37 protein-coding genes and 1 pseudogene (1 of these 38 running past the window's edge) are annotated in these 57,671 nt (G+C 34.5%); 16 read left to right on the forward strand and 22 right to left on the reverse strand.

Going from position 1 to position 57,671, the window contains the following annotated elements:
• From BMY56_RS17900 to BMY56_RS17910, 3 genes and pseudogenes are all read right to left on the reverse strand, one after another.
• Positions 1 to 6,130, reverse strand: a pseudogene (locus tag BMY56_RS17900) (T9SS type B sorting domain-containing protein); the annotation flags it as partial.
• Between the two features lie 1,737 nt (positions 6,131 to 7,867).
• Positions 7,868 to 9,976, reverse strand: a complete 2,109-nt coding sequence (locus tag BMY56_RS17905) for a PorP/SprF family type IX secretion system membrane protein (RefSeq protein WP_091627501.1) — start codon at positions 9,974 to 9,976, stop codon at positions 7,868 to 7,870.
• 13 nt (positions 9,977 to 9,989) lie between these two features.
• Positions 9,990 to 12,236 (reverse strand): T9SS type B sorting domain-containing protein, encoded by a 2,247-nt coding sequence (locus tag BMY56_RS17910; RefSeq protein ID WP_091627504.1) that lies wholly within the window; start codon positions 12,234 to 12,236, stop codon positions 9,990 to 9,992.
• 225 nt (positions 12,237 to 12,461) lie between these two features.
• On the opposite strand from BMY56_RS17910, the gene BMY56_RS17915 reads away from it, so the two are divergent.
• Positions 12,462 to 14,144: a glutamine--tRNA ligase/YqeY domain fusion protein gene (locus BMY56_RS17915; RefSeq protein ID WP_091627508.1), complete on the forward strand. Its 1,683-nt coding sequence runs from the start codon at positions 12,462 to 12,464 to the stop codon at positions 14,142 to 14,144.
• 284 nt (positions 14,145 to 14,428) lie between these two features.
• On the opposite strand, the gene BMY56_RS17920 is transcribed toward BMY56_RS17915, so the two are convergent.
• Positions 14,429 to 15,358, reverse strand: coding sequence for an SPFH domain-containing protein (locus BMY56_RS17920; protein WP_091627510.1), 930 nt, complete (start codon positions 15,356 to 15,358; stop codon positions 14,429 to 14,431).
• Between the two features lie 226 nt (positions 15,359 to 15,584).
• Here BMY56_RS17920 and BMY56_RS17925 point away from each other — a divergent pair, with 226 nt between their 5' ends.
• A complete protein-coding gene (locus BMY56_RS17925; protein ID WP_091627513.1) occupies positions 15,585 to 15,944 on the forward strand; it encodes a bleomycin resistance protein in 360 nt (119 codons plus the stop codon).
• A gap of 85 nt (positions 15,945 to 16,029) precedes the next feature.
• Here the strand turns inward: BMY56_RS17925 and katG are convergent, their stop codons facing one another.
• Complete coding sequence (katG, locus tag BMY56_RS17930) at positions 16,030 to 18,273, reverse strand: catalase/peroxidase HPI (protein ID WP_091627516.1); 2,244 nt, start codon at positions 18,271 to 18,273, stop codon at positions 16,030 to 16,032.
• A gap of 336 nt (positions 18,274 to 18,609) precedes the next feature.
• Between katG and BMY56_RS17935 the strand changes: the two genes are divergently transcribed.
• The 3 genes from BMY56_RS17935 (at position 18,610) to BMY56_RS17945 (ending at position 20,706) form a co-directional block, all read left to right on the forward strand.
• Positions 18,610 to 19,188, forward strand: a complete 579-nt coding sequence (locus BMY56_RS17935) for a PepSY-associated TM helix domain-containing protein (RefSeq protein ID WP_091627518.1) — start codon at positions 18,610 to 18,612, stop codon at positions 19,186 to 19,188.
• A gap of 44 nt (positions 19,189 to 19,232) precedes the next feature.
• A complete protein-coding gene (gene rlmF / locus BMY56_RS17940; protein ID WP_091627521.1) occupies positions 19,233 to 20,204 on the forward strand; it encodes a 23S rRNA (adenine(1618)-N(6))-methyltransferase RlmF in 972 nt (323 codons plus the stop codon).
• Between the two features lie 106 nt (positions 20,205 to 20,310).
• The gene (locus BMY56_RS17945; RefSeq protein WP_091627523.1) at positions 20,311 to 20,706 is read left to right on the forward strand and encodes an ACT domain-containing protein; all 396 of its coding nucleotides are present in this window, start codon (positions 20,311 to 20,313) and stop codon (positions 20,704 to 20,706) included.
• Positions 20,707 to 20,736: 30 nt separating this feature from the next.
• On the opposite strand, the gene gltX is transcribed toward BMY56_RS17945, so the two are convergent.
• The gene (gltX, locus tag BMY56_RS17950) at positions 20,737 to 22,245 is read right to left on the reverse strand and encodes a glutamate--tRNA ligase (protein ID WP_091627526.1); all 1,509 of its coding nucleotides are present in this window, start codon (positions 22,243 to 22,245) and stop codon (positions 20,737 to 20,739) included.
• Between the two features lie 192 nt (positions 22,246 to 22,437).
• Between gltX and BMY56_RS17955 the strand changes: the two genes are divergently transcribed.
• The 5 genes from BMY56_RS17955 to BMY56_RS17975 all read left to right on the forward strand — a co-directional run bounded on the left by BMY56_RS17955 (position 22,438) and on the right by BMY56_RS17975 (position 29,822).
• Positions 22,438 to 25,893: a coiled-coil domain-containing protein gene (locus BMY56_RS17955; protein WP_091627528.1), complete on the forward strand. Its 3,456-nt coding sequence runs from the start codon at positions 22,438 to 22,440 to the stop codon at positions 25,891 to 25,893.
• Positions 25,886 to 26,305 (forward strand): rRNA maturation RNase YbeY, encoded by a 420-nt coding sequence (gene ybeY, locus BMY56_RS17960; RefSeq protein WP_091627531.1) that lies wholly within the window; start codon positions 25,886 to 25,888, stop codon positions 26,303 to 26,305. The genes BMY56_RS17955 and ybeY overlap by 8 nt, the downstream gene beginning before the upstream one ends.
• A gap of 5 nt (positions 26,306 to 26,310) precedes the next feature.
• A complete protein-coding gene (mnmG, locus tag BMY56_RS17965) occupies positions 26,311 to 28,179 on the forward strand; it encodes a tRNA uridine-5-carboxymethylaminomethyl(34) synthesis enzyme MnmG (RefSeq protein WP_091627534.1) in 1,869 nt (622 codons plus the stop codon).
• 60 nt (positions 28,180 to 28,239) lie between these two features.
• Positions 28,240 to 29,076 carry a class I SAM-dependent methyltransferase gene (locus BMY56_RS17970; protein WP_091627537.1) on the forward strand — a complete coding sequence of 279 codons (837 nt, stop codon included), beginning with the start codon at positions 28,240 to 28,242 and terminating at the stop codon, positions 29,074 to 29,076.
• A gap of 239 nt (positions 29,077 to 29,315) precedes the next feature.
• Positions 29,316 to 29,822, forward strand: coding sequence for an OmpH/Skp family outer membrane protein (locus BMY56_RS17975; RefSeq protein ID WP_091627540.1), 507 nt, complete (start codon positions 29,316 to 29,318; stop codon positions 29,820 to 29,822).
• A 49-nt stretch (positions 29,823 to 29,871) separates the two neighbouring features.
• Here the strand turns inward: BMY56_RS17975 and BMY56_RS17980 are convergent, their stop codons facing one another.
• The 3 genes from BMY56_RS17980 to rnr all read right to left on the reverse strand — a co-directional run bounded on the left by BMY56_RS17980 (position 29,872) and on the right by rnr (position 33,521).
• A complete protein-coding gene (locus BMY56_RS17980) occupies positions 29,872 to 30,555 on the reverse strand; it encodes a LysE family translocator (protein WP_091627543.1) in 684 nt (227 codons plus the stop codon).
• Between the two features lie 6 nt (positions 30,556 to 30,561).
• Entirely contained in the window at positions 30,562 to 31,239 is a 678-nt protein-coding gene (locus BMY56_RS17985) for a head GIN domain-containing protein (protein ID WP_091627546.1), read from the reverse strand.
• Positions 31,240 to 31,328: 89 nt separating this feature from the next.
• Entirely contained in the window at positions 31,329 to 33,521 is a 2,193-nt protein-coding gene (rnr, locus tag BMY56_RS17990; protein ID WP_091627549.1) for a ribonuclease R, read from the reverse strand.
• A 646-nt stretch (positions 33,522 to 34,167) separates the two neighbouring features.
• Between rnr and BMY56_RS17995 the strand changes: the two genes are divergently transcribed.
• Together BMY56_RS17995 and BMY56_RS18000 are read left to right on the forward strand one after the other, a co-directional pair.
• Entirely contained in the window at positions 34,168 to 34,599 is a 432-nt protein-coding gene (locus tag BMY56_RS17995) for an RpiB/LacA/LacB family sugar-phosphate isomerase (RefSeq protein ID WP_091627552.1), read from the forward strand.
• 109 nt (positions 34,600 to 34,708) lie between these two features.
• A complete protein-coding gene (locus BMY56_RS18000) occupies positions 34,709 to 35,155 on the forward strand; it encodes a GNAT family N-acetyltransferase (protein ID WP_091627555.1) in 447 nt (148 codons plus the stop codon).
• A 48-nt stretch (positions 35,156 to 35,203) separates the two neighbouring features.
• Here the strand turns inward: BMY56_RS18000 and BMY56_RS18005 are convergent, their stop codons facing one another.
• The 3 genes from BMY56_RS18005 to dcm form a co-directional block, all read right to left on the reverse strand.
• Positions 35,204 to 35,578 carry a hypothetical protein gene (locus BMY56_RS18005; protein ID WP_091627558.1) on the reverse strand — a complete coding sequence of 125 codons (375 nt, stop codon included), beginning with the start codon at positions 35,576 to 35,578 and terminating at the stop codon, positions 35,204 to 35,206.
• An 80-nt stretch (positions 35,579 to 35,658) separates the two neighbouring features.
• A complete protein-coding gene (locus BMY56_RS18010) occupies positions 35,659 to 36,267 on the reverse strand; it encodes a hypothetical protein (protein ID WP_091627561.1) in 609 nt (202 codons plus the stop codon).
• Positions 36,264 to 37,493: a DNA (cytosine-5-)-methyltransferase gene (gene dcm / locus BMY56_RS18015; protein ID WP_091627564.1), complete on the reverse strand. Its 1,230-nt coding sequence runs from the start codon at positions 37,491 to 37,493 to the stop codon at positions 36,264 to 36,266. The genes BMY56_RS18010 and dcm overlap by 4 nt, the downstream gene beginning before the upstream one ends.
• Before the next feature lie 56 nt (positions 37,494 to 37,549).
• On the opposite strand from dcm, the gene BMY56_RS18020 reads away from it, so the two are divergent.
• Entirely contained in the window at positions 37,550 to 38,743 is a 1,194-nt protein-coding gene (locus BMY56_RS18020; RefSeq protein ID WP_091627567.1) for an SH3 domain-containing C40 family peptidase, read from the forward strand.
• On the opposite strand, the gene BMY56_RS18025 is transcribed toward BMY56_RS18020, so the two are convergent.
• Both BMY56_RS18025 and BMY56_RS18030 read right to left on the reverse strand, forming a co-directional pair.
• Positions 38,733 to 40,868, reverse strand: a complete 2,136-nt coding sequence (locus BMY56_RS18025; RefSeq protein WP_091627569.1) for an outer membrane protein assembly factor BamB family protein — start codon at positions 40,866 to 40,868, stop codon at positions 38,733 to 38,735. The two genes, BMY56_RS18020 and BMY56_RS18025, sit on opposite strands and share 11 nt — an antisense overlap.
• Positions 40,869 to 40,887: 19 nt before the next feature.
• Positions 40,888 to 42,393: a S10 family peptidase gene (locus BMY56_RS18030; protein ID WP_091627572.1), complete on the reverse strand. Its 1,506-nt coding sequence runs from the start codon at positions 42,391 to 42,393 to the stop codon at positions 40,888 to 40,890.
• Between the two features lie 126 nt (positions 42,394 to 42,519).
• Here BMY56_RS18030 and BMY56_RS18035 point away from each other — a divergent pair, with 126 nt between their 5' ends.
• From BMY56_RS18035 to BMY56_RS18045, 3 genes are all read left to right on the forward strand, one after another.
• The gene (locus BMY56_RS18035; protein WP_245737286.1) at positions 42,520 to 43,626 is read left to right on the forward strand and encodes an acyltransferase family protein; all 1,107 of its coding nucleotides are present in this window, start codon (positions 42,520 to 42,522) and stop codon (positions 43,624 to 43,626) included.
• 145 nt (positions 43,627 to 43,771) lie between these two features.
• A complete protein-coding gene (locus BMY56_RS18040; protein WP_091627574.1) occupies positions 43,772 to 44,611 on the forward strand; it encodes a PIG-L deacetylase family protein in 840 nt (279 codons plus the stop codon).
• Positions 44,612 to 44,662: 51 nt separating this feature from the next.
• Positions 44,663 to 45,541 carry a 3-keto-disaccharide hydrolase gene (locus BMY56_RS18045; protein ID WP_091627577.1) on the forward strand — a complete coding sequence of 293 codons (879 nt, stop codon included), beginning with the start codon at positions 44,663 to 44,665 and terminating at the stop codon, positions 45,539 to 45,541.
• A gap of 7 nt (positions 45,542 to 45,548) precedes the next feature.
• Here BMY56_RS18045 and BMY56_RS18050 read toward each other — a convergent pair whose 3' ends face one another.
• The 8 genes from BMY56_RS18050 to BMY56_RS18085 form a co-directional block, all read right to left on the reverse strand.
• Complete coding sequence (locus BMY56_RS18050) at positions 45,549 to 47,177, reverse strand: S41 family peptidase (RefSeq protein WP_091627580.1); 1,629 nt, start codon at positions 47,175 to 47,177, stop codon at positions 45,549 to 45,551.
• Positions 47,158 to 47,541 carry a ribonuclease P protein component gene (gene rnpA, locus BMY56_RS18055; protein WP_091627583.1) on the reverse strand — a complete coding sequence of 128 codons (384 nt, stop codon included), beginning with the start codon at positions 47,539 to 47,541 and terminating at the stop codon, positions 47,158 to 47,160. Before rnpA ends, BMY56_RS18050 begins: the two co-directional genes overlap by 20 nt.
• Before the next feature lie 73 nt (positions 47,542 to 47,614).
• Positions 47,615 to 49,468: a M1 family metallopeptidase gene (locus tag BMY56_RS18060; protein WP_091627586.1), complete on the reverse strand. Its 1,854-nt coding sequence runs from the start codon at positions 49,466 to 49,468 to the stop codon at positions 47,615 to 47,617.
• A gap of 16 nt (positions 49,469 to 49,484) precedes the next feature.
• Positions 49,485 to 51,137, reverse strand: a complete 1,653-nt coding sequence (locus BMY56_RS18065; protein ID WP_091627589.1) for a S8 family serine peptidase — start codon at positions 51,135 to 51,137, stop codon at positions 49,485 to 49,487.
• A gap of 54 nt (positions 51,138 to 51,191) precedes the next feature.
• On the reverse strand, positions 51,192 to 52,052 hold the full coding sequence (locus BMY56_RS18070; protein ID WP_091627592.1) for an MBL fold metallo-hydrolase: 861 nt from the start codon (positions 52,050 to 52,052) through the stop codon (positions 51,192 to 51,194).
• A 116-nt stretch (positions 52,053 to 52,168) separates the two neighbouring features.
• Positions 52,169 to 52,588, reverse strand: a complete 420-nt coding sequence (locus BMY56_RS18075; protein ID WP_091627595.1) for a response regulator — start codon at positions 52,586 to 52,588, stop codon at positions 52,169 to 52,171.
• Positions 52,569 to 56,765 (reverse strand): PAS domain S-box protein, encoded by a 4,197-nt coding sequence (locus tag BMY56_RS18080; protein ID WP_091627598.1) that lies wholly within the window; start codon positions 56,763 to 56,765, stop codon positions 52,569 to 52,571. The genes BMY56_RS18075 and BMY56_RS18080 overlap by 20 nt, the downstream gene beginning before the upstream one ends.
• Positions 56,766 to 57,113: 348 nt before the next feature.
• On the reverse strand, positions 57,114 to 57,671 hold the 3' portion of the coding sequence (locus BMY56_RS18085; protein WP_091627601.1) for a SulP family inorganic anion transporter. It continues 1,665 nt past the right edge of the window; the window shows 558 of its 2,223 coding nt (coding positions 1,666–2,223); its start codon lies off the right edge, out of view; the stop codon is at positions 57,114 to 57,116.

Genomic DNA, 57,671 nt, shown 5'->3' on the forward strand with positions numbered 1-57,671 from the left:
TGTCAATTAAATCGGAACACCCGTTCGCATCCATTGCACGAACATTATATGTACCCGCTAATAATCCGTTAAAAACAGTATTGGTCTGATAAGCGGTTATGATTCCGCCAACATTGTCCTCCAATTGGTATTCGTACCCTGGAGTACCGCCCAAGGCGCTTGCCGTAATAGTGGCCCCGCCATTGTCACAGGTATATTGTTGGGTGATGTTCGCATCGGCGACTACCACCGTTGGCTCGGATATCGTTTGGGCAAGCGTTACGGTACAACCGGCTATCGGGTTGTCCACGTCCCTAACATATACCGTATAATTACCCGCGGACAATCCGGAAATGGTCTGTGGCGAAACGGTCGTACTTCCCAGTACGCTGGCAAAATTATCCAGACTATACTCGAATCCGCTAGCGCCAAAATTGTCCACTTCGAAAGTAATGGTGCCCGAGTTATCGGCGTTACAGTTTAGATCTTCATAGGTAAGCACCGATGCCTCGAATGCATTGCCAGGCTGAACGTCTATGATAATGTCGGTCGTACATTCACTGCCGTAATCCACCGTGATGGTATGTTGGCCTACGATCGCATTGTTGAACACATTGCCCGCTTGTGGGGTATTACCGTCGATACTATACGTATACGACGGGTCGTTAGGAAGTATCGTAATATTTCCAGATCCGTCACAATTGTAAGCAACGCTGCTGCTCAAGGCAGGTTCTATAGGTAAAGGCGCGATTATAATATTAGGTAGGCTTACCGTACATCCGATATTATTGGCATCCCTTACTTGTACGGTATAGGTACCGTCGGTCAAATTGGCGAAAACCGCTCCTGCCGCAGTCGCTGCAGTCCAAGTTCCTCCATTTAAACTATACTGATAACTATTTGAACCACCTGTCGTAGGGGTTACACTGCCAACAGTGATCTCTCCTAATTGATTACACGTATAATCTTCTGTTTGAACGCTCTCAGCGATTATTTGCGGTAATTCGTCAACAGGAATGGATAATGTCAGTTCGCAATCATTAACGTCCCTTACCCTGACATCATAAGTGCCGGCCGTAAGATTGTTGAACGTACTTACGGATCCAAAGGTTGTTCCTCCATCTATACTGAAAGTATATGGGGCCTCGCCACCAGAAGGTGCTAAAGAAATACTCCCATTGTTGCCGCCGAAACAGGTTACATCAATAACTGTCGGTATTGCAGCGACCGGTAAATCCTGCACGATCGTAATATCATACATTGCAGGACAAGCATTAGCTCCCCCATTATTGTCTAGCACATATACGTCATAGTCTCCTGCGCCCGTAACGGTCACAGTATTGCTCGTAGCGTAATCCCCTGCCGTAGGGGTAGCGCCATCGGCCACAACCGCATACACATAATTGCCATCACCCCCTGCGGCGGTTATATCGATATCGGTATCCGTACCACATGCAGTTATATTACTTGCACTTGCATTTACTGTTACTGCAGGGTTTATGGTAATACTTTCAGAGTCTGTACAATCTTTTCCATCTCTTACATCAATAGTATACGTACCTGCTAAAAGTCCAGAAAAAACGTTAGTTGTACTGAAAGGGCCTCCATTTAAACTATATTCAAAATTACCGTCACCACCTGATGTGACATTGGCCGTCAACGTTAATAAAACAGCGTCATCAAAACAGTTTTGATTTGGAGTTATTTCTAAAACAGGAGCCGTTGCCGGATTTAAATTAAACGAAAACGGTATACTACAATTGTTAGCGTCAGTAATTGTACCATTATAAGTTCCAGATTGCGTTAATCCACTAAATGAACCTGTGGCATTATTTCCAAAAGGAGATGCATCTGGGTTGTTTAATACATATGTATAGCTTCCCCATCCACCAGTTGCACTAATACGAACACTACCATCTGTTAAACAACTTGGTTGTGTTTCTGTTAAATTTGAAATGGACAAAGCCGAAGTTGGTCCTTCTAATTCATGTGTTACTGTGTATGTACAATTTGTATCGGTATCTACAATATCTAACGTATAGTCACCCGCTACTAAACCATTAATATTGTCAATAACAGCTTCTGTACCACCTGTTCTAACAACGCCTGTTGGGCCTGTAACCGTGTAAGTGAAATTTTGACTTGCTTGGAAATTTACATTAAAACGAATGATGCCATCAGCAGCACCAAAACAGCTAATTGGTTGTGTAGTTGTACCACTTGCTGATATTGGGTTAATAGCATTAATCGTATAATTTTCATCATAAAAACAACCATCAACATCTGTAACTCTTACCGTATAGGTGTCAGGAGCAAGACCATTAAAAGCAGCTTCGTTTCCTGTAATACTTGTTGGAACAATGGTAGATGGCGCAATAATTGAATATATATAAGGTGCTGTACCGTTAATTGCGTTTACGGTTAAATTGACTGTTTGAGCCGGACATGTAATTTGAGACTCCACAATTGTTAAATCCGTTGGTGGGTTTGGTCTGTCAATTACAATTTGATTTGTAACAAAAGTACAGTCGTTAGCATCTCTTATGGTGATGGTATAATTACCATCAGTCAAGTTTTCAAAACGATGTGCATTTGCAGTCGTATCAGGAATAAAGTTAATTCCATCAATACTATACTCATATGGTACCGTACCGCCAGAAACATTTTGAGCTTCGATAATACCTTCTTGCAAGCAAGTATAGTCTTGAATTAAAACGGCATCTCCCCGTATTGCTGTAGATGGAGCGCTAATTGAAAAGTTTTCTTCGTAATCACATGAAGCACTTCCTTTTCTTTGGTTAATTACTACTCTGTAATCACCTTCAGGAAGATTAGAGAAAGAGCCTGACCCATTCTCACCTAATGGTTGATCATCTGAGTCGAACAAAGAGAATGTTAATTGGTAACCGTTATTATCAACCAAATTAAATTGAATTCTACCGCTAGATTCACCAAAACAGCTAACATCTACTATTGTAGTGGCGTTAAATTCTGCAGCAGGTTCAAACTCTATACTAACCGTATTAGATTCTTTATAACAACCATTTCTGTCCAAAACCACAAAGGTATAATCACCAGCATCTAGTATGTCGAATATTTGACTGGTCTGAAAATTGGTTGGAGGTATATCAGCAAATGTTGGGTAAGAAGTAACTGTAGTACCGCTTTCATCAACATAAGACCAAATAGCATACGTGTGTGGTGTGCTACCGCCATTTGAGTCCATTTGAATATTCCCTTCTCTACAAGTAATATGTTGAGAAACCCTAGCGGTTAACGTTAAATCATTTTGATTAATTATAGTGACATTTTCACTATAAGAACAACCATCTGCAGTTCTAATTATAGCGATATAATCTCCTGCACTTAAATTATTAAAAGTAAAGTTGTTGTCTATTTGACCATTTTCACTATCGAGTAAAGTACCTGAACCGCCATTTGAACCATCATCTATTCTTATCTCATACTCATAAACAGCATCGGCATTATTTACTTGCAAATTTATTGTACCTAAGGTAAAGCAAGTTTCTGGAGTTACATTTATGTTATAGGCTATATCACGCTCTAAAACCCCAATAACCGGAGTTGTAAAAATACAAGCATCTTGTATTGGGTCTCCGTTTATATCAAGTTGGGTTACTTCTACTCTATATGATCCATTTTCACCAGAAGCAAAATCAAAACTAGGACCGTTATTTGAACTAAACGGAACAACAATATTATCTGTATCATTATCTACAAGTTGATATCCGTAACCGTTTCCAAGGTTTGTAATAGTTATGTTTCCATCGGTATCACAAACAATATCTCTATTACTAAAATCAATGTCCAAATTATTTTGAAATCCTTTGAAATAAAAACGACTTGTACATCCATTTTGATAAACAACAGAAAGTCTATATTCCCCAGGAGCATTTAAAAGAAAGTTACTACCGTTACCTACTTCGCTCCAAGAACATGGAAGTGCCTTATTGGCGCAATCTTCACCGACAGGTGTACAACTACCTTCATCTAATAATTCCCATGTAACACTTTGTGCATCTACAATATTTACTGCTAATGGTTGAGAGTCATTTATCCCACATAAGAATATCTTAGGTATAAAAGAATTATCAATACTACAGAAAACTATTTCTCCTGGTATATTATTAGAAGGATCAGTGTCACTATTAACTTCGTTGAAGTATTCTGTTACCGGGTTAGGTAAATTTCCGGAACCAAATGGCTCAACAGTAATGACTTCAGTAAAGCCCTTACAAGGGTCTGCAACAATTTTATCTACAATATAGGTGCCTACAGCTGTAACTACTAGTGTGCTAGGATCATTATCTGGGTCACCATCGTTAACTTCAATATCGGTAACATCTATTGTTCCGTTAGCATTGGTATCACGATACCATATATAAGAATCAAAACCATCTCCTGCATTCAAAATAGCACTTGTACCACAAAGCTCAATGGTTCTCTCAAAAGTACAATCAGAAAGATCATCCAAAAGAAAGTTTGTAGCACCTGGTACGGTAAAACCACATGAGTTAAAATCAGTAACACTTGGGTCATCGGTAACCTGAGCTGAATTGTCTTCACCACGATAGGTACCGTATGCGACGTTTTCAATTAGATCTGAACATGCATTAATAAAATCAAAGCAGTTCTCTGCTACCTGTACTCTAAAACGAATTGAATATTCAGAATCTTCATCTTCTACATAATTATCTGGAATTGAAAAAATAATCTCACGCGAAAGAGGATTATAAACATACGTTACACCAGCAGGATATGAAAAATCTGATGCGTTGAAAAAACTACGGCCATCTGGTGGAGACACATTAACTGGAAGCACATCTCTAATTGTATAATTAACACCATCATCATTACCTATGTTTTCGAAAGTCAGTACATAGTCTAATGTTTGACCTAAGCGAACACCTTGACCGGTAATATCTACACCGCCAGGTGTGTTCACTTTTTTCTCTAAAACTATATTTGGGGCAATAATGTCAACATCAAAAGAAGTAAAGAAAATATCGTATTTATCTTGAGATGAGCTTGCTCTTAAAATAGCACTTGTAGCGCCATTTGGAATAATCGTATTACTGGCTCCTCCATTTGGAATTTCAAAATAATCAACATCCCAACCTAAGGTGTTAACACTATTCGGGTTTCTATCTGTAAATTGAGCATCATTAAGTGTTATACTAGAATTGAAAAAATTATTTGCCGGGTTTTCTCCATTTGACAATGTATAAAATGTTCCGTTTGCATTAATTTGTAATCCATCACCACCAATTCTATTATCACCTTCTAAAGCTGCAACACCCATATTCGCATAAACAGGAAATGGTGCTGGTAAGGTAGTAAAGCCATTAATTGGAATATCAACGCTCTCACCAGATTTAATACCAGCATAACCGTCAAAAGTGGTAATAAACTTATCGCCTGGTAAGTTCGGGTCTTCGTAAACAACGACCATTTTCCAACCACCTGAAATACCACCTGAAATATTACTGCCTGTACTAGCTCTAACGTTGGCTACAAAATATTCTCCATTCGGGTTCGTCATACCCGCAACTATAGAGGTTACATCCTTGTAGGCAGCATAAGGACTGTAATACCCAAAATCAGCATCCCCATTACCATCAAATATAATTTCATCAGCAGTAATATCTTGATAGGTACCGCCTGGTATTCTGAATTTAATATCGTCTATATTACTTCTATCGTTATTTACATAAATAGCAGACCAATATAAACCAGCGTATCTTATTAATGCACAATCAATATTTGGCACTGTCAAAGTTGCGCTACTTGAACTGAAGGTGGTATTATCATTATCGACATCGATATATTGCATGTCGTAATTATCATTGTAATCAGAAGAACCACCAGTATCATTAAGGGGTTCGTTTGGTGATACCGCTGGTATAGTGACATTTTCTCTTCTCCATCTTCCGTTTCTATATACCCATTGACGTCCTGTCGATTCTGGAATATTTCGGTTGACAATATTATTTGCAATGAAAGTTAATTCTCCACGAATATCAGCCTCGTAACGTACTTGAAAAGGTTCTTTAACTTGCGAATAGGCCGATTGAGCACTTAAGACAAGAAACAAAATAAAGATTAAACATTTAGCGTAATGTTTTCCCATAAGAGAAGTGAATTTGGTAAAATCTAAAAAACTAGTCAGTTTGGTCATGTTCTATACTTACTGAAGAAAATCATTCAATCGATTTAAAATTCAAATCGTTCTAGACGAATCTCTCCAATAACAAATATTCACTATAGTAGCAAAGTGAAGAATTTATTGTTGTGGTATGATCAGTTTCTGTTGTGAAATAGCAATTCGAATGGGTTTGATTTCTTAGAAAAGTCCATTTTTTAATACTTTCAACCGCTTATTAGAAGAACGGATATTTCTTCTTTTGGGCTAAAATCAAACTATTTAATTGAAAAAATAGCACTTAAAATAGGTGTTCGAAATACAAACTTTGATAGGAAAATTAGAATAAAAAATGAGCCTAAAATTTTCGAAAATAAGACCTAAATTTTTTAAACTTAAAGTCCAATTTAAGTGGTCATTTTTTTTAAAAGATATTTACGTGATGATTTACATTTCAAAATAAAGTTCTTACTTACGAAAAATGGTGGGTTTTTAACTCGTTTTCTTTGATTAAAACACTAAAAACAGAAAGGTATGTTTGCCTTAATAAATAACAATATTCTTCATTTTGTTACTTTTCTGTCTACTAATTTTTTACTTTATTTTTTAAAGACCAGTTATTCCTTTTCCTTATCAATCATTTTCTAACAAACACCATTTAAACCATTATGTATCTATTTATTCTGGAATCCTAACTGTTTCGTTTTCTGAAAATTGCAGTGTTAAATATGTCTTTCTATTCCTATTTTTATGTTACATAGAAAAGGCAGAAGATTTTTCTCAACTATTCGCTATAAAAAAGGGTATTCAAAATGGGATCACAAAACTCAACATCTTGCACAGTAACGGACTTATTAAACTTTAAAAAATTACAGGTTTATTTGCCCTTAATTTTCGATATAAAAATATATTTCGTTTTGGGTTGAAGTATCCTAAAAATCCCTATTTATCAATAACGTATGTTAGCTACGATAACAGACTTCCTTAGTTCTTCTTTCTTTATAGCATAAGATTTTCATCTAGCAAATCTATTATTGTCGAAGGCATTGTTTATTAAGTTGCTTGTAAAACTTGGTGGTCCAATAGTAATACATCCCAAAAATGAGCGTCATTTAGGTTTCATTAGTGCTACCATACGATTTAAGAAATTCTCTAGTAAATTATTAATTAAGAACTACGCCTGTATTCTATCCATTGAGATGCCAAAAGAAAGCCGTCGTCACCAACCTATCTACCTCAATTAAATTAGTCTGTACCAATCTTTCAGTAAGTGACATGAGAGTACAACAATGATGTTTAAGACATCTTGTAACTAATGCAACCATATTAGAGTACATGAAGATCTAGGCAGCAAACAAATACCTAGGTACTTACTATATCTAACAAGGTTTGACTAAAAAAATTACATTTAGAGTATCAAACAAGTATCAGGATAATGACGGTCTACCCAAATGAATCAGCCCTAAGTAACTCATATCATGAGTACTATATAATAGCCCATTAAAAGTGTAAATCTAAAGTAATTGAAAATATTGGAAAGGGCATTTTCGAGGTTATCTTCAGAAACATAGTATTAGGTTTCTTAAAGGAAAACAAGATAGTAGATAAACAAGTTTTTTTAAGCCAAGTATGGCCTAATTCCAATTCAGTTTATAGTACATCTGCCATAATAACACGCTTCAAACCTAGATAGTTTAGTGATAAGTTAGGCGGTTTTAAGCCAATTTAAGCCATCTGTTCTTGATTAACGCGCATTATCCACATCTTGTCATTATAAGCGTCATTTAGCTTAGAATAATACGATATAAGAGCGTTTGTCCAAGAGTCATGCTTTTTAAGGTATACATACCTATAGTTATTCTTTGGATTGATAAAATAACTGGCATTTAAACCGAAAGAATTTAGAAGCTTAACAAATTTCTTTGCATTGTTAGGATTTGCAAATACATTGGCAATTAAATAATAACCAGATCCAGCACCATCAATAACATATGATTTTTTGTCAACATCAGTAGAAGCTACCTTATCCTTAACGACCACATTTGAGGTTAGCACATCAGATTTATATTTAGAAGATTTCTCCTTGATTTTATTTACGTTACTTGCGTAGGCTTCATTAGTATATGTATTATCTACATTCATAATCCACATGGCACCATCGTACATACCATTCAACTTTGAGTCGTTTGCAGCTACAGCATCTTCAAAGGTTTCATAGCGTTGTAGATATACATATTTAAGTCCGTTATTTGGATTATCAATGTAATCTGCATTTATTCCTTTGTTCTTTAACGTGGTCAAGAAATTGTCCATATACTTACCACCTTTATATACATTGGCAACTACATAATAGCCATCAGTTACATTGGGTAAGTTTTTGAATTTTCTGCTTTTAACCCCATCTTGAACAACTTCGGGTTTAGTAACCGGATTAACTTCTTTTCTTGGTCTATTGGCCACAACCGCATCTCTCGGTTGTACTAGTTCTTTTGCTTTTGTGTCGATTATATCATCAGTAACCGCTACCCTATCTTGTTGCTTCTTATTATTTAAAATGTCTAACCTTGAAGGGTCTTGTGTATTGCTTGAGTCTTGGGCCAATGCAACTCCGGTTCTAGTTTCATCATCCATAAAAAGCTCTTTCGCTTTTTTTTCTAAATCGGGTCTATCACCGTTTGTTTCATTTCTCACCATTCGCATAACCATTTCAAAACGACGTTCTAAATCAGATTGGCGAGTTGCTTCCAATGAATCTTGGCGAAACATCAACTCTTCTATGATGGCATCATTTTCTGCCAATTTTTGTTTAAGTTCTTCAATTTCTTCATTAGTTGCAATATTCTCTGGCTCTAGATCATTCTGCACTATATCATCTTCGTAATCATCTTCTAACATTACCCTATCTTCAGTAAGATTAGGTGAGAAGGAATAGGCAAAAGAGATTTCATGGGTAAGTCCGAAATTGTCAAAATTATTAGACAATCCTTTTTCCATCGTATACCCTAACGAGATTCTACGGTTAAGGTTGAAACCTACACCAGCCGCAGCACCATAAAAACTATCATACCCAGCTTGAATCCAACCTAATTTTGGAAGGTCTAATATTAAACTTCCACCTAAGGTTACATCTTCTTCTCCAATTTTTCTAACTCTTGCCAATGGCATAAGTCGTCCTTCTTCAAATATACCTGTTTGATTTTCAAACTGATGGGTATATTGTAAATGTCCTGAAAAGGTTTTATCCTTGAATTCCGTTAGAGATTCACTAGATTTAAGATTATAGTCGAATAAATTTTCTGCGAATACACCAACATCAAATTTTCCATAAGAAAGGTTTAAACCTGGTTGAAAAGATAATAAGTTCTGATCTTGTAGTCCCGCTAAAAAGGGGTCAACTTCTACTGTTGAAGCCCTGCCTTGGTCGAACCCACTATTATAGTAAGATACATTTGCACCAAAGGTTAGGTTGCTTTTATCGTTAAGCTTTACACCATAGGCATAATTAGCCAACACACCAAAGTTACTTAACGTACCTGATTGTTGGGAATATAAACTTAAACCAAGACCAGTTCGGTCACTAATACGACCACTATAACTTAAGAAGTAGTTTTGATTGTTATCATCAAATTGTACCGATTGGTTTCGGTGAAGCAGGTTGATATAAGATTTATCTTCCCTAACCGTTGAAAATGTTGGGTTGATTAAAAATCGGTTATACTTTAAAAGGTTCTGGGCAGGAACATCATACGCTACAAACGGGTTTTCCTCTTGCCCGCTAACCTTCATGGTAGCAAACACAAATAACAATAGATATAAAACACTTTTCTTTAGCATGGTGAGCTTTAGCTTATCGTATTACGGTGATAGTACCCTGTTTGAGTACCTCACTGGCGTTCCTTATTTTGTAATAGAACACCATATTTTGTTTGGTGAAAGCAGTCGTAGACTGCGGCCAATTATTTTTATAATCGAATTGATTTATAATTTCTTGACCTTGTTCGTTATAAATAATCACGTTTACATCTTCTTTATTTGAATATGAATTTGGAATTACCCATTGGTCATTAATGCCATCTCCGTTTACAGTAATTACATTAGGAACTTTGAACGTATCTAAAAAGGTAACTTCCAATTGCTTAATAATCTCACAATTATCTATAGAGGCAATTAACGTATAGGTACCTGCCTCAGAAAAAGTTACACTATCAGAATTACTGATTTCTGTTGAATTAGCATCTACCCATCGATATGAAGTACCTCCGTTAGCGGAAACTGTTTTTGTAGTTCCTTCAGGAATTACAATTTCGGTACCTGGGTCTAGAGTAATCAGATTTTCATCTAAAGGAGTAATTGTAATCTCATTTGAATTTAAAGAACAACCATCTCTATCTAAAACTAATTTATAGGTACCTGGCGTTGATACGGTCAATGTAGCATCGGTGGTATTTATCGATGAACCATCTAATTGCCAATCAAAAGTTGATGAGCTTAAATCGGCTGAAGTACTTATTATTATTGTTTCTCCTCCACTACAAAAAACAGTTCCAGAACTTGTAATATTTACAGTTTCGCTAGTTAATAATTGAGCAGATAATGTATTTGAGTTGATATCAAACGCTTGAATGGTTGCATTTAAAAGGTAACTACCATTTTCTAAATTTGATGCTAGACTGATGTTTTTACCAGTAGCCCCAGTAACATCTGTACCATCTTTTTTCCATTGATAAGTAAAAGCATCAATTAAAGAACTAGTCACATCTGTTTTGATGCCATTGTCAGCAACAGCATTAATTAATTCAACACCTATTGTAATACTCGTAGTTTCACATGCGGTATACGAACCGGTATAGTTCGTAGTTATCTCGAATGATGCGGGAGATACAACCGTAGTAATCTCTGAATTTTTAGACGAAACAGAACAAGCACCACCGGTTTGGGTGACCTCTACATAATATTCCCCATCTTCAGAAATTGTTAATGAACTATTTGTTTCTCCTGTTATTTCGATAGTATTTCTAAACCATTTATAATTTGGTGTATTTGCAGTTGTACTAACCGTTAAAACCTGATTCTGTGTCGGTAATAGAACTAGGTTCAATTCATTTTCAACAGTTACGGTATACAACTCGGCATTCGTTATGGTCACTACTTCAGATAGTTCATTACATATTCCTGTTCCGGAAATTTCAACAGCATAATCAGCTTCAAATCCTGCAATTGCAGCATTAACCGTATAGCTAGTTCCTGTTGCGCCAAGTATTGCATTGCCATCTTTATACCATTGATAGTTCCAAGAAGCATTTGTTTGATCTATACTCAATACTTCTGTATCGGTACTACAAAGAGATGTTTTCGTTGGGGTGTTAATGGCAATTCCTGCTCCTGTACCTCCAATGTTAACATCAACAATATTTGAATCGGTATTTCCTGAACCAGTACATGAGGGTCCATAATCAACATACACATTATACATACCCGTTTGGGTTACATTCAATGTATGCCCTTTTTCTCCCGTAAGTTCAGTTCCGCTTCTAAACCAAATATACTGATAGGTTTCTGGATTGGGGATATTGTCAACCTGAAGGGTTATAGCACCAGTGCTACAAACACTTCCCGGAGGAACACCGTCACCTAGTTCACTAATATTTAAATTAGAGGTTACATCCATATAATACATATTATATGCAGATGATGCTGAACCAATCTTTATTGGATCAGTACTTCGTACACGCATTTTATATCCTTGACCTCGGGTATCTGTAGGTATAGGAAAGCTAGTATCAAAATCCTTTACTGTATTCTTATCAGTAATTGTCTTTAGTGTTTGCGCATTATCAAAACTTCCGTTAGCATCAGAAAGTTCAAGAATAAACTCGTTACCGGCATTTGCTGTTCCTATCCAACTGATATTAACAAAGTATTCATTGAATCCACCGTTACCCGCACAAATGGCGGACCAAGGAGTGCTTCCTGACAAATTTGGATTATCAGCCGGTTCGGGTGCATTGATTACTATTGCTTGTGCCGTTAATTGAAAGACACTGAAAAGCACTACTAATGCGCTAAAAATTGATTTTTTGGTCAAGGTTTTCATAAGTATTTGTAGTTATGGGGCCACTACGGTTGAAAAGATGGTTAATAAAAAAATTCACTAATCCATCAATCCATAGACAAATATGTTATTTAATACGACGAACAGGAATTTAATGTTGTCGAAAGGAAGATTTCTGTTGTGAAACTCATTTTATATAAGGTGTGTTCAATTTAAACCCGCCAATTAAGGCAATTTTGCTACTTTTGTAGACTGAAATATAATGACATGAGCGAGACACCAAAGTCTTTAAATTTTATTGAGCAAATTGTGGAAGAAGACTTGGTAAATGGGTATACCAAAGAAGAACTCCGTTTTCGATTTCCACCTGAACCTAATGGCTATTTACACATTGGCCATGCCAGTTCTATTTGTCTAAACTTCGGATTAGGCCTACGCTATAATGCTCCGGTTAATCTTAGATTTGACGATACCAACCCTGCTAAAGAAGAGCAAGAATTCGTTGACGCTATTAAAAAAGATGTGGAATGGTTAGGTTATAAGTGGGATACCGAACGGTATGCTTCAGATTATTTCCAACAACTTTATGATTGGGCTGTTCTTTTAATTAAAGAAGGTAAAGCTTATGTAGATGATCAGTCATCTGAAGAAATGGCTTCCCAAAAAGGATCACCTACAGAACCAGGTGTCAATAGTCCAAACCGAAATAGAGCGATAGAAGAAAATCTTGAGCTTTTTGAAAAGATGAAAAACGCTGAATTTCAAGAAGGAACTCATGTATTAAGAGCTAAGATAGATATGGCCTCTTCCAATATGTTGATGAGAGACCCTATTATGTATAGAATACTACATAAGGCTCATCATCGAACAAATACCGATTGGTGTATTTATCCAATGTATGACTGGACACATGGTCAGAGCGATTATATTGAGCAGGTTTCACATTCGTTCTGTACATTAGAATTTGCAATGCATCGCGAATTGTATAATTGGTTTTTGGACCAAGTTTACGACCCTAAAAAAATACGTCCGAAACAAAGGGAGTTTGCTCGCCGAAATCTAAGCCACACTGTAGTCAGTAAACGTAAACTGTTACAACTAGTTGAGCAGGGATTTGTTACTGGATGGGATGATCCTAGAATGCCGACCATATCAGGTTTACGCAGAAGAGGATATACTCCTGAATCAATACGGAATTTTGTTGATACTATTGGTATCGCCAAACGGGACAACCTTATCGATGTTTCTCTACTTGAATTTAATATTAGAGAGCATTTGAATAAGACTACACATAGAGTAATGGGTGTTTTAAATCCATTAAAACTTGTAATTACAAATTATCCCGAGGGTGAAACAGAATGGTTAGAAGCTGAAAACTCACCTGAAGACGATGCTGCCGGAAGCCGTCAAGTACCTTTTTCTAGAGAAATATATATCGAGCAAGAAGATTTTAAAGAAGAGGCGAACAAAAAATTCTTCCGTTTAAAATTGGGTGGTGAAGTTCGATTAAAGAATGGTTATATCATTAAGGCTGAGAGCTGTACAAAAGATACCGAAGGGAATATTACTGAAGTACAATGTACTTACGATACTAAAAGTAAGAGTGGCAGCGGAACGGAGGAAAGTTTGCGTAAGGTAAAAGGTACATTACATTGGGTGTCTATTGCTCATGCGGTGCCAACAGAAATTCGATTATACGATCGTCTTTTTACTGATGAAAGTCCGGATACGCATAAAGACAAAGATTTTCTAGATTTTATTAATCCAGATTCTTTGAATGTAATTACAGGTTATGTAGAACCTGCTCTTAAAAATGCACAACCAGGTGAGCGTTTTCAATTTCAACGTATTGGATATTTTTGTGTTGATCCAGATACTACACCTGAGAATCTTGTTTTTAATAGAACCGTAGGATTACGTGATTCTTGGGCCAAAATTCAAGAAAAATAAAAGCATAGAGAATGCTTATAGAATAAGCCTTTGACATTGAAGATGGTGATTTAATAAAGCCCTTAGACTTGCAGTTTAAGGGCTTTATTTAACTTAATAGGCCTATTGGGTGTGATTTTGTCATTCTAATTCCGCAAAGCTAATTAAAACGAGGTTTTCAACTATTAAAAACAATAGAGAGAGTTGATAGGTATGTTTTAATAGGTAATAATCTAATTCCATCAAAAAAACCCAAAAACTTAATAGTTTTTGGGTTTTTTTGATTTATTACTTCTTTGTACATACTATTCTTTGATTTTTGGCTTGTTGCTTTTTTTCATGCTTTCACCAATCATATTACTAGCGGTAAAGCTAGCCACCATATTATTCAACATATCACTACCTGCTTGAGGTGAATTTGGCAATAGTATTAAATTTGTATTCGTCGCCTCACCAATACTTTGTAAAGTATCATAATGTTGTGTTACCACAATTAATGCTGATGCCTCCTGAGAATTAATACCAACTTTATTCAACACCTCAACAGATTCTTCTAATCCCCTGGCAATTTCCCTTCTCTGATCTGCAATACCTTGCCCTTGCAGTCTTTTACTTTCAGCTTCAGCCTTAGCCTTCTCTACTATTAAAATACGAGCAGCATCTCCCTCGAATTGTGCAGCCGTTTTTTGTCGTTCAGATGCATTAATACGGTTCATGGCTTCTTTAACCTGAGCATCTGGGTCAATATCAGTAACCAATGTTTTTATAATATCAAATCCATAATCTAACATTGCCTCTTGCAATTCTGATTTTACCGCAATTGCAATATCATCTTTCTTTACAAAAACATCGTCCAATTTCATTTTAGGCACTTCTGCCCTAACCACATCAAATACATATGATGTAATTTGTTCATGTGGATATTCCAATTTGTAAAATGCATCATACACTTTCTCTTTAATCACAACATATTGCACCGATACTTTTAGTTTAACAAAAACATCATCCAATGTTTTGGTTTCAATAATAACATCTAATTGCTGAATTTTTAAACCTATTCTTGCCGAAATACGTTGTACAAAAGGGATTTTAAATTGTATACCAGATTGTCTTACACTGGTAAATTTGCCAAAGGTTTCAATTAGAACTGCGGTCTGCTGTTTTACAATAAATACGCCAGATAGAATAGTGAAAATCACCAAAATCGCAATCGGAATCCAAATAAATGAGCCCATAATTTTTAAGTTTATAGTTAATACTGATAAGATACTAAATACGTTCTTGTTATTAGTAGTATTTCATCAACAATTGTTACAGCAATAAGCTCATATAATAACCTAATAACGACCAAAACTAAATTTTAAAATGTTGTTCAATAGTTCTAACTGTGATATTCCAATTTATGATGGTGGCATAAAGTCTATCTTTAAAAGATATTATCATTAAAAATAAACCAAAGCAATGTTAGTTTCAATACAACCAAAATTACCCATGCGAAACAAAGCGAAAACTAGAGAATACTATATTGATTTTTTAGGATTCAAAGAATATGGAACTAATGAATATTCAGAATATTTAATGATAGAGAAAGATGAAGTACAATTACACTTCTTTCTTTTTGAAGCCCTAAATCCAAAAGAGAATTATGGTCAGGTGTATATTAGAACAAAAGATATTAATACATTATACCAAGTGTTATTAAAAAACAATGTGCCAATACATCCCAATGGTGAATTAGGGATTCGCCCCTGGGGACAAAAGGAATTTTCTTTATTGGATCCCGACCACAACTTATTAACATTTGGTCAAGAAATTGATTAATTATTCTTCATTTTAAACTATAGTAAACAAAAAGGCAGCTCTAAAGAGCTGCCTTTTTTATGAGGGGTTAAGTTTACTTTATAAATTAAATATCAAAACGGTCTAAGTTCATAACTTTGGTCCAAGTTCTTGCAAAGTCACGAACGAATTTTTGTTTTGCATCTTCAGTTCCGTATACCTCGGCCAATGCTCTTAATTCAGAGTTCGATCCAAATATCAAATCTGCTCGTGTGCCTGTCCATTTAACATCACCGGTATTACGATTACTTCCTTCAAAAACAGTATCATCATTAGAGGCTGCCTTCCAAGTAGTAGACATGTCCAATAAGTTAACAAAAAAGTCATTTGTCAACATACCAGGTTTATCGGTAAATACTCCATAATTAGAACCATCATAATTAGCGCCTAATACACGAAGTCCACCAATTAAGACGGTCATTTCTGGTGCAGTCAATGTTAGAAGATTTGCTCTATCAACCAGAAGTTCTTCAGCTTTTACTGAGATTTTTTGTTTTGTAAAGTTTCTAAATCCATCAGCGATTGGTTCTAATGCATTAAAAGCTTCAATATCTGTCATCTCTTCTGTTGCATCAGTACGACCAGGGTTGAAACCAACATGTACATTATAGCCTGCAACTTTCGCAGCATTTTCAACAGCGACAGTGCCACCCAATACAATCAAATCAGCAAAAGAAACTTTCTTATTGCCCGTTTGCTTATCATTGAAATCTTTCTGAATTTTTTCTAATGTGGCAATAACCTTAGCCAACTGTGTAGGGTTGTTTACCTTCCAATCTTTCTGAGGTGCTAAACGAACACGGCCACCATTTGCGCCACCACGTTTATCAGAACCTCTAAACGTAGAAGCGGATGCCCAAGCTGCAGATACCAACTCTGAAGTTGATAAACCAGAAGATAAAATACTCTTCTTTAATTCTTGAATATCGCTTTCGTTGACTAGTTCAAAATCTACACTAGGTACTGGGTCTTGCCATATTAATTCCTCTTGCGGTACTTCTGGCCCCAAGTAACGTTCTACAGGACCCATATCACGATGTGTTAATTTAAACCAAGCACGCGCGTATGCATCTTTAAACTCATCAGGATTTTCTAAAAAATTTCTTGAAATCTTTTCATAATCAGGATCCATTCGTAAGGACATATCTGTAACCAACATAAAGGGCTGGTGCGTTTTACCTGCAATATGAGCATCAGGAACAGTTCCTGAACCTGCATCACCAACGGGTTTAAATTGCCATGCTCCAGCAGGGCTTTTTGTTAATTCCCATTCAAAACCAAATAGGTTTTCAAAATATTTGTGGCTCCATTTGGTTGGAGTCTGAGTCCATGCTCCCTCAAGTCCACTAGTAATTGTATCGGCACCAGAACCTGATCCGTAAGTACTCTTCCATCCAAGACCTTGTTCTGTAATATCGGCAGCAGCAGGTTCTACACCTACATATTCTTCAGGGTCAGCAGCACCATGTGTTTTTCCAAATGTATGACCGCCAGCAATCAAAGCAACAGTTTCATAATCATCCATGGCCATTCTTTTGAAGGTCTGTCTGATATAATGTGCTGCTTCTAAAGGATCAGGGTTTGCATTGTGCCCTTCAGGATTTACATAAATTAATCCCATGTGCGCAGCACCAAGAGGATTTTCTAGCTCGTTTCCATCTTCATCATATCGCTGTTTATTTCCTAACCATTCTGTTTCAGAACCCCAATAAATATCTTCTTGAGGTTGCCATATATCTTCACGACCTCCACCAAAACCAAACATTGGTAAACCCATACTTTCATGAGCAACATTACCTGTCAATATCATTAAATCTGCCCAAGAAATCTTTTTTCCATATTTCTGCTTAATAGGCCATAATAATAGGCGAGCCTTATCTAGGTTTGCATTATCTGGCCAACTATTTAATGGTGCGAATCTTTGATTTCCTGCACCTGCACCTCCTCTACCGTCAGCAATGCGATAGGTGCCTGCGCTATGCCAAGCCATACGTATAAAGAAAGGCCCGTAATGTCCATAATCCGCTGGCCACCAATCTTGGCTTGTCGTCATTAATTCAGTCAAATCCTTTTTAATAGCGGTTAAATCCAAAGATTTAAACTCCTCTGCATAATTAAAATCATCATCCATCGGGTCGGCCATTTTAGAATGCAACCTTAAAATATTTAAGTTCAACATATTGGGCCACCAATCTTTATTGGTTGTGCCACCACCTGCTGCTTGATTTAATTCACCATTTAAAAATGGGCAATCTGCTGCTGAGGACTCATTTACATCCCAAGCTTCGCCTTTTCCATTAGTACTACTCATGATTATATTAGTTTAAATGTTGTTTATTATCTTCCTTAGTAAAATTAGAAATATTTCGTTTATTATTAATAGAAAGTCAATAGATAAAAACTATGGTTTAATTTTAATCATTTACTACATCATTATGTTTTAAAAAATATACCTCAAACACCCACATGCAAACTAAAATTTTCTAGGCAAGTAAAGTAAGTATAACTATACTATTCACAAACAAGAGGTTAAGTTGGCTTTAAAAATAGAAACCCAAAAAGGGCTTTTAATTATTTTCTTTTAACAATTTCTTCTAATATGTCTTTTTCAAAACTAACTATATTGCAAAACAACTGAACCAAAAGAATGCGTAAGGATACCAAAAGACAGAGACAGGCTAAATTATTACGCATTTTTAGAAAAATACATCGAGTTACTGGGGCTGCATTGTTTATGTTTTTCTTTTTCATAGCTATCACCGGATTACTTCTAGGGTGGAAAAAACATAGTGGGGGTGTCATTTTATCAAAATCTTACCAAGGCACTTCTACTGAACTAAAAGATTGGCTTCCTATTGACAGTCTTAACTCTTTGGCCAACTCTTATCTTTTGAAAACAATTTCATCGAATCTTTCAACCGATATCGACCGTATCGATATTCGAAAAGACAAGGGAATGGTAAAATTTATATACGCCGATCACCTATGGGGACTTCAACTAGATGGTGCAACAGGAAAATTATTACATGTAGACCGTCGGTATTCTGATCTTATTGAAAACATACATGATGGTTCAATTTTAGATACGTATCTGGGCACAAGTGACAATCAGATAAAGGTTTTTTATACCACGGTTATGGGTATTGCCCTTTTGGTTTTTACAATTACCGGCTTTTGGCTTTGGTATGGCCCTAAACGCATGCGAAGAAATAATGGCGCTACTTAAAAATTAGCTTTAGCTTTGGGCCCTATACTATTCATTTCCACATTATGGCAGACCCTAAGAAAAAAGAACATTTAGAAAAACCAAATTTACATCCACGCAACAAACATGCTGGACGTTATGATTTAAGAGCGCTACGCCTTGTAAATCCTGACCTTAAAGAATTTGTTGCCAAAAACAAGTATGGTAATCTTTCTATTGATTTTTTTAATCCTAAAGCAGTTAAGGCCCTGAATAAATCCCTATTAATCTCACATTACGGTTTAGATTATTGGGATATACCAGATGGTTTTTTATGCCCACCAATACCTGGGCGAGCAGATTATATTCATCACATTGCAGATATTTTAGCCGCGAGTAATGATGGAGCTTTCGTTAAAGGGGAGCAGATTACTTGCTTGGATATTGGTGTTGGCGCCAATTGTGTTTACCCAATAATTGGAAATAGTGTCTATGGATGGTCATTTATTGCCACAGATATAGACCCAAAAGGTATTGAAGCTGCACAAAAAATTGTGACCTCAAACCCTTCACTTCATGGTAAAGTAGAGTTTAGACTACAACCAAAACCTGAGCATATTTTCTCGGGAATATTAAACACCAATGAAAAAGTAGACCTAACCATTTGCAATCCTCCATTTCACGCAACTCAAGCAGAAGCAGAAGCGGGGACCTTGCGTAAGTTGAGCAATCTGAAGAAAAAGAGGGTTAAGAAGGCTGAACTAAATTTCAGCGGACAAGGTGGGGAATTATGGACGGATGGTGGTGAAAAGCTTTTTGTTTTAAATATGATCAATGAAAGCGCCCAATTTCCAAAAAATTCCGCTTGGTATTCAACGTTGGTATCAAAGCAATCTAATTTACGCTCATTCTATGACAGATTAGAAAAGGTCGGTGTATTAAAACACAAAACCACACCTATGGGACAGGGCAACAAATTGAGCAGAATAATTGCTTGGACATTTTTAACAGATATAGAAATGACAGATTGGGCAAATGACAGATGGAAAAACGAATAAATTATTTTGTAAACAAATGTAAATTAAGGGCGTTTTAAACCGTGTAAGATAATTTATAGACCCCGAAGGGTCGATTTTTATTTTTAAAACCAGTGAACAACCTCAAATGGCAGGAGAAACGAATCTTAACGTACTGTTGAAATCTTTAAAGCCAAGTTTAAATGTAGGATGTTTTGTTTTCATATCCCTAAAGGACATTACCCAAATTCCTAGAGAAGATATATTATTCGAATTTAAAGAGGCAGAAGGCATTACGGTTATCTTAACAAAAGAGAAAGCAGATGAGTTTAATTTCAAGTATGAATTTGTTTCTTCATGGATAACCCTAACCGTTCATTCGGCATTAGATGCTGTTGGTTTAACTGCGGCGGTAGCTACTGCCTTAACAAAATATAATATTAGTTGCAATGTTGTAGCCGCTTACTTTCATGATCATATTTTCGTATCAACAAAAGATACCGATAGGGCAATGGAGGTTTTGGGTGAATTCTCAGGAAAATAAAGCTTGACTCATTTTCCTGAAAATTTACATTTAACCCAATTTATTTAAGGCAGTTTCAATACGAGAGATACTTTCCTCTCTGCCAATCATAGACATAATATCGAAAATATGAGGGCCTTTCATATCACCTACTAAAAACAAACGAAGTGGAGGCATAACTTTACCAAAAGATAATTCCTTTTCGGCAATCCATGCTTTTACTAGTGTTTCGGTATTTTCTGATGAAAAATCTTTTATGGTTTTTATCGTGGCGATTAAGTCGTTCATGATGTCAGCAGTATCTTCTTTTAACTGCTTTTTAGTTGCCTTTTCATTGTACTCTTTAGGAGCAACGAAAAAATAGTCACTTAACTCCCAAAAATCAGATACGAATACCGCACGTTCTTTTATAAGGGCAACAACCTTGGTTACATACTCTATGTTAACATATGATTCGTTAGTGATTTGTTCTTTTACAATAGGCAGGAAACTTTTTGCTAACTCAACATCTGGGGTTTGTTGTAAATAATGTTGATTATACCATTTAGTTTTTTCTGGGTCAAAACGTGCACCTGATTTGTTCACACGCTCTAAACTAAAGGCGGCAACCAATTCATCTAAAGAAAATAATTCTTGTTCCGTTCCTGGGTTCCACCCTAAGAGGGCTAAGAAATTAACTACAGCTTCAGGAAAATATCCTTCTTCTTTATATCCTACCGACTCATTCCAAGAAAGTGGAAAAACAGGAAAACCTAATTTTTCTCCGTCACGCTTACTTAATTTTCCTTTTCCAATAGGCTTCATTATTAGCGGGAGATGAGCGAACTCGGGAGAATCCCATCCAAAAGCATCATAAAGCTGCTTATGTAATGCTAAGGAAGGTAGCCATTCTTCTCCACGAATAACATGGGTAATTTCCATTAAATGATCATCAACAACATTTGCTAAGTGATACGTAGGCATACCATCACTTTTAAATAAAACTTTATCATCAAGAACGTTGGTGTCAATTTGGATTGAACCACGTATAATATCGGTCAACTCCAATTTTTCGTCCGGTGGGTTTAAAAATCGAATGACAAATTCATCTCCATTATCCAACCTTTGTTGAACCTCTTCTGGCATTAACGACAACGAATTGTCCAGTTTAAGTCGATTATGCCAATTATAAATAAACGTTTTACCTTTTTCCTCATGATTTTTTCGATGTGCATCAAGACTTTCAGAGGAATCGAAAGCATAATATGCCTTTCCGTTTTTTATAAGTTCATCAGCATATTTTTTATATATAGATTTACGCTCGCTCTGTCTATATGGACCATGACCACCATCTTTACCGATACCTTCATCAAAAGGAATTCCGCACCAATTCAAAGAATCGATAATATATTGTTCTGCGCCTTCAACATATCTATTTTGGTCGGTATCTTCTATTCGAAGTATAAAATCACCACCATGTTTTTTAGCAAATAAATAATTAAACAGAGCGGTACGAACACCACCGATATGTAAAGGCCCAGTAGGACTAGGAGCAAAACGAACGCGTACTTTTTTTGACATATTCTTATTATGAAGTCGCAAAGATACACAACCAACAGTTTTTATATAGAAAATCTGAAAGGTGAATTTGTATCTTTTACGATAATAATTAACTGATAGCAACGGTTATATCAAATGAATACTCTTTTGTTTTAACAAATTATTCCCATTATTCATTCGTGATAACCATTATCTTGGTATAAAAATCAATAATTGCAAGACTTCAACCATATTTTAGACCGCCTGAATAAATTCATTCAAAAGCATTACTCTCAAGTTTTACTTAAGGGTATTTTGTTATTTTTTGCCTTTGGACTATTATTTTTCATAATTGTATTGGGTGTAGAATACTTTTTATGGCTTAATACCTTGGGTAGAATGATACTGTTTGGTGTATTTATAGCAACAGAGTTTTTTCTACTCTTCGCCTATATTTTGATTCCTATTTTTTATCTCTTAAAACTAAGAAAAGGAATAAGTCCAAAAGATGCAGCTTCAATGATTGGAAAACATTTCCCTGAAGTAGGGGATAAACTTACCAATCTATTAGATTTAGGTGAAAATCCACAAAAATCAGAGCTTTTGCTGGCTAGTATTACACAGCGTTCAAAGCAAATGGATTCAATACCATTTTCGAATGCAATTAATTATAAAGATGCAGCAAAATATATAAAATACGCACTCATCCCGTTATTGATAATTACAACGCTTTACATTACAGGGAATTCAAAATCTTTTTTCGGCACCTATGAACGTGTAGTTAATTATGAAATGGCTTTTGAGAAACCAGCCCCATTCCATTTCGAATTGTTATCCTCGAATCTCAATATTCTTCAAGATGAATCTTTCACCGTTCAAGTAGCTACAAAAGGAACTATTAAACCGGAAAATGTGTACATCGAAATAGATGGCCAAACCATTTTACTTCAACAAGAAAATGGTTTTTACGTCCACACTTTTACGCCTCCTATAAAATCAACACAATTTAGATTTAGTGCAAACGAAGTCAGCTCTCGTAATTACACACTAGTAGCATTAGAAACTCCGTCCATTATTGATTTTACTATGAATTTAAGTTTTCCTACCTATTTAAATAAGCCAAACGAAATCATAAAAAGTACGGGTAACGCTGTAATTCCTGAAGGAACCAAAGTAATTTGGAAAATTGAAGGAAAACATACCGATAAGATTAATCTCGTTCAAAAAGACACTTCACTTGCATTTTTAAAAGAAAAAAATGAATTTAAATTAGAGAAGAAAATTTACAATGATCTGAACTATCAACTAACTACCACAAATAAAAATGTGTCCAACTATGAAAGATTAGCTTATGATTTTAAAGTAATAAAAGATGGATATCCTACAGTTAAAGTAAATCAAGTACTAGACACCATTAATCCTAACATTTCCTATTTCAGTGGCAATGCTACAGATGATTACGGCCTACGAAAAATAGATATTGTCTATTTTGAAGTAGGAAATGAAAAAGAAGAGCACACTGTTTCATTGGTAAAGCCATCATCAAATTATGAACAGTTCTATTATACATTTCCTTCTGGTTTAATTATAGAAACGGGTAAGGATTATGGCTTTTATTTTAAAATAACTGACAACGATGCTATCCACAATGGTAAAAGTGTAAAAAGTCAGGTGTTTCAACAAATAATACTAGATGAGAATCAGTTAAAAAATAAAGATTTAGAATCACAACAATCCTTAATTAAAGATTTAGATAAGTCTTTAGAAAGAGCTAAAGAACAGAAAGAATCTCTAGAAGAATTAAATCAAAATCAAAAAGAAAAAAGTAGCTTAAACTTCAATGATCAAAATCAAATAAAAGACTTTTTACAGAAGCAAGAGCGCCAAGAGCAGTTCATGCAAAAATTTAGCAAAGAGCTTAAAGAAAATTTAGCAAAAGATGCAAGTGATAACAAATTAAACCAATTGTTACAAGAACGATTAGAACGACAAGAGTTAGAGGCTAAGAAAAACGAAAAACTACTAGAAGAATTAAATAAAATAGCGAATAAAATAAACAAGGAAGATTTGACTAAACGCCTAGAAGAATTGGGCAAAAAGCAGCAGAACAGTGAGCGAAGCTTAGAACAACTTTTAGAATTGACCAAACGGTATTATGTCACAGAAAAGGCGTCTCAATTATCTAAGGATTTAGAAGAATTAGCTAAAAGCCAAGAAAATCAATCTAAGAAAAATAAGAAAGAAAATAGCCCAGAAAAACAAAAAGAATTGAATGACAAATTCAATGAGCTTTCAAGTGAACTCGATGCTTTAAAAAAGGACAATGAAAAGCTAAAAAAACCAATAGATTTAAAATTGGATGATTCCAAAAAAGAAGGTGTTAAGGAAGACCAGCAAGATGCCTTAGAGGAACTTAAGAAAAAAGATGATGATGAAAAAACTGACTCCAACACCAAAGCAAACCAAAAACAAAAATCCGCAGCGGATAAGATGAAGGAAATGAGTGAACAATTGAGTGAATCATCTTCAAGTAGTGGTGGTGGTTCTTCGGTTGCCGAAGATGCAGAAATGTTAAGACAAATATTGGATAATCTTATCATATTCTCATTTAAACAAGAATCGCTTTTTGAGAGGCTAGCACAGAAAGAAGACCAAGATGCTACTCAATATTCTGAAACAGTTCGAGATCAGAATGAATTAAGGGGTCTTTTTGAACATGTAGATGATAGTCTATTTGCATTATCCTTAAGACAAGCTGAACTATCTGAATTCGTTAATGAGCAAATTACAGAGGTTTATTATAACATTGATAAGTCATTAGAAACTATGGCCGATGGCCAAATTTATCAAGGCATTTCACATCAAAAATATGTGCTTACCGCCGCTAATAGTTTAGCAGATTTTTTAGCCGAAGTTATGGACAATATGCAGCAAAGTATGCAAATGGGAAAAGGTTCTGGACAAAGTGAAGGCGGTTTTCAATTACCTGATATTATTAAGGCACAACAACAATTAGGTGAAAAAATGGGTAGCGAAGGAAAAACCGGCAGTGAAGGCAAAGAAGGGCAAGAGGGAAAGAGCGGTCTAGGTGAAAAAGGGGAGCAGGGAGAAGGTGGAAAACAAGGTTCTGAAGGGAAAAATGGTCAAAATGGCGAGGACGGAGAAGGAGGTAAGGGTGCTGGTGGCAAAAACGGTGAATCTGGCACGAATGGAGAAGGGCAAGAAGGTGCTAACGGACAGAGTGGACAAGGACAAGGGAATATGAGCGAAGCAGAGCTAAAGGAAATCTACGAAATTTACCAGAGTCAACAGAAAATTCGTCAAGAGCTAGAAAATCAGCTTCAAAATATGATTAATTCAGCCGACCAAAAATTAGGGCAAAAGTTGATTAAGCAGATGGAAGATTTTGAAAACGACTTATTAGAAAACGGAATTACACAACGTACTATCAACAAAGCCAACACTATACAATACGAATTATTAAAATTAGAAAACGCAGCATTAAAACAAGGCAAGAAATCTGAAAGAGAAAGTAATGCAAATCAAAAGGATTTTTCCAATCCAATTACTACTAAACCCTCATTATTAGATAATTATCGTAATGAAGTTGAAATTTTAAATAGGCAAAGCTTACCTTTGCGCCAAAATTTTCAAAACAAGGTTAAAGAGTATTTTAAAGCTAATGATTAACTACAATTACCTAATTGATTTCAAATTAACCGCAGAAACCACCTATGATTCGTGGATAACAGCAACCTGTAAGACAGAAGGTTTTTCGATACATGAATTAAATTACATTTTCTGTGATGATGCTTATCTGCTAAAAATCAACCAAGATTATCTTCAACATGATTATTTGACTGATATCATAACATTTGATTATGTGTCAGGAAAAAATGTTTCTGGAGACATATACATTTCAATTGATCGTGTAATGGAGAATGCAAAGGAATTTAATGTTTCCTTTGACAATGAATTAAAACGCGTAATGATTCATGGGATATTACACCTAATGGGTTATTCGGATAAAACGGATACAGCTACTGCCGAAATGCGCGCTAAAGAAGAAGAAAAAATAAAGCTGTTCCACGTGGAACAATAGAAGATATGTTTGGAGAAGAATATGATGTTATCGTAGTTGGTGCCGGTCACGCAGGTGCAGAAGCTGCTGCTGCTGCTGCAAATTTGGGTTCAAAAACACTTTTGATTACCATGAACTTACAAACCATAGGGCAAATGTCTTGTAATCCTGCCATGGGTGGAATTGCAAAAGGACAAATTGTAAGAGAGATAGATGCCCTTGGAGGCTATAGTGGTATTGTCTCAGACAAATCAGCAATTCAATTTAAAATGCTGAACAAATCAAAAGGCCCTGCGATGTGGAGTCCAAGAACTCAAAACGACAGAATGCGTTTTGCCGAAGAATGGAGATTAATGCTAGAACGCACGCCAAACGTAGATTTTTATCAGGAAATGGTCTCGGGACTTTTGGTTGAAAACAATAAAATTATTGGAGTAAAAACATCTTTAGGAATTGATATAAAATCAAAATCAGTTGTTTTAACGAACGGTACATTTTTAAATGGATTAATTCATATTGGAGAAAAGCAATTTGGAGGGGGCAGAGCCGGTGAAAAAGCGGCGACAGGAATAACTGAACAACTACTTAGTCTAGGTTTTGAAAGTGGCAGAATGAAAACAGGTACGCCACCAAGAGTAGATGGTAGATCATTAGACTATTCTAAAATGATCGTTCAACCCGGTGATACTGTACCAGAAAAATTTTCTTACACTAATACTAAACCTTTATCACATCAACGTGATTGTCACATGACACATACAAGTGCATTGGTTCATGATTTACTTAGAGAAGGTTTTGATAGATCACCAATGTTTAACGGTAGAATTAAAAGTACTGGTCCGAGATATTGCCCATCTATAGAAGATAAAATAAATAGATTCGCTGACAAAGACAGTCACCAAATGTTTATTGAACCTGAAGGATGGGAAACTGTAGAAGTTTATGTAAACGGTTTCTCAACATCATTGCCTGAAGATATCCAATTTAAAGCACTTCGTTCTGTTGTGGGTTTCGAAAAAGTTAAATTCTTTAGACCAGGTTATGCAATTGAATATGACTATTTTCCACCAACACAATTAAAACACACCTTAGAAACAAAACTCATAGAAAATCTATACTTCGCTGGTCAAATAAATGGAACCACGGGTTATGAGGAAGCAGCTTCACAAGGTTTAATGGCTGGCATAAATGCGCATTTAAAATTAAATGAAAAAGAACCATTAATTCTAAAAAGGAATGAAGCTTACATTGGTGTTTTAATAGATGATCTGATAACAAAAGGAACGGAAGAGCCCTATAGAATGTTTACTTCAAGAGCAGAATATAGAACATTATTAAGACAGGATAATGCAGACTTAAGACTAACACCTCTGAGTTATTCTATAGGTTTAGCAAGTGAAGAGCGTATGAATAGAATGGAAGAAAAACTAGAACAATCAGACTCTTTAATAAACTTCTTTAAGGAAACCAGCGTATTGCCAAATGAAATAAATCCAATATTAACAAGTGTAGATTCCGCTTTAGTCAAGCAATCTGATAAAATGTATAAAGCATTTTCAAGACCTAATGTAACTATGGATCACATGTTACAACTTGAAAAAGTTTCTAACTTTATCAAAGAAAATAATTTTAATAGTGAAGTTCTAGAACAAGCAGAAGTTCAAATAAAATATTCAGGTTATATAGCAAAAGAAAAAGTGAATGCGGATAAGCTTCACAGACTAGAAGCTGTAAAAATTCCGACAAACTTTGACTACTCAAAATTAAAATCACTTTCTTTCGAAGCAAGAGAAAAATTAACCAAAATACAACCTGTAACTATATCACAAGCATCAAGAATTAGTGGTGTTACCCCAAGTGACATTAGTGTCCTTTTAGTTTTTCTTGGCCGGTAGGAGAAATTGTTCCACGTGGAACAATGAATATTAATTATTACAAAACTTTGAAAAATAAGCATGTCAACAAACATTATACATCTTACAACAAAAGATTACTTTCTAACAAAAGAAGAATTTTCGCTTGAATTAGATACCCACTATGACATGCTAGTTACAAAACCACAACCAAAAAATTTAGACAAATATTATCAAACATCAAATTACATTTCACATACAGACCAATCAACTAATTTTTTTGAAAAAATATATTCATTAGCTAAGAAATATACATTACATAAAAAAACAAAATTGATAAATAAATTTTCCAATAACGGAAAAACTTTACTTGACATTGGATGTGGCACGGGTGAATTTTTAGTCACTGCTAAAAAAGAAAATTGGACAATATTTGGTGTTGAACCAAATAAACAAGCTCGAGAAAAAGCAGTGTCAAAAACATTGAATGTAGTAGAGAATTTAGAAAATTTAGGACAACAGAAATTTAACGTTATTTCTTTATGGCATGTAATGGAACACCTTCCTGATTTAAAAAATCAAATAAAAAAAATTACAAATCTATTAGCTGAAGAAGGTACCTTAATAATTGCCGTTCCTAATTTTAAATCAAATGATGCTATTCATTACAAAGAATATTGGGCAGCCTATGACACACCCCGACATTTATGGCACTTTTCTCAAAATGCTATTTCCGAATTATTTAAAGAACAAAATTTTAAAATAATTCAAACCCTACCAATGAAATTTGACTCATATTATGTTTCCCTATTATCAGAAAAATATAAGAATGGAAAACAAAATTATTTTAAAGCCATTTATCAAGGATGGCTTTCAAATTATAAAGCAAATAGAACAAGTGAGTATTCTTCGCTCACATATGTCCTAAAAAGAGAGTAAAAACCTAATTAAGCCCTTTTAAGGCATGTTTATTTCCCTGGTTATTATGAATACTACTAAACAAAAGATAGTTCTTTAAAACAACTTAAAAAAGATAATTAAAATAAGGATTATCTATAAAATCATAAATAGGCATAATAAAAACCAATTCTAAGAAAAATCACGTTTATAATAATCTTTAAAAATAATTTCAAATTGAAAAGCTTTATTACTTTTGCAAAACTTAAAAATGAAAAAAAATGAAAAATCTTATAGTACTATTAGCTATTGCATTATTGGCTTCCTGCCAACAAGAAAAAATCGGATATGTCGATAATGTGAAGTTGATGGATGAATACCAACAAAAAATTGATGTTGAATCAAAATTTAAAATTCAAGCTGACGCACTAGCCTCAAAAAGAGACAGTATTTCACAGGCCTTTCAAATGGAAGCACAAGCTTTTCAAGCTAAAGCACAATCTATGTCTCAAACTAAGGCACAAGAAGAATATGCAGCTATGCAACAAAAGGGTCAAATAATTGGACAACAATTACAACAACAAGATCAACAACTTCAATTAGCTGGACAAACAGAAATGGATAGTATCGTTTCTAAAGTTAAAGAAGAAATAAAATCTTATGGTAAGGCTAACGGGTATTCATACATACTAGGTGGTGGTGATGGTGGTAGTGTTCTTTATGGTATTGAAAAAAATAATTTAACAGATGAAATAGTTAAATTGCTTAATGATAAGTATAAAAAATAATAGTTATTAAATATTATAGAATAAAAAAGCCGGTTAAAAACCGGCTTTTTTATTCTATAATATTATGTTCAAATCTTTCTAATTCATGTTCAATGTTAAACTGATCCTTAGGAAGAAATCCTTTAACAATAAGTACTATACCACAAATAATAAGTATTATACCTATTATCTTTTTAACTAGAAATATTCTCTTTACAGTTAGCTTTTTCTTTAACTGTTTCGCTAATAAAATTTTAAATATATCTGTTACAAAATAGGAGAGAAGTACTGTAGCAAAAAAAGTAAAAAAACGATCCGGTTGATTATCTAAGCTAGGTCCAACAATAATAATAATACCCAGCCAGAATACAAGTACCCCAATATTTATAAAATTCAATAAAAACCCTTTTATAAATAAGCTTAAGAAATGAGATTTTTTAATTCTTTTAGATACTTCAGGTATTTCCTTACTATTATCTACCTTAAAAAAGGTAACTAAACCATAAATTAAAAGTATAACCCCTCCAAAAACATATAACCCAGGTTGATTACTTAAATTTTCCAGCAGCTGAAAACTACTAAAATAAGCAAGGAGAATAAATAAAATATCAGCTAATAAAACACCTAAATCAAAGGTAATTGCAGCCCTAAAACCCTTAACTGCACTTGTTTGTAAAAGAACAAAAAAAACAGGACCCACCATAAAACTTAAAAAAAAGCCTAAAGGAATCGCCGCTTGTATATCTTCTAACATGAAACTTTACATTCTTTTTATTGTACCGCCAAAGACAGTTTTTTCTTCTAATTTTTTTGGATTACCATACACCAAAACTTCACCACCAGCCTTAACAGTAGCCTTTACATAATCCTTTGCATTAATCTCAGCCCTAGAACCAGCATTTACATTTATCGTACAAAAATTTGTATTAAAATCTTTACCTTCATATACACCTCCTGTATTGATTTGAACATCTTGTAAATTAGAAGAACCTGTCGTTCTAATAACACCTCCAGAAACTGACTTTATTAACATTTGTTCAACTTCTGCATTTACAATAAGCTCACCACCTTCTTGTGCTTTTAGTTCTAAAACTTCTTGTTTAATTTTATCCTTGGTAACTATCCTAGCATCTTCATTGACATCAATAACTAAAATTTTATCAGAGTAATATAAGTCTACAAAAGTTTTATATCCACTAAAAATCTTACCTATTTGCATGCGTATTTTTAATACACCCTCAATATTAACAATAGCAACACTGCTGGTATTTTCACCGGAAATTATTGCTTTGTTCTCAGTAGATTTTATAAGATTAATAGATAAACCATCAAAACCTTTTACTTCCTTAAAGGGTTCTAATTTATGAGTAACCTTACTATCCTGGCCTGTAACCAAAATACATCCGAAGAGAAACATTAAAACTAATACTTGTTTCATTCTTTACGTATAAATTTGTTTATAGAAAAGCAACTAGCTTCAATGTAACCTTTCTAATACAGCCACCTTATACCAAATTCCGTTCCAAATTACTTTTTATCATCCGGAATCAAAGCAAAATCTAAATGCCTCTTAATTAAATCGGTACTTTTAACCATAACGGTTATCTCATCACCAAGTGTATATTTCTTCTTGGTACGTTCACCAACTATAGCATATTGCTTTTCATCAAAGATATAATAATCTCCCTTTATGTCTCGAATACGAATCATACCCTCACATTTGTTTGCTATAATTTCAACATATATTCCCCATTCGGTAACACCACTTATAACACCACGAAACTCCTCATCTTTATGATCCTGCATAAATTTGATTTGCATATACTTGATTGAATCACGTTCTGCGCTTGAAGCTAAATATTCCATATCGGAAGAATGCTTACATTTCTTCTGAAATTCTTCTTCTTTAGCTGAATTACCACCATCAATATAATGTTGTAATAACCTATGCACCATAACATCAGGATATCTACGAATAGGTGAGGTAAAATGTGTATAATAATCAAAAGCTAAACCATAATGACCAATATTATCAATAGTATATATAGCTTTACTCATACTACGAATAGTAAGTGTATCGACCATATTCTGCTCCTTTTTTCCCTTAACATCTTGCAGTAATTGATTTAAAGATGAACTAATAGATTTCTTATCCTTAAAATCTAATTTATGTCCAAATTTAGATACAATACCATTCAAAGCAATTAATTTATCTGGATCTGGATCATCGTGAACCCTATATACAAAAGTCTTTTTTGGTTTTTGTTTACCGATAAATTCAGCAACCTTTCTATTAGCTAAAAGCATAAACTCCTCTATTAGCTTATTAGCATCTTTAGATTCTTTAAAATAAACACCAATAGGTTCACTGTTTTCATCAAGATTAAAGCGCACTTCAACTTTATCGAAAGACAACGCACCTTGATCCATACGTTTATCACGCATAATTTTTGCTAATCGGTCCATTATCAACGTAGCTTCTACTACATCATCAGTAACAGTGTAAGACGAATCTCTAATAGATATATCTTGAGGAATAAGACCTTTACCTGTTTCTATGATATGTTGTGCCTCTTCATATGCGAAACGTTCGTTAGAGTTGATTACAGTTCTTCCAAACCATTGATTTCTTATCACAGATGTATCGTCAAGCTCGAAAATGGCAGAAAATGTATACTTCTCTTCATTAGGTCTTAACGAACAAGCATTATTAGATAATACTTCAGGCAACATTGGTACCACACGATCAACTAAATAAACAGATGTAGCTCTTTCATATGCTTCATCATCTAAAATCGTTTCTTTTTTTAAATAATGAGATACATCGGCGATATGAATGCCAATTTCAAAATTTCCATTTTCTAATATTTGAAACGATAGTGCATCATCAAAATCTTTGGCATCTTTAGGATCAATAGTAAATGTCAAAACATCCCTTACATCTCTACGTTTTAAAATTTCCTCTTTCTTAATACTAGTATCTAATCCATCGGCAAAACGTTGAACTTCTGCAGGAAAAGAATAAGGTAATCCGTATTCCGCAAGTATAGAATGTATTTCAGTATCATGTTCTCCTGGTATTCCTAAAACCTCTGTCACTTTACCAAAAGGGGAATCTACATTATCTGGCCAATCGGTAATTTCAACCAAAACCTTCTCACCATCTTTTGCGTCACCTAATTTATCTTTTGAAACAAAAATATCAGTATACATCCTAAAATCTGTAGGTCTTACGAATGCAAATGTTTTTTGCATATCTACAATTCCAACAAATGTTGTTTTGTACCGTTCAAGAACCCTTACTATTTCGCCCTCTAACTTTTTACTTTTACTTCTTGGGTATATATAAACCTCTACTTTGTCTTTATGAAAAGCTTTATTTATTTTATTCGATGGTATAAAAATATCATCATCCATACCTTCAACAACGATATAAGCATTTCCCTTACCTGTAATATCTACAGTACCTTCATGGTACGACTTGGTATTTTCTAATACTTTGTATTGGCCTCGGTCAATTTCTTGTATACGCTTCTTTTCCTTAAGCTCTGTTAACCTTTTAATTAGGATATTTCTATCTTGGGCATCGGTTATATCAATCTTGGCGGCAATCTGCTTATAATTAAAACTTTTACTAGGTTCCTTTTCAAGAACAGTAAAAATTCCTTTTGTAATTTCATTCTTTCTATGATTATTCGCCTTTTTATTTCTCTTCGACATTAAACTTTTTATTTGTTGGAAAATTACGAATTATAATCCACTACCTATTAGTCAACCTTTTATTGAAAAGTTAAGCTAATAAGTTGTTATTAACATATATATCATAATTGGCATTTTTTCTTTTAAATTAAATTAAATTTTGATGATTATTATAGTCTGTTAATAACAGGTATAACTTATTGGATTTTTACTTGATTTTATGAGATACTAAAAGTTGTTGACAGAACTTTAACCTAATTGGATATTGGAAATCAGTATTTTGAGAAGTTATAAGAATTGGTTTATAACCTCTATTAACATGAATTTATTAATAACTAAATGTAATTTTAATGTTAACGAGAGGTGTTTATTTGATAAAAATCAACTAATACTTTCTAATATTTTTATTCTTCTATCGAAGATTAAAAGTGTAAGCAGATGTCAACTTTAAAAAGCAAATTTTTAAGCATGTTTTTTTAAACAATTTATGCATGAAGTAAACTAGCTTATAACATAGTAATTAACAACTATTAAATTTTAAACTATAACAATTGTTGTCAAGTGCTTAATTTTTGTTGTGAATGCTTGATTATCGTACCTTTAACATCCATTTTATCGTTCCCCCGCATGATAAATAATGAACTATTAACCTATAAAGAATACGCTTATGAAAATAGCTATTGGTAATGACCATGCAGGGACCGAATATAAACTAGCTATTATTGGTTTATTGAAATCTATGCAAGTAGAGGTAACAAATTATGGTACCGATGGTACTGATAGTGTTGATTATCCAGATTTTGCTCATCCAGTTGCCCAAGATGTTGAAAAAGGTAAAGTTGATTTCGGTATTTTAATTTGTGGTAGTGGAAATGGGGCTTGTATGACAGCTAATAAACAACAAAATGTGAGGGCCGCTTTATGTTGGACGAAAGAAATAACACAACTAGCTAGAGAACATAACGACGCTAATATAATAAGTTTACCTGCAAGGTACATAGCCTTACCCCAAGCTCTTGAAATGATTTCCACATTTTTGAATACTCCTTTTTCTGGTGGAAGACATGAGCGTAGGGTTGAAAAAATTCCCATTAAATAAAGACCATTATATATATGTTGATAACCTTTAAAAGGCATAAGTAACTAATTAAAAATTAAATAATTAGTTGATAATAGATATAAACATAACTAGTTAATTACACCAATTTATGTTAGATATTAAAGTGAAAAAATTTAACGAATTATCTATTCAAGAATTGTATAGTTTGTTGAAGTTACGAAGTGAAATTTTTGTTGTTGAACAGGATTGTGTGTACCAAGATTTAGATGGTAAAGATGCTAAGGCACTTCATGTAATTGGAATTAATAATAATAATGAAGTTGTTGCATATACTCGAATTTTTAAACCTGGCGATTATTTTGATATAGCTAGTATAGGTAGGGTTGCCGTACATAAAGACTACAGAAAGTATGGTTATGGAAAAGATATTATGCAAGCCTCAATTAATGCTGTTAATGAAAAATTTAAGGAACAACAAATAAAAATTTCGGCACAGACCTATCTTGATAAATTTTATACAGAACTAGGTTTTAAAGCTATTGGTGAAGGATATTTAGAAGATGGAATTCCACATATTCAGATGGTAAAAAAATAAAAATGGACGCTATTAGCGTCCATTTTTATATATATATGATTAGTATATTTAAATTTTAATAGGAGTTTTATTACTCAAATTTATATCCTCTAACATACTATCCGTAAACTTATAATGCCCTTTAGTAGTTATAATTCTAAATCGGTTAGAATTCATACGGCTTAAGGTATCTAAAAACAGCCATTTGGATTTAAGTAACCTAGTTTTTGGAGATTTAAGGCTAATATCGAAATAGTATTTTCTACCATTCTTATTAGCAACAATATCTGGTGTAATGTGATCTTCTTTGCCTTTTCTAGTATATGATTTGGGAGTTTCATAACCCTCCATATCCGCTTTTATATTTTCGAAACCTGTTGCTTCTAAATGTTGAATTGATTTTTCTAAAAACGCTGTATTATCTGACTTTTCTAACTTTACCATACCTAATAATATAACAAAAAAAATGACAATTCAAAATTTTATACGTTGATTAACAATATGTTGGGATAATCGAACACATTTTAAACCAACCGCTTGGCAATCCCTTGGTCAATTAAAAATTCTAATTTTAGAATTAGATTAATCGGTTTTTCAGATTTATTATTTTTTGAAAAATATAGATAACCCTCAGTTCTTGTATTTAATTCCTTTATTTTTAATTTACCATGGTGCTCTTTATTAGCGTCACAATAAACTTTCAAAACCTCTTTGGATATAGTTTTTTTACTTAGAAAAGAAAGCAACATTTTTCGGTTAACCAATGTTATTTTACATGAAGTAAATATGTTAGGTTCATCTTCATATATAGCAGTTGCCAAAGAGTAGAAATCGGTCTTCTTATGTATATCAAAAAGCCAACCCTCTTTATAGATATCTTCTTTATAGTAGCCAAATTCAAAAGCGAATGTGGGTAAATCTTCATTTATATAATCTAATTGCGCTTTTTCGTCAATATTAAAAACAGTTTTTGTTTGCTTATGGGTAAATATAAGATCAATACCTGCCATTTGACTTTTCATATCATGAACTCGGCATGTATCATAATAGACTAAACTTTTTTCATAATACATATCTAAAAGACGAGAGAGTTGTTTCTCTTTTCTTAAATCAGATATGAAATTACTTTTCACGTCGAACTAATTTTATTAGCAAGAACATTTGCTATTTTTTGAACAACCCCCACTACTAAGGCGTTACCCATAAAAAATGCTCTTTTGGTATTAGAAATTCCTTTAAGGGCAGTATGGTCATCGGGGAACATGTTTAAACGCTCTAGTTCTAAAGGAGTTAATCTTCTCAGCCCTTTTTTGGTTTGAACTACATGTTTAAAACGAGAAGGACTTTTACCGCCTTCACCTGTAATTATTGTTCTAGAAGCATTGTCTAACGCATCTGGAAAAATCATACTTCCTTCGCTATAGTTATATGAAAATCCTGTCTTGGAAGTTCGTATTTCTTTTTTTGCACCTTTTAAATATTCCCATTTTTCATACTGATCTTCTGCAATATAAAATTCATCGGGTATTATTCCTTTTTCTAGAATATCACTTAAAACAGTTTTCTTTCCACCAAAATAAGGTAGCGTTTTAGTAGTATGAACTTTTCCTTTTATAAACACACCTGTATTTTGAAAAGGAGATAAATTTCCTTCAACATTAAAATTTTCTGATAGCGAAACCAAATCTTCGTCAATTGTAAATTCAGCTATTGTTGTTGAAGTACTGGTAATAGGAAAAGCAGATGAAATTGTTCCAGAATCAAAAATCCATTCTGTTGGTGTTATACTTTTAAATTTTTTGTAAAGGGGCGTCGACTTGTGATAACCTAAGAAGAATATACGTCTGCGACGCTGGGGCATACCATAATCTGCGGCATTTATTACCCTCCATTCTACAGCATACCCTAAATCATCAAGACTCTTTAGCATTATGGCAAAATCCCTACCTCTTTGGTTCGAGGGTGATTTTAGTAAACGATCTACATTTTCTAAAAAAAGATACTTTGGCGGATTTTTCTTTTCCGATAATATTCTATGAATACTCCACCATAACACTCCTTTTTTACCAATTAAACCCTTAGAATTTTGCAAGGTAGTAGCTACAGAATAATCCTGACAGGGAAAACCACCCACTAAAATATCTGCATCTGGTATTACTTTCGTTTCTACTTCAGAAATATCTATAGTACTATGGTTTTGTTTTCCAAACCGGGCTTCGTAAACTAGTGAAGCATGCTGTATTTTTGTACTGGGTTCCCATTGATTGCTCCAGACTACTTTATATTTGTCTGAGTCCTCTAAACCCAAGCGAAATCCACCAACACCAGCAAAAAGTTCTATGACCTTAAGTTTCTTCATTTGCGATAAATTTACATAAATTCACAAGGCTAATACAATTAGAAATTTTTTTAGGTATGAAGAAAACGCTGTTTCCAAAAGCTTTTGTGTTGATTTTGATAGCATTAAATATAGCATGTAGTACCAATTTAGAAGAAAAGAAAATTTCTAACGATGAGATTGAGAACATAAAACAATTTTTTGCGCCTGATAAGCGAACAGCACTTTTTAATGTAGAAGCTTTAGAAAACCCTTCTGGTCTAAAATTGATAGGCGAAAGTAATTTGCCAAACGCAGTAGATTCTCTAAAAGCGATTTTGAAGGAGAAAGGAATTCAGGTTGTAGATGAAATTAATATACTTCCATCATCAGATTTGAAAGGCAAAACGAAGGCCGTTATTAATATTTCTACGGCCAATCTAAGAAGCAATCCGAAGCACTCTGCAGAATTAGCAACCCAAGCTATTCTTGGCACAGAGGTCAATGTTTTAAAAAAGGATTCAGATTGGTATTTGATACAAACACCAGATGAATACTTGGCATGGGTAGATGCTGGCGGTATTCAATTAATGGACGAGAAAAGTTTATCTCAGTGGGCAACTTCAAACAAGATTATATATACAAATACCTACGGTCATGCATTTGATTTAACAGATGCAAGTATTCGAGTATCTGACCTTGTTGCCGGAAGTATTTTGAAGGTTTTAGAGGAAGAAGGAGGGAATTATAAAGTTCAATTTCCAGATGGTAGACAAGCTTTAGTTTCTAAAGAAGAAGCCAGGGATTATACATCATGGTTATCAAGTTTAAGTTATGATGCCAATTCACTAATCGAAACCTCAAAATCATTAATGGGGGTGCCTTATTTGTGGGGAGGGACATCAACGAAGGGAGTTGATTGTAGCGGTTTCACCAAAACTATTTATTATATGAATGGTATGGTGATTCCACGAGATGCATCACAGCAGGTACATACAGGTAAATCGATAGATTCCATTGCAGATTTTAGTAAATTAGATAAAGGTGATTTGTTGTTTTTTGGTAGAAAAGCAACTGATTCGACTGCAGAAAAAGTTGTTCATGTGGGTATGTGGATTGGCGACAATCAATTTATCCATTCTTCAAATATGGTTCGGGTAAGTAGTGTAGATAAGAACGCCTCTAATTTTGATGAATACAATGTTGGTCGTTATTTACGAACCAAAAGATTACTTAAAGAGGAAGATAAAAACATTATCAATTTAAAGAAAGCATTACAGATTAAGGGTTAGCCAATGCAAAGGCAATAATCTGATTTCCTTTTTTGGTTCCTAATTTTTCGCCTCCACAAGCGAGAACGATATACTGTTTGCCCTTGTATTCATATGTACTTGGTGTGGCAAATGAAGCTGCAGGCAGTTCATATTCCCATAGAAGTTCACCAGTTGTTTTATTAAATGCCCTAAAAAAACCATCTTTTGTGGCGGCAATAAGCAATAGTCCGTTTTGGGTAATGATTGGCCCGCCATAATTTTCAGTTCCAGTGGTAGGGAAACCTTTTTCTTTTAGTGACATGGTTTCCCCAAAGGGAATAGACCATAAAAAATCACCTGAATTTAAATCGATAGCGTTTAGTGTTCCCCAAGGTGGTGATAGCCCAGGTAAGCCATTACTATCTAAAAACTTAGTATAGCCACCATGTAAGTATGGGTTCTCTTCTAAGGTGTTGGCAATTTCCTTTTTTCCTTGAGGCTCTGAAGGCTGCTCCTCATTGAACAGAAATTGAAGCAAAGCATCTTTTTCTATATTGGACAATGTTGGAAAACCGGTCATCATACCTTTGCCTTGAGTAACAATAGAGACTACCTCTTCTTTGCTTCTCTTAAGATTAATATCTACTAGAGAAGGAAAACCGCTAGCTACTAAACCTTTTCTATCTGACTGATGACAAGTAGCACATTTACTACTATAAATTCGTTTACCTAAGGGCATTTCTGGAGCATTTGCTTCATTGACCTTCATCTTTAAATTCCAAGCCATTTCATTGGAATTCACGTATAAAATTCCATCTTCAGGATCAACACCTGCACCTCCCCATTCAGCGCCCCCATCATAACCAGGAAGCAATAAGGTAGGTTCAAGACTAGGTGGATTATACACTTCTTTTTCTGCAGACTCAAAAAATTCTAAAAGCTCCTCCTTATTCTCGGCATAAGGGCTGATATCCTTTTTTGTTAGCTCATTTGATTGTCGCGCAAAAGGCTTCGGTTTTGTGGGAACAGGTTGTGTAGGCCAAGATACTTCACCAGTTAATGTTGAAGGTGAAACAGGTACTTCTTCAATATCAAACAAAGGCTCCCCTGTTAAACGATCAAATAGGAAAACATATCCTTGTTTGGTGACTTGTGCCACCGCTTTTATTTTTTGACCATTATGATTTACTGTTAACAAATTAGGTGGGGCCGGAGGATCGCGGTCCCAAATATCATGATGGGTGAATTGAAAATGCCAAATGTACTCGCCTGTATTTGCATTTAAAGCCACTAATGAATTAGCGAAGAGGTTGCTTCCCAAACGGTCACCACCATAAAAGTCTGGTGCAGCAGAACCTGTTGGCACATAAATGATTTCTGCTTCTTCGTCTAATGCCATACCCGCCCAGTTATTGGCAGCACCAACCATTGGGCTTTTATAGGCGTTGGGGTCTACCCAAGTCTCATACCCTAATTCTCCTGGGTGAGGTATTGTGTGAAATACCCATTCTGGTTTACCGGTAATTATATTAAAAGCCATAACATCACCTGGTGCTGCATCAGAACCTTCAGATATACGTAATGGCATTACAATAATGTCTTTAAAAACAGTACCAGGGGTGTTTGAGATAACGAACTTATCTTTGGCCGATTCAGGCATTCCTGAACGCATATCTATTTTGCCATTGTTACCAAAAGAGGTAATAGGTAATCCGGTGAGCGCATCAAGAGCATAAAGATCAGCACCACGTGTGCATAGAATACGCTTGTCATTTCCTTTTTCCCAATAAGAGACACCTCTACTTGTAGAATGCCAAACTTGAACCGAATCGCCGAATTGCCATAGTTCATTACCGGTTTCAGCATGAAGTGCTACTACGCGTAATGCTGCAGTTACCCCATAGACAAGGCTATCAACAACCAAAGGATTCATTTGCATTTGTCCCCAATCGGGCGCTTCGTATCGCCAAACAACTTCTAATTGCGAGACATTTTGAGGTGTAATTTGGTTAAGGCTCGTAAAATGACTTCTACCAGAATCACCTAAATAGGATGACCATGTAGTATACATCTTATTATCTTTTAATGAAGTTTCTTCATTACAACCAACAAGAATGCAAAGCGATAGAATAAAAAATATAATTAAATAGGAGGTAATCCTCATAAGATGCTATTTCTAATACTTAATTAGTACTTATAAATTCACGAATATCTTTACTTAACTGAATTAAATCTGGTTCGTGGGTATACATCATATGACCCGCTTCGTAGTACTTCATTTGAACACGTTCTTTCACAATTCCGTTTCTATCAAAAGTGTATTCCGCATCAAAAAATGGAGTAATTAAATCATAATAACCACTTGCCACCATTACTTTCATTGCAGTGTTTCTACGCATAGTTTCCCCTAAAGCTGGAGCTGTATTTACCGGCATTGGCTCCCAATATTGAGTGTCCGGCACAGTTCTCCAGCGCCAATTTGAACCACCACCAGATGTAATATAAGGTCTGTCCATTTTTATTTTTAATTCTGATGCAAAGTAATGGTTAAGACTTGCGGTATAGGCAGCACTAATTTGGTAGCTGGCAGCATCCCCTAAATGAGGCTTTTCAGACACCTTATCTTCTTCGTCCCCCATAAATCGTCCGTCAAGACGACCAATAGCCAATCCTTTATCCAATAATAATTGTTTTTGAAAGCGACCCATTAGTATTCTTAGGTTTGAACGAAGTATGTAGGTTTTGTCAAGCCCAGTAAAATAGGATAGCTTTTCAGCGATTGCATTTTTTTCTTCATCAGTAAGCAAATTACCTTTATAAAGTGCAGGAACATAAGTGCTATAAGTAAAATCACGACATTCTTGAGTAAAACTTTCCAGTGTTTTACCTTGTCCGGCTTTTTTGTGATACCATGCAGTGGCAGCCATACTTGGTAAATAGGTGATAAATGAAGTAATGTTATTTGGTTCTGATGTAGAGCCCGCATAATCGAGTGCTTGAGAAATTAATATCATTCCGTTCAAAGCCATATTTTGTCCGGATTCTTCCAAAGCTTTGCCAAGAGCTGCGGCACGTGTAGTTCCATAACTTTCACCTGCCAAATATTTAGGAGAAAACCAGCGCTCGTTTTCTGTTACCCATTTACGAATAAATTGGGCGAACGAACCTACATCTTCTTTAAGTCCGTAGAAATCTTTCCCCTCACCTTTTCCAACTAATCTACTATACCCTGTACCTACAGGGTCAATGAAGACTAAATCGGTTAGGTCTAATAAACCATTTTCATTGTTTACTAGGTTGTATGGTGCTGCACCATCATCATTTTTGGCGTCAGAATCTACCTTTACTATTTTAGGTCCAAAAAACCCCATATGCAACCACATGGAAGCAGAGCCTGGGCCACCATTAAAAACGAAAGTTACAGGTCGTTTAGTGACATCACCCATCGATGTTTTGGTGTATGCAACCGACCAAAAAGAGGCTATTGAATCACCATCTTTATTCGTTAGAAAAGTTTCTTTTGCAGTAGTAGTATAATCAATGGTTTTACCGCCAAAGACTCCTTGATGTTTTGTGATGAAAGATTTAGCTTCTGGAATTGCTTTAGGGGTTGATTCTTTTTTAGTCTCTTGCCCCTGTGATAGCAGACATATTAGTAAGCTACTGGTTATTAAAAAAAAGTTTCGCATAATTTGAATTGCTAAATATGTGAGGTTTTAATTTGTCAATTTAAAAGTAGGGATAAAATATGAACAGTTACTTTTTTCATTTAAATCAATTACATTTAAGAGAAAGTCCAAATAAATCGAAAAATAATGGCTCAATTATCTGCACCAATTTCTGAACGACTTTATTCTTTGGATGTGTTTAGAGGGGTGATTATGTTTTTATTAATAGGGGAAGCAGCAGGATTTCACCATCACTTTTTCGAACTTACCCAAGGCACATTTTTAGAACCGTTGGCATTACAATTGCACCATCATCCGTGGAACGGATTGCGGTTTTGGGACCTAATTCAGCCTTTTTTTATGTTTATTGTGGGGGTAGCTATGCCTTTTTCGCTGCGAAAACGTCTTGCAACAGGTAATAGAAAAAATGTAACTAAGCATATTTTAAAACGATGCTTTCTTTTGTTCAGCTTTGGTGTCTTATTGCATTGTGTTTATAACCATGCCTTGGTTTGGGAATTATGGAATGTTTTAGTGCAATTGGCATTTACTATTTTGATAGCCTACGCCATTATGGACATGTCACATAAAAATCAAATAATTATATCTGTAGCACTGTTGGTTCTGACAGAACTTTTATATAGAAGTTATAACCCCGAAGCACCCTATGCAGAAGGGCATGATAGTTTTGGTTCCTATGTTGATATGTTGGTAATGGGAAAGGTAAATAGTGGCTATTGGGTTTTTGTAAACTTTATTCCTACTGCAGCACACACCATTTGGGGCGTATTATGTGGACAATTATTATTACAGAACAAATTGGCATCTTACAAACTAAAAACTTTTCTGATTTGGGGAATTTCAATCTTGATATTAGGTATTGTCTTAGATGTTTTAAACATTACTCCTATAATTAAACGCATTGCGACAACCTCTTTCACCCTAACTTCTGGTGGTTTGGCTATCTTAACCTTAGCCTTTTTCTATTGGGTTATAGATGTAAGGGCTGACCATAAAAAATGGGGCGCTGTGTTTTCGGTAGTAGGAACCAATGCCATATTCATTTATCTATTTGCCGAAACAGTAGGTGTACAATGGTTTAGAGATTTTGGCTTAATATGGACGGACGGGGTATTAGCACCATTTGGTGTATCAGAAGAACTTATCTTAGTCTTTAACTCACTGGTTGTATTATTTATTTTTTGGTTTATCACCTCCTTTTTAGACAAGAAAAAAATTTATTTCAAAATATGAATTGTTAAGTACATAAAAACACAACACTTGAATTCCACTTTTCATCATCTAGTAAAAGCATTAACATTACAAATTTGTTACACAACAGTATAAAAAAGTGTAAATCAAACAACATTTGTTATATTCATAAGTAAAAGGAGGCATTATGAACAATAAAAAAGGGGCATTTTTAATTTTCATTGGGCACCATTCTTTAATTCTTATTTTTCTTACAACATTATTACTTTTTGAAACAGGTGAACTACAAGGTCAAAAACCTTTTGAAGGCAAGTCCGTTATGGCAGTATTTGCACACCCGGATGATGAAAGTACGATTGCCCCAATTTTGGCAAGGTACACAAGGGAAGGCGCTAAGGTATATTTGGTAATTGTTACTGACGGCAGATATGGCACAAATGATTTTCATGACCATATAGCGGGCGAAACTTTGGTTGTTACTCGTAAAGAAGAAATGAAGTGTGCCGCTAATCAATTAGGTGCAGAATTAATACATTTAGATTATCACGACCAGTTAAAGGCCGATGAAGGCTATGATGGCCATGTACCATATGCAAGAGCCATTATTTTAGAATTGAAAGATATTATTCAGAGAATTAGGCCAGATGTTTTAATCACTTGGGGTCCAGATGGTGGCTCAACCCATATGGACCATAGGTTAGTAGGAGCATCGGTAACACAGGTATATTTAAGTAGTGAATGGCAAAAGCCTATGTACTTGTTCTTTTATGGCACACCTACTGAATCAATAGATGACGCTGACACCAAAACACTGAGAGGACAACATAAGAAATACTTACGAACTAAAATTTCATATTCAGTGGCAGATCTTCGTACAGCATTTGATTCCTACAAATGTCATTATAGCCAAATAGACCCTAACTTAACCAAAGAAGAATTTATGAATAGAAGAAATAAAAACGAACGAATCATTTATTTGAGAAAGTTTGAAGCACCATCAAAAGATGCTGATTCTGTCTTTGAATAGTTAAGTTTTGTAGTACATAAAATTTATCCGATTAATCCTAAAAACCAATAAATGAAAACAGTAGTACTTAAAACAAGTTTCCTTTATACAGCTTTGCTTTTCATAGTAGGTTGTGGTATAACAAATTCTCAACAAGTAGAAGGCGGCGATTGGGAAACCATGTTTAATGGAGAAGACCTAAAAGGGTGGACCACAAAAATTCATCATTATGAAGTTGGTGATAATTATGGAGATACATTTAGAGCTGAGGATGGCATGGTAAAAGTGCGCTATGATCAGTATGAAGGTGAGTTTAACGAGCGTTTTTCACATTTGTATTATGACAAACCCTTTTCGGATTTTCATTTAACCATGCAATACAGGTTTGTTGGTGAACTTTATCAAGGAGCGCCAGAGTACACTCTAAAGAATAGTGGTATTATGTTTCATTCACAAGACCCAAAAACGATGCTTAAAGAGCAAGACTGGCCAATTTCTGTTGAAATGCAATTTTTGGCAGGCATAGAAGAGGGTAAAGAACGACCTACGGGCAATATGTGCTCTCCGGGTACCGATGTTGTCTATGAAGGTAAAATAGACCCTAGACACTGTATTAATTCGAGTTCAGACACCTATTTTGGAGATCAATGGGTGACAGCCGAATTAATTGTATATCATGATTCATTAGTCAAGCACATCATTAATGGAAAAACAGTATTAGAATATACTAAGCCACAAATTGGAGGAGAAGTAGCAAATGGCTATGACCCTAAAATTAAGCAAGATGGTAAGCCTTTAAAAGAAGGCTTGATAGCACTACAAAGCGAAGGTCAACCTATCGATTTTAGGGATATTAAAATCAGGAATTTAAAAGGGTGTACAGATCCTAAGGCTAAAAACTATAAAGAGTACTACATTGTTTCAGATGCTAAATCGTGCTCTTATAATTAGATGATTTCTATTTTAAAATAGCGCTATACTTAGAAGTATTTCCTAATAATTCTGTTGCTGCTAAAATAGCGTCATCGTTATTTAAATAATACTGGTATAAACCATCTCTATAGAAGTATCGTTTTACGATTTCATCTTCTAGGTTTTTTTGAATCTCACTTTGGTATTTGTCAAGGGCATTTATTTTCCCTTTTTCTATATTCGCCAAAAGTGTTTTATAACTATCCTTAACGTCGCTACCTAAAAAATCATTTTCATCTCCTGAAAGTGCAATTTTAATAGCCTTTTCTGCTTTGGTCTCAAAAGAGAAACTACTTTTCTTTACATCATTTTTAAAAGCACTAAAATCGGCATCTGTAAATTTAAAATCTGTAACCGAGTTGAATTTATGCGCATAAAAGTAATTGGTAGCATAATCAAAAATAACGTTGTTTTGAAGTAAGGCCAATGTAAGATCATTAGTTTTAGAGGTAGCCACTTCAATGTCAGGTAGAATTCCCCCACCATCTTGTACTTTTCTGCCGTTACGTGTAGCGAAATCAGTATATGTTGTGTTTCTTACTGCATTGCCACTTTCGTCTCTATTCCAATAATCCAATGCTTGAATACAGCGACCAGAAGCAGTGTAGTATCTTGAAATGGTTACTTTTAATTGTGTCCCGTACGTTAATTTTAAGGGGCGTTGAACTAGGCCTTTTCCAAAACTTCTTGCGCCCATGATTACCGCCCTATCTAAATCTTGCAAGCTGCCCGATACAATTTCACTTGCCGAAGCGCTGCTGCCATTTACTAAAACCACTAGAGGAATATCCTCATCTACAGGTTGATTATTGGTATGGTATTCACGATTAAATTTTTTGACTTTAGATTTAGTTGTTACCACTAATTCCCCTTTATGAACGAAAAGATTAGTCACATTAATAGCTTCAGAAAGTAACCCGCCAGGGTTATCTCTAAGGTCTAGTATTATTTTTTCGGCACCTTTTCCTTTTAAGTCCAACAAGGCGGCCTTTGTTTGTTCAGATGCTTTTGCATTGAATTTTGCTAGTACGATATAACCAGTTTTATCATCGATCATATTAAAGTAGGGAACCGCATCAACCTCTATACCTTCACGAGTAATAGTTGTTGTATTTGTTTTGCCCTGTCTTTTATATGTTACGGTCACTGTTGAACCGTTAGCACCTTTTAAGAGCTCACTGGCATTTTCTTCGAAATCAGCCACTTTGATATCTCCAATCTGTATGATCTCGTCTCCCGCTTTTAAACCAGCCTTATCTGCCGGATATCCTTGGTGTGGCTCTATGATTAACAACTTATCTTTAAATGAGCGAACCATTGCGCCTATGCCAGAATATTCACCTGCATTATTTATGCGATAGGTTTCAACATCTTGTTCGTTTAAAAACTTGGTGTACGGATCCAATTCCTCTAACATGTTTTTAATGGCGGTATCCATTAATTCTGCAGGGTTGGTTTCATCCACATAATTCATGTTCAATTCTTTGAACAGGGTGGTGAAAATTTCTATTTGCTTCGCTATTTCAAAAAAGTCACTTTTATAACTACTTCCTACAAAAAGAAAGACAATCGCTATAACGGGTACAAGTACTTTTTTACTGAGTATTTTTTTCATTAATCTGGAGCTTAAACTTGTTCAATACGAGCTTCATTTTCTGGTCTAATAGCTCAAAGGAAGGCATATCCTTACTAAGGTATAAAAATAGAAACGCAAAGTTTGCATCTGTATTGTTAAAAACCAATCCTTTATTAAGTCTGTAAGACTCTCGTAATAGACGCTTTATTCTATTTCTTTTAACGGCACTTTTAAAATTCCTCTTAGATACAGTAACTCCGGTTTGTATAGGAGCTTCCTTCTTTTCAGTAGAGATATAAATTAATTTCAACGGATATACGGAAACACCCTTGCCTTCCTCAAACAATTGTGTGAAGAGCTTTTTACTTTTAAGTTTTTCCTTTTTACCGAAGGATACATCCATTCCGAAATAATTATTATAAATATTTTACCCCTTCAAAAGGAAGCATTGATATCTTAAACAGTGCTATATCCAATTACTCCGCTTGCCAAACATTGTTTTCCAAATTAATGTCAGCCATTAATTGTGATGGATCTATAACAATAGCTTTTATGGAAGAAATAGGTTTGTTTATTACAAAATCATAGGTAGGATAGGCCCAAGCCCAATCTTTAATTACAGTTCTTTCTATACCTTCATATGGGTTTTCTTTTTCACCCCGCATCATGCGTAAAGGTGCATACAAAGTTTCCCTGCTATCGTCATTGTAAACAACAAGAATATCTAGAGGCATAGGCATCAAACCGATGCGTTCTAAAGTCACTTTAGTATTATTATTTAAAGCGGCAACTTCTTTTATACCATAATCAATGGTATTCGTTGTTTGGGTCCAATCGGTTAAATACCAATCTAGTTCAAAACCAGAGACTTTTTCTGCAACTCGTTTAATATCATTAGGTACTGGATGCTTAAATTTAAAATCAGCATAGTATTTACGAATGGTCTCCATTAATTTATCTTGACCGATTATATACCCTAATTGAGATAAGAAAATAGAACCTTTACTATAAGCAGATATGCCGTAAGCAAAATTAAGGTCATAGCGATCTGCGTGGGTAGTCTGTGGTTGTTCTTTACCTGAAAGCGCTAGATTTCTATACCCTTTGTAAGTACCCTCAAAAGGATTGTCCTTATCTAAGTCCATTATTTCGCTCATACAAAGTTTAGAGATAAAAGAAGTAAACCCTTCATCCATCCACTCGTGTTTTGCCTCATTGGTGGCTAATATGTGCTGAAACCAAGAATGCGCCATTTCATGAGCCATTACGCCTACTAAGCTACCAAATTTACGGTCACCGGTTATTAGGGTAGACATGGCATATTCCATACCACCATCACCACCTTGAATTACAGAATATTGGTCATAAGGATATTCGCCTATATTTTTACTAAAAAACTCCATAGCCTCAACTGTTTTTGGTTGAAGATTTTTCCAGTTTTCTAAGATTTTAGGATTGTTTTTATATAGAAAATGTATTACCGGACCATTAGGAACTTGTTGAATATCGTGAATATATTCAGGATCTGCAGCCCACATAAAGTCATGAACCATTGGCGCTTTAAAATGCCAGGTTAATGTTTTCCCTTTTTGCTTTTTGATTTTTGTTCCCGGCGTTTCATAACCGTGTCCTATTTCATTTGGGTTTTGAAGATAACCAGTACCACCAACAGTATAATTTTTATCTATGGTTAATTTCACATCAAAATCGCCCCAAACCCCTTGAAATTCACGTGCTATATAAGGATCTGCATGCCATCCCTCAAAATCATATTCCGCAAGTTTTGGATACCATTGGCTCATAGACAATGCAACACCTTCTTCGTTGTTTCTACCAGAACGTCTAATTTGAAGAGGAACCTGACCTTTAAAAGTCATATTAAAAGTAGATTTACTGCCTGGTGCTATTGGTGAGGCTAAGTCAACGACCAATACAGTGCCTTCTTCAGAAAACGCTACGTTCTTACCATCTTGTGTTAAAGAAGTAGGGTGTAGATATCCCATTTCACTTTCAGATAGGGTAGAAATTCTACTCTTCTTTTCTTCTGTTGTCATACGACCATCAGGATCAGCAATGGTTTGCAAACGAATATCCATTTCACTATCTGGTTGAAAAGCATTGAAATATAAATGGAAGTAAACCCTTTTTAATTCATCTGGCGAATTATTGGTGTAGACCAATATTTGGGTTCCTGTATATTGAAAATTATCCACATCCATACTCACATCCATGGTATAGTCAACATGCTGTTGCCAGTAGTCGGTTTTATTCTGAGCTATTAACCCAATAGTGAATAATGCGATAAAAAAACTTAAAATTGATTTAATCATGTGTGTCTTGTAATTATTATAATTGAAATTTTCCGGCAGCTACTTTACTTGCCAAAACCAAAGCATTATATGCGTTCGCAATCTTACCTGATGTAGAAATTTCATTAAGAGAACCGCTCTTTCTTCCATCGCTTCCTAAAATTACTGTAGTTTTAATGGGTAATCCAGATTGTAAAATTATTTTTTTTACCTGTGCGGCACTAAGTGATGGATATTGTGACATAACCAATGCGGCAATGCCCGCTACTGCAGGTGCTGCCATTGAGGTGCCTGGTGAGTATTCATATTCATTGTTCGGGTAGGTAGAATAAATATCGGTTCCTGGAGCAAAAATATCAACATTTACTTTACCGTAATTTGAATAGCTTGCCACCAATTCTGAACCATATTTAGGATTCAAAGCACCAACGGTTATTACATTATCTGCCATTTCGGGACCATTGTTTATTTGATCGTTAGGATAATTACCATTAGTTGGGTCATCTAAATTAGCCCCATCATTACCTGCTGCATGTACAAAAAGAACATTGTTATCAGCTGCATATTTAATTGCTTCATACACCCATTCTGCTTTTGGTGAAAATGATTTTCCAAAACTCCCGTTTATCACTCGGGCACCATTATCAACAGCATAGCGAATACCTCGCGCAATATCTTTATCATATTCATCTCCATTTGGCACCGCTCTTATACTCATAATGGCAACGTTGTTGGCAACACCATTTACTCCTTTGCCATTATTACGTTCAGCAGCTATAATACCAGCAACGTGTGTGCCATGGCTTTCATCATCAACTCTGTTTTTTGGGTTACCGTTACCATAATTTACATCACTTATATCATATGCGTCATCACCTACAGGTAATCTACCATTAAAGTCTTTATTTAAGTTGTAGTTGAGTTGATCGGAATAATATTTAATACCATCATTTAATTCCTTTAAAACTTCAGGAATAGAGTCCTTAATGCTAAACATTTGATTAAGAATCGCAATATTATTTTGCATGGCTTCATCAGCTGCCTTTATATCTGCCAAATCTTCTTTAGTATACGTGTCCTTCTTCAAATATGTTTTAACACTTGCATCTGCATTTTTAACAGCTTGTAGTATTTGCTCGTATTGCTGTTTGCCTTGTAATGCTTCGTTATATTTTGCATCTAACTTTGCTTTTGCCTTCGAAAGCGTTGCTGCATCACCAATGTTTAAGCGCAGCATACGAACGTATTCTAATTGTTCATTGTATGATTCTCCTAAAAAATTATAACCATGAATATCATCAATATAGCCATTGCCATCATCATCTTTATTGTTGCCTGCTTTTTCTTTTGTATTAGTCCACAAAACATCATCAAGGTCTTCGTGGTTTAAATCAATACCAGAATCTAGCACTGCCACTATGGTTTTAGTTCCTTTTCTGTTTTTTATAATTTCATCGTATGCTTTATCAACACTCATGCCTGGTATGGTGTCTGCTACTAAATCTAAATGTCCCCAATTATTCTTTTCGCTTGTGGTAAGGTCTGCTATTTTTAAAGGGGTTGTATCAATATTCTCAACGGGAGTGAGAATTAATCCGCCCCCTCCTGTTGCCGAACTTGTACTACCGCAACTGGTTAATAATGAAACAATTGAAAGAGCTAAAAACGATTTTAAATATGTATTTGTCATGAATGGGAAACTTTATTTTATGTGATTTATTAGTTAATGTATAGTAACGTAAAGTTAATTGAAGATTTCGTCAAAAGAGTAAGTTTGATTTAATCGAACTCCTTTTTCGGTATGTTTTAAGGTACACAGTTGATTATGTGCGTCATGTTCAAAAAATAGATAGTAATTGTTTTTCACAGCATCATTTAAGAACAATTCTTTTTCTGTCATAGTAATTAACGGCCTTGTGTCATAACCTATTACGTAGGGTAATGGAATATGCCCAACAGTTGGTATAAGGTCGGCCACGTATGCAATAGTTTTTCCTTTATAAGAAAATTGAGGTAACATTTGTTTTTCGGTATGACCGTCTACAAAACGGATGTCAAAACCTAATGGACTATTTTTTAGAAAGCTTTTATCTGTATGGTTGATAAAAGTTAATTGACCGCTCTCTTGCATAGGGATAAGGTTTTCTTTTAAAAATGAAGCTTTTTCTCGCGGATTAGGATCTGTCGCCCATTTCCAATGTTTCTCATTTGTCCAAAACGTAGCATTTTTAAAAGCAGGTTCAAAGCCAGTTTTGTCTTTATTCCATTGAATGGCACCGCCACAATGGTCAAAATGTAGGTGGGTCAAAAAAACATCGGTAATATCATCTCTATGAAAACCAAGTTTTTCTAGCGAAGCATCTAAGGTAAAATCTCCCCAGCGATAATAGTAACCAAAAAACTTGTCAGACTGCTTGTTCCCCATTCCTGTATCTATCAAAATCAAGCGGTCGCCATCTTCAATCAATAGACTTCTAGCCGCAATATCAATTAAATTATTGCTATCTGCAGGGTTAGTTTTTTGCCAAATAGTTTTTGGCACTACCCCAAACATAGCACCACCGTCTAATTTAAAATTACCGGTTTCAACGGGATAAATTTTCATAAGGGGCAAAATAACAAAAGTGGATTAAATCTTGGGTTTATTAAGAATATATTATCATTTGGCCCTGAAGATTCACGGGCTAAAAACTTAATTTTTTGTAATGTAAAAAGTTTAAATCAATCTTCTAACAGCAATTCACTAATTTGATGGTGTGCCAAAGGCTTGGTAAGTTGCTTTTTAACTACATAATACTTCCCCCCCTTTTCGGAATCTAAAGAATCTAATGACGAGCTTAAAAGGTATACTTTACAGTGATTTTTTAAGTCTTCTGGTAGTTTCAGGTATTCGTCTAAGAATTCAAACCCGTTCATTCTTGGCATTTTAATGTCTAAGAAAATTACATCGGGGAATGCCTCTTTTTTTTCAATAATGGCGTTTAGATAGGCTAAAGCATCCAAGCCAGAGGTCTTGACTGTAATTTGCGAAATGTTTTCCTCTTTAGAGATTATGGCTTTATTAATGAAATTATCCACATCCGAATCGTCAATCAAAAGTATACTTATATCCTTAGTCATATTATTTTCTACCTGATTCATTTGGTATTTTTATAGTAAACATTGATCCTTCTCCCAATTTTGATTCTACTACCATAGAACCGTTTAGTTTTGTCAACACTTCTTTTACGATGAACAAACCTATACCAGACCCCATTATTCTAGAGGACACTCTATAAAACATATTAAATATATTATCGATTTCTTTTTCTTCTATCCCTAAACCATTGTCTTTAATAATGATAATTGCTTCTTTTTTTGTGGTGGTAACATCGAGCCAAATAGAAGGCGACTTCTTTTCTATATCATGATATTTAATCGCGTTCGAGATGAAATTATTTAAAACAATAGAAATTCTCTTGCTATCGGAAACAAAACTTACTTTATCATTAACGCTTATTTCTATGTTAATCTTATTCGTATTCTCTAAATACCAAAGACTTTCTATAGAGCTCTCTATTAAATTAGTAAAATTTATGGTTTCTACATTGACTTTAAGGTGTTTATTTCTCGAATATTCAATAATGTCTTTAATAAAGTCGTCTAATCTAATAATAGATTTCTCCATCATATTAAGTTTAGTAACTAAACTAGGTTTATTTTCTTCTGTTAAAATAAGGTTTATAAGACCTAAGACCGAAGCTAGCGGAGCTCTTAGTTCATGAGATGCGCTGTACACAAAACTATCAAGTTCAGAATTTGTTTTCTTAAGTTGAATATTTTGAAGCTCTAGCGCCTCTTCTGCCTCTTTTCGCTTAGTGTCATCAATTAAATTGACCAAATAATTTTGTTTGTTGTTAAAAAATAATGACTCTATTGATACAGAAAGAGACATTTTTCGGCCGCTTTTTAAATTTATTTTAAATTTTTGATTTATTACTCTTCCATGTGTTAGAAAGTGTTTCCATAATTTTTCTCTTTCATTGTCATCATAGTTTTCCATTACAGCGACGGCAGATTCCATAATTGTATTTCCGATTAACCCTTCTCGTGTAACGCCTAATAATTTATAAACAACATCATTGGCTTCGATAACTTTTCTTTCGCTATCAAGCATAATCATGCCCATTAAATTGGTTTGAAATGCTTTTGTAAATTTCTCTTTGTTTTCTCTAAGTGCTTCTTCTGCCAAAACACTTTTGGTGATATCCATAGAAGTACCATGTAATTTTATGGGTTTACCTTCATTATTATAAACATTCTCATTGAAACTTAAAATATGTTTAACGGTTTTATCTTTAAGGCAGATTTTATATATCGTAGGGATCGTCTGATCTTCATCTTGTTTTCTACTCAAAACCTCTGCTAATACATTAGAGTCGTCAGGATGAGTAAATTCAATTGCTTCTTCTAGAGTTATGCTCGTCTTATCAGGAATACCATATATTTCAAACATTTCATTAGACCATTCTACGAGATTATTTTCCAAGTTCCAGTCCCAATAGCCAATTTTTCCAATTCGAATGGCAGCGTCCATCTTATTTTGCAGTTCAAGAATTTTGTTGTTCGCTTCCTTTTGTTCTGTAATATCAACAACGGTACCTCTTAATTTAACAGGTAAATTATCCTCATTAAAATCAGCTTCCATTTCTATATGCAAGTATTTAATTGAGCCATTGTTGTCAAATATTCTATATGTATATGAATGCGTGCCATTTTCAACAATTGTTTCCTTCAAAACTTTACGGTGAAGATCCACGTCATCCGGATGAATTAATTTTTCAAGTAATGGAATGGTAATAGTGGTGCCTGGCTTAACATTGTAAATTTCATACAATCTGGGAGACCAATTGGCATTTTCTGTTTCAATATCATAGTCCCAATACCCAATTTTACCAATGCGTATTGCAGCATCCATTTTTGTTTGTAGGTCAAGAATTTCATGCTGTGACCTTTTATGCTCAGTTAAATCAAAGGCGATACAACCAATACCAATGGGTTCATTTGATATTTTGTCACGAATTATAAAACCTGAAAATTCGGCAGGTACTATTTTGTTCGTTTTAAAATTCTTAAAAGGAACTTCCATGCTCCACACCCCCGTTTTGTGTAAATATGTAAGATGTTTGTTGATTATATCATCACCATATTCTTCTGGAAAAAAGTCAGCAATAGAAGTCTCAGTAATATCCTTCTCTGCAGAAAAACCAACTAATTTTTTACCTGCCTCATTTAAGTAAAGTGAATTACCCTCCAAAGATGTTAACCCAATAAAGCCAGGGCTATTTTCAATAATGGCAATTAATTTTTGGTTTTCTTGATCTGCTTTTTTCTTTTTGGTGACGTCCCTAAAATATACGGTAATACCTTCTGGAGAGGGATATAGTTTATTTTCTATCCAAGAATCAAATTGTGGATGATATTGTTCAAATTTAATGTAAGTTTGATTTTTCATGGCATCATGAAAAAATGAATACGCCTCCGTTTTAGCGAAATCCGGATATTCTTCCCAGACATTTTTGCCAATCAATATTTTTGGATCAATGTTTAATATTTTTGCAGCCCGCGCATTTATATAAGTATAATTCCAATGCCGGTCAATGGCAATGAACGCATCGGATATACGTTCGGTCAATTCGCGATATTTAATTTCGCTTTGTCGAATTTCGAGATCGGCTTTTTTTCTATCTGTTTGATTTATATAGGTGCTTAAGCTGTATTTTTTATTTTGATATTCATAGTGCTCCATTGAGGTTATTAAATGTAATATTTCCCCTTTCTTAGTTTTAAACTCTAATTCTATTTTACCAACCCTTTCTGAAGATCCAAATGCGCTAATTGCGGGGTTCTTTTTTAAGGCCTCTTCCAAATCTAATAGGCCTAGTTCTGAAATGGTCTTACCTTTTACTTCTTCAAGCGTATACCCTATTAAGTCGAGAAAATAGCTATTGGCATCAAGAAAGCGTTTATTATCATCTTTAATAACCATGCCAACAAAACCACTATTAAAAGCTTTGCTAAATTTTTGTAGATTATCTTCAGCAATTAGCTCTAATTCTTTTCTTTCGGTGATGTCTCTTAGAATACCTAATAAATCACCATTAGGAGTCATTTTTGCATTAATTTCTCCATAAAAAGAGGAATCGTCCTTTCTAATCATTTTCCTTTCATGTAGAATAGTATGTCCTGCTTTTAATTCTTTAAACTTAATAGGGTTATGCTTTAGCTCTTCAGCATCATAAATATCCTTTAAGTTTATACCTATTAATTCATTTATAGTATAACCCAACATTTTTGCACCTGAAATGTTTACATCTGAAATGACACCAGTAGAACTTGTTAGGAATATGCCATCTGATGCTTGTTCTACAAGTGTTTTTAATTTGTTGTTGCTTTCATTTAACAACTTAGTTTTTTGTAGTACCAATTGATTTAGCCTAAAAGGTTGACGAACTAGAAACCAAACGAGAATTCCACAAACTAGTGAGAGTAAAAATCCTAAAACAGAAAAGATAATAATTGTTGAGTAAGAAGTAGGTTGATTTGAAATCACATAAAGCTTCCATTCGCCTTGGCTTGTGGTAAGAGATACGTTTATAGCTTCACCTTTCGATATATCTTTAGAAGAATAAAAGACCTCCTCTGTTTTATTGGGGTTGATTTTTGCAAGTTGATAGTAAAATTGAGGGTCGTCTAATGAATCTATCTCTACTGCATTAATTACAGTAGATAACTTTATAACTGCAGCCACAAAACCATTGAAGCCATCATCATTAAATAGAGGTCTTCTACCAACAAAACCAGAACCGCCTTGATTAAGATAAATTGGCCCTGCTGTGAAATAATCTTTTCTTTCCAATGTGGTAATTGCTCCATCTTTACCAATAGAATCTTTAAATATATTTAATCCTAGAACTTCATTGCCTGCCAATGGGTAAACATGGGTAATCACCCCATCTTTGTTAACGAGTTCTAAAGCATCAATATTTTTGTTGCTATTTATAAGTAACTGTGCAATACTGTCAAAGTTGTCGGGTATACCGTAATTTTCGACAATGAACGCCAAGGTTTGGGTTGCTGTCGAACTTTGTCCAAGAATGCCTTGTAAATCCTCTTCTAGTTCTAAGGCCCTTTCATTTACTTTATGTTGCTCGTTTTGATTTTGTATTTTAAATCTTTGATTAGTGATGGTTTGCGTTATAATCAACACCAATAGAAATGCCAAAAAACCATATAATAATGGTTTTTTGAAAACAGAATGCTTATTAAATTCAGGCATTTAAAATTCTTCTAAATAAGAAAGGCTTTAGGTTATAATTAAAAAGTATGCTTTAGTCTAATTTAAGTTTTGATATGGTGATAAACGATATGGTATTTATATCAAAAATTTTTATTTTAATATTCAGTGCTGATTATAAATCGCAACTATTAAAATAGTTAAACTTTAAGCTAAGTTAGAAAAGACATTTGTAAAATCGGGTATTTCTTTCATCTTTTGTAAGATTAAATTAGGATGTAAGAACCACACTTGATTATTGTATACTAGCAAGTTATAGATGAAAAATTACGATTATTATGGCTTTGATGTTTTAATTAGTAATATCTGGAAAATATTCTAAAGAGATAATTAAACAGTGATACTTTGAGCAAGCAATAAGTTTAATTGTTTGCCGAAATAGAGCATGGCTTTAATTTCCTTAACACTTAACAATCTTTCTTTTTTCATGATTAAAATAGAATCTCCATTGGTTTCAATGTGATAATACGGATTGCTTTCTAAAAACAGTATTAATTCGTCGGTAAACAAATTTTGTATTTCATCTTGATCTTCACCACTTAAGAAAAAGCGTTTGTTAAAATCTGGATGATTTTCTAAGTGAATGTCTTTTAAGCCTGCCAAACCATAGATGAAATCTAAAAGGCCTTCTTTATCCAAAGTAAATACAGGTATGGGTCGCGTTACCTTAATATGCAATATCGTAGTTTTTACAACTTCTCGCGCAATGAATTCACCTTCACTAAACTCGATATCAAATAGGTGAAATGTTTTTGTTTCATCATATAAACTATTGTAGAAAAATGGCACTTTTCTAGTTCTAAAAAAAATAAACTTATTTAGAAATTTGGTTTTCTTTGATCTATTGGGGGCGTAAGACCATTTATACTCTTTTGCCATAGATTTTAA

The sequence above is a fragment of the Maribacter orientalis genome (assembly GCF_900109345.1).
Lineage (GTDB): Bacteria > Bacteroidota > Bacteroidia > Flavobacteriales > Flavobacteriaceae > Maribacter > Maribacter orientalis.

Bases quoted from the DNA above. Each gene is read 5' to 3' on its own strand.
- BMY56_RS17905 (WP_091627501.1), bottom strand. From the start codon at position 9,976: ATGCTAAAGAAAAGTGTTTTATATCTATTGTTATTTGTGTTTGCTACC.
- BMY56_RS17910 (WP_091627504.1), bottom strand. From the start codon at position 12,236: ATGAAAACCTTGACCAAAAAATCAATTTTTAGCGCATTAGTAGTGCTT.
- BMY56_RS17915 (WP_091627508.1), top strand. From the start codon at position 12,462: ATGAGCGAGACACCAAAGTCTTTAAATTTTATTGAGCAAATTGTGGAA.
- BMY56_RS17920 (WP_091627510.1), bottom strand. From the start codon at position 15,358: ATGGGCTCATTTATTTGGATTCCGATTGCGATTTTGGTGATTTTCACT.
- BMY56_RS17925 (WP_091627513.1), top strand. From the start codon at position 15,585: ATGTTAGTTTCAATACAACCAAAATTACCCATGCGAAACAAAGCGAAA.
- katG (WP_091627516.1), bottom strand. From the start codon at position 18,273: ATGAGTAGTACTAATGGAAAAGGCGAAGCTTGGGATGTAAATGAGTCC.
- BMY56_RS17935 (WP_091627518.1), top strand. From the start codon at position 18,610: ATGCGTAAGGATACCAAAAGACAGAGACAGGCTAAATTATTACGCATT.
- rlmF (WP_091627521.1), top strand. From the start codon at position 19,233: ATGGCAGACCCTAAGAAAAAAGAACATTTAGAAAAACCAAATTTACAT.
- BMY56_RS17945 (WP_091627523.1), top strand. From the start codon at position 20,311: ATGGCAGGAGAAACGAATCTTAACGTACTGTTGAAATCTTTAAAGCCA.
- gltX (WP_091627526.1), bottom strand. From the start codon at position 22,245: ATGTCAAAAAAAGTACGCGTTCGTTTTGCTCCTAGTCCTACTGGGCCT.
- ybeY (WP_091627531.1), top strand. From the start codon at position 25,886: ATGATTAACTACAATTACCTAATTGATTTCAAATTAACCGCAGAAACC.
- mnmG (WP_091627534.1), top strand. From the start codon at position 26,311: ATGTTTGGAGAAGAATATGATGTTATCGTAGTTGGTGCCGGTCACGCA.
- BMY56_RS17970 (WP_091627537.1), top strand. From the start codon at position 28,240: ATGTCAACAAACATTATACATCTTACAACAAAAGATTACTTTCTAACA.
- BMY56_RS17975 (WP_091627540.1), top strand. From the start codon at position 29,316: ATGAAAAATCTTATAGTACTATTAGCTATTGCATTATTGGCTTCCTGC.
- BMY56_RS17980 (WP_091627543.1), bottom strand. From the start codon at position 30,555: ATGTTAGAAGATATACAAGCGGCGATTCCTTTAGGCTTTTTTTTAAGT.
- BMY56_RS17985 (WP_091627546.1), bottom strand. From the start codon at position 31,239: ATGAAACAAGTATTAGTTTTAATGTTTCTCTTCGGATGTATTTTGGTT.
- rnr (WP_091627549.1), bottom strand. From the start codon at position 33,521: ATGTCGAAGAGAAATAAAAAGGCGAATAATCATAGAAAGAATGAAATT.
- BMY56_RS17995 (WP_091627552.1), top strand. From the start codon at position 34,168: ATGAAAATAGCTATTGGTAATGACCATGCAGGGACCGAATATAAACTA.
- BMY56_RS18000 (WP_091627555.1), top strand. From the start codon at position 34,709: ATGTTAGATATTAAAGTGAAAAAATTTAACGAATTATCTATTCAAGAA.
- BMY56_RS18005 (WP_091627558.1), bottom strand. From the start codon at position 35,578: ATGGTAAAGTTAGAAAAGTCAGATAATACAGCGTTTTTAGAAAAATCA.
- dcm (WP_091627564.1), bottom strand. From the start codon at position 37,493: ATGAAGAAACTTAAGGTCATAGAACTTTTTGCTGGTGTTGGTGGATTT.
- BMY56_RS18020 (WP_091627567.1), top strand. From the start codon at position 37,550: ATGAAGAAAACGCTGTTTCCAAAAGCTTTTGTGTTGATTTTGATAGCA.
- BMY56_RS18025 (WP_091627569.1), bottom strand. From the start codon at position 40,868: ATGAGGATTACCTCCTATTTAATTATATTTTTTATTCTATCGCTTTGC.
- BMY56_RS18030 (WP_091627572.1), bottom strand. From the start codon at position 42,393: ATGCGAAACTTTTTTTTAATAACCAGTAGCTTACTAATATGTCTGCTA.
- BMY56_RS18035 (WP_245737286.1), top strand. From the start codon at position 42,520: ATGGCTCAATTATCTGCACCAATTTCTGAACGACTTTATTCTTTGGAT.
- BMY56_RS18040 (WP_091627574.1), top strand. From the start codon at position 43,772: ATGAACAATAAAAAAGGGGCATTTTTAATTTTCATTGGGCACCATTCT.
- BMY56_RS18045 (WP_091627577.1), top strand. From the start codon at position 44,663: ATGAAAACAGTAGTACTTAAAACAAGTTTCCTTTATACAGCTTTGCTT.
- BMY56_RS18050 (WP_091627580.1), bottom strand. From the start codon at position 47,177: ATGAAAAAAATACTCAGTAAAAAAGTACTTGTACCCGTTATAGCGATT.
- rnpA (WP_091627583.1), bottom strand. From the start codon at position 47,541: ATGGATGTATCCTTCGGTAAAAAGGAAAAACTTAAAAGTAAAAAGCTC.
- BMY56_RS18060 (WP_091627586.1), bottom strand. From the start codon at position 49,468: ATGATTAAATCAATTTTAAGTTTTTTTATCGCATTATTCACTATTGGG.
- BMY56_RS18065 (WP_091627589.1), bottom strand. From the start codon at position 51,137: ATGACAAATACATATTTAAAATCGTTTTTAGCTCTTTCAATTGTTTCA.
- BMY56_RS18070 (WP_091627592.1), bottom strand. From the start codon at position 52,052: ATGAAAATTTATCCCGTTGAAACCGGTAATTTTAAATTAGACGGTGGT.
- BMY56_RS18075 (WP_091627595.1), bottom strand. From the start codon at position 52,588: ATGAATCAGGTAGAAAATAATATGACTAAGGATATAAGTATACTTTTG.
- BMY56_RS18080 (WP_091627598.1), bottom strand. From the start codon at position 56,765: ATGCCTGAATTTAATAAGCATTCTGTTTTCAAAAAACCATTATTATAT.